The sequence below is a fragment of the Serratia quinivorans genome (assembly GCF_946227985.1).
GTDB lineage: Bacteria > Pseudomonadota > Gammaproteobacteria > Enterobacterales > Enterobacteriaceae > Serratia > Serratia quinivorans_A.
The window spans coordinates 1-57671 of the sequence record NZ_CAMKGL010000003.1; the positions used below are offsets into that span (position 1 = coordinate 1).

Here is a 57671-nt window from a genome sequence, read left to right on the forward strand (position 1 = left end):
ATGTAGAGATGTTTTATAATGCTAAACGCCGCCACAGTGCCTGTGAGGATCAACCCCCTGCAGTTTATGAAAGTGCCTGGTTCATGAGGCACGGAACCGTCTAGGAAATCCGGGTCTATTCACTTTCATGACCAGACTTTCCGCACCTGCTTTGCCATCCATATAGGTTTGCAGGTTGGCAAGCTGGGTCCGCGCCTCAAGCAACTGCGATAATGAATCGACTTTGCAGGCAATGGCATCGGGAGCAAAATCATCCATGCTCTCGAAAGTCATATCGACCATCAGTTGCCCTTCCCCCGTCAAGGTGTTAGGCACTGCAAACGCCAGGCGAGGCCGCATTGCTTTCATGCGTTCGTCGAAGTTATCGATATCAATGCTCAGGAACTTCCTGTCGGTTACCGGAGGCAATGGCTCCAACGGTTTACCGGACAGATCGGCCAGAACGCCCATAACAAACGGCAGTTCTATTTTCTTTTCACTGCCATAAATCTCCACGTCATACTCAATCTGTACGCGTGGCGCACGATTACGTGCGATAAATTTTTGCGAATTGCTTTTGCTCATAGTAGTCAATACTCTTTAATAACCGTTTATAGATAAACCGTCGTTCGCCTGATGGTTAACGTTCAGATAATTAGACAGCCTCGCCTCCCTGTTATTTATAAACAAGCTCAACCCCTGCTACCGAATGAACTTTCCCGGCAGTAACGGCTGAGTCCCCCTTTGCATAATAGCTCGCTGTAAACCTGTGACTTAATGGTTCAGCAGCAGCTGAAATAATATAATCCTGCCCTGTTGCAGCATTATCAATAATAACCTGCGCACTGTTTTCTTTTCGTAAACGGATTTGCACATTACGACTAAGCAGAGTACCTGCATCATTCACTAAATTTCCCGTTTCCGTATCTAAACCAGAAACACTGCTATTAAAAAACACCGTCACGGTTCGGCTGGCAGGGCAATCTTTCAATGTAATATCAAAAGGCACGCTTCCTGCTTCATTGCCATTTTTTTTGAGAGACTCTACCGCCACACGGGGTAAGGTAACGACTTCATTATTGCTGGCATTATTAATTACCACGTTACAAGTCTCGTCAGTATATTTACCGGTAAAATAAACGTCTATTGAGCAATCCGTCGAGCAAGCCTTCGCCGTTAACATCGATTGACTCACAATAAATACCGTATATAAAGCAATACGGATAGACTTCATGCCCGGAGTGGTAATAATAGTTAATGGCATAAAACCTCTACCTGGGTAATAGCGCCCGCGGCGCTCTTGATTTTTTGGGAAATAGCGTTATCCGAATAAATGGTACAAAGGCGTACGCCGGATGCATTTTTCACGTACAGGTTATTTTTCTGTGCTTGCCAACCGCGAATAAATGCCACCCCCCCTTGCCCGATAATGCCGAGATTGTTGTTGCCTTCATCGACCATATTCGCGCCAATCGGGAAAGGCTTGCCTTGCTGGTCACGAACAACCAGCACGACAGGATCGCCAACCATCGTTTTAACGTCGACTTTGATTGCCGCCCCCATGCGGGGAATAACGGTACTTTCGCTTTCCAATACATCAACCGTATCCGGCAGTCCCTGGGTGTTCACCGCCACGGTATTCTCGCGATAAGGCGTCAGGGATGGCACGATGGCATACCCGTTCGCATCAATTCTTGAGCCATATCCGTTGAGCATTCTGGCGCCTTCGGCGCCCGGCGCGTTTACCAGCGCAAACGGATAGTCGCCCAAACGCGGTCCCGCAGTAATGCCGCCGCTATGTGCCACCAGGCTACCGTTCGCCGAGAACGAAAGCTGACGCGATTTATTCCCTACCGAAGCGGTAGAACCGAATTGCCCCACCGGGGAGTTGTAGTTCACGTTGCCGTTAAAGGCGGTTTGGGAAGAATCATGCTTCGCACTGGAAACTGATGTTCCGATACCATAGTTCAGCTCGTTTTGATCGCCCTGACTGCCAATGGCGTTTGCCTGAACCGAACTGGCGCCACTGTTGTCGTGAGAGACGGAAGAATATAGCGAGCTGAATACGGGTTTCTCCGTAATGCTGCTTTGCCCCAAAGGAACGCTAAAGGAAAGCATAACGCTATTCACATCTCGCCCTTCTCTGCTATAGGATCGCGAAGCCGAAATTCCCCAGGAAAAATAGCGCTCGGACTTGTTATACGAAATCATGTACTGGCTGGTAGATGAACGATCCCCCCAGTAATTATAAAAATTACCGGATAAATTCAGCCTTCCACTATTCCACAGCGGCTGGCCGACATTAATGGTGAAGCGCTGCCGGGTGCGATAATCCACCATATAGCGATCGTTCTTTTCGCCATATCGATCCAATGCCGCATCTCGCAGACTGTAAAATCCACTCGATGAATAGCGGTAAGCCGCCAGAGTGATGTCAGTTGATGTCGAATCCACATATTTGCTAAACCCGACATTGAAACTGTTGCCGGCGGAGATTTTGTCATTTCTCAGTTCGCTGCGTGCCCGGGTCATATCCATCGATACACCGCCCAGCGGTGTATTAAACGCATGCCCCACCCCCAACGCGACGTAATTGTCAGAAAGCTGGCCGCCGCCGTAAAGCGTATACATGTTGCCGATACCGTATTGATAAAAACCCTGCGCCAGGCCTGGTTCTTCCAATAACGAATCATCCCGCAATTTACCTACCGTAACGCCAAAACGGGCAACACCGGCATGCAGTAACATAGGGGGAGCCGAGAAAGGCACAACCTGAATTTTCTGACGGCCATCAGCTTCCGTCACCGTTACCTGCAGATCGCCACCGTAACCCATAGCGCCAATATCGCTGATTTCAAAGGGACCCGGCGGCACCGTGGTTTCATATAAGATTTGACCACGCTGAGTCACCTGCACTTTAGCGTTGCTTTCAGCCAAGCCGCGCACTAAAGGCGTGTAGTATCGCAACCCTTCCGGCAGCATTCGATCGTCAGACTGCAATTGAATGCCCCGTACGGTCAGGCTGTCGAACAGATCGCCGCTGGTCGTACTGTCACCAAGCGTCAATTGGCTTTTCAACACCGGTACATCTCGTTGAAGATAGGTGAACAAGGATTGAGTATGCGACGAAGAATCGCTATTCCAATTGGTATTTATACGTTTACGCAGGCGCCAATCGGAAAAATTCAGCCCCGCCAACAGCCCTAAATTGCCGCTAACGGACCGCCCGTCATTACCTTTAAAGCGATCGGATGTCTGTTGAACGTAAAGGTTGGAGTTATAATCCAGCAGCCCTGCGGGAATGCCTGAATCCCAGGAGTTCGGATCGGTATAACCGCGCGGATATTGCACCAGATAAGCTTGAGGGACCACGAGGTCGAGATGAAAATCCCCGGATGCGTAATTGGCTTCAGCGCCGGCAATCCACTTATCAATCATGGCGCACTGCGCTTTGTCCTCGGAGCCATTTTTATCCGTTATCCTGGTCATCGGACCGGCCGTAACCTTGATACCCAGACTGGTCAGTTCCTGCTGATTAAAGCAAGGCTGCGCGCCAATCCTGCCCTCAACCGGCATGAATACCACTTTACGCTGCCCCCGACTTTCGCCATTCACGACAACGGAGACCACATATTCACCTGCGGGGGTTGGATTGCCCTGATAATATTGAGAAACGTCTACACTAAGACCGTGAATGAAAGCACCGTTAAACTTCACATCTTCAGAACGAGCGTCATGTTCGATTCTGCCCGGCACATTACCGGAATTGCTCTGAGCAAACACAGAAAAGCTGAGCCCTAAAGAAGTAATGAGGATATGTCGGATCGCATACGTTATCTTAGATACGCATATTGCTTCTCGCTCACATTTCTTTATTTCCTTCGGTTGCACGTCCATGTCTCCTGAACACAATGTGTGAATTCCAGAACGATAATAAATAGCCGTTCAGATCTGAACGGATAATCACCACCACTTATTAGTCCGTTATTCTTTTATGGTTAATCCCTTTCCTGATGCAGGAATCAATTGGTATTTAACCACACTACCATAATCGCCAATCAGATTAATATTCGCGCCATTTACAGTCACTGGTGCATTGTTTTTATTTTCCAATAAGAACTCTTGACTGCCAAAAGGCGGAATCATATCAACACTCAGGGGGTATTTAACAACACCCGCGGTTATTGATGCCGAATCGAACGAATAATAATACGGAGTAGGATTAGTTACTTTAATGCCTTTCGCCGGGCTGATAATTTCCCACTGTAACTTGCCAACCTCATTCGTGCTGCTGCTTTTCAGCACGGTCGGTCGATAGAAAATTTTAATCCGCGTTCTGAATGCCAGTTCAAGGTGATCGGTTTCCTTCGCCGTATCCTTCACCGGCGGGATTTCCAGCAGGTTAAACCAAAATACGGACTCCCGATCTTGTGGCAAGTTCATGCCGTTATAAATAAGGCGTATACTTTGCCCCTTTCCCGGTTCAACACGATACACGGGCGGCGTAACGGTAAAAGGCACTTTGACGCTATTAATATCATCAGTAGCGCTGCCATCGTCAACCCAAACCTGCGCCAGTAAAGGCATGGTTCCCTTATTGGTGGTTCTCACCGTTTGCTCACGTTCAGCTGCCGGAAAAATAATACGGGTCCCGGAAATCGTCATGCCAGCAAAAGCCATCTGGGTTGTTAATGCCAGAAAGATAAAAGCATTGGTTAATTTTGAAAATATTGCACGTTGATATTTCATAGCACTACCCTGCGCGTATTACATCCCACCTGAAAAAAGTAAACAGGAGCATTTCTCAATAAGGGGCGAATATCCGCCCCATTTTCAACCTTGAGGCCGATTTATTACGGGTAAGCCAGGGTATAACGCGCCTGCGCATAAACCAGACCGGCGGTAGTCGCCGCAGTCGCGTAATAACCACCGAAGTAATGCATAGTCGCTTTACCAGCGGTGACATCCGCCGCAGCACCAGTGTCACCCGGTTTCAGCTGTTTCTCGTCAGAGTTGTACAGACGGACCTGAACATTGGTGGCTTTGGTGCCTCCCCCCCTGATACTGGTTAGTCAGGTTACCCGTTGAGTTATCCACGCCTGTGCTACCGATACCCTCAAAATGCGCGGCAACCTTGGTAATGCCAGTCGGACAGTTTTCAACATTCAGATCGAAACCTTTCGACCCAGCGCTGGTACCGGGAGCATTAAGGGTCTGAATGGAGACTTTTGGCAGTTGAACCTGGCGGTCAATCGAGTCGGTGACAATAGAACAGGTCTCAGCAATCAGCTCACCGTTAAAGGTTACCGTACCCTGCGTAGCAGCCAGAGCGGAAGTCGATGCTGCAGCCAGCGCCATTGCGCACAGCGTTAACGTTAATTTATGCATTAATAATTCCCTATATTTATGTAGTTAAAGTAAATTCAACGATAAAGATATCGTTTCCATATTTTCTTGAGTTTCCTTTAATCACTCTATGGCAGTCCCTCCATTTACATAACAACCTCAACTTCTCTCTCTTGTGAATAAATGACACGCATAGTTATTGTTTTACTCTTTTTTGCATCAGCGCCTGTCAGCGTTAAAACGGTAACGCCAATTTTTGGAAGAATATTTTTTTCGATAAAACGGATTAGCATCCTGGCCCCGGTTTCAGCTACCGGGCATTGCGCAACCACATGCTGAACCAATTCTTCGCTAAAGGTCAGCGCAATCCCATAATTCGCTTTTGCCCGCTCAGCAATACGGTTCAGGTGAATATTGACTATCTGCCGCAACGAGGCGGTTTCCAATGGGAAATAAGGTATGACAGTGACACGCCCCAAGAAAGCGGCGGGGAATACTTTCAGCAATGCCGGCTGCAATAACGTTAATAAGCTGTCTTCATCCGGCATCGTTTCCAGATCTGCGCAGGCGCTGCTGATTATTTCGCTGCCTGTGTTACTGGTAAGTAAGATAACGGTATTGCGGAAATCGATCCGGCGGCCTTCACCGTCTTCCATCGAACCTTTATCAAAGACCTGGAAGAACAGCTCGTGCACATCCGAATGCGCTTTTTCCATTTCATCGAGCAGAATAACGCTATAAGGTTTACGACGAACCGCTTCGGTTAATACGCCACCTTCCCCGTAACCGACATAGCCTGGCGGAGACCCCTTCAGCAAAGAAACGGTATGCGCTTCCTGATATTCGCTCATATTGATGGTGATAAGATTCTGCTCGCCGCCATAAAGCTGGCTGGCGATCGCCAACGCGGTTTCTGTTTTACCGACGCCAGAAGGCCCCGCCAGCATAAACACGCCAAAGGGTTTTTGCGGGTCGGCAAGACCGGCGCGCGCAGTCTGAATGCTCTGGCTTAGGCAGGTCAGCGCATATTGCTGACCAATCACTCTTTCAGAGAGGCGCTGCGGCAACTCCATTACTGCGCTAACATCATCCTTAAGTACCTGTCCAACCGGGATTCCGGTCCAGTTCGCTACGATAGAGGCAACCACACCGGCATTCACTTCAGCCTGGACCAGCGGCTGCTCGCCGCGAATTGTTCTCAGCGTTTCCTCAAGTTCATTCAAACGCGCCTGTAAATACTCGAATTTTTCTGATTTCGGGACCCGAGATTCTTCAACCGCAGCGGCCAAAAGTTGCTGACGCGTATCGATGATGCTGGCAACCAGCTCGCATTCCTGCGCCCAGCGGCGATCGAGAAGCGTCGCCCCTTCAGCATGTTCATCGATGGAATTCTGAATGGACTCGACGCGTTCACCGCCTTCTTTGCCGAAGTCGATTGCTTTTTCGAGCAAAGACAGTTCCGTCTGCGCCGACTGGCTGCGGAATTTCAGCATTTGCAATTCTTCCGGCGGCGCATGCTGCGCAACGGCAACCCTGGCGCAAGCGGTATCCAGCAGGCTAATCGCCTTATCAGGCAGTTGGCGGGCTGGGATATAACGATGGGAAAGTCGCACCGCCGCGCGTATCGCCTCGTCCATGATCCAGACGCCATGATGCTTCTCCAGCACCGGCAGCAACCCGCGCAGCATAGCGATAGCCAGCTCTTCGGAGGGCTCTTCAACTTGAAGCACCTGGAAGCGACGCGTCAGAGCCGGATCTTTTTCAATGTGACGCTTGAATTCGCTCCACGTAGTGGCGCCAATCGTACGCAACTGACCGCGCGCCAGCATGGGCTTCATCAGGTTGGCGGCATCGCCCGTTCCGGCATTACCGCCCGCACCGACCAATGTATGTACTTCATCAATAAACAAAATCACCGGCTCGGCGGAATTGGCGGCTTCTTCCAGTACCGCTTTTAAACGCGCTTCGAACTCGCCTTTCATACTGGCGCCCGCAGAGAGTGCAACCACATCAAGCGCCAGTAGGCGGACGCTCTCAAGCGAAGGTGGCACTTCACCGGCGACGATAGCCAACGCCAGGCCTTCCACCACGGCAGTCTTACCTACACCGGCCTCACCGGTCAGCAATGGATTGTTCTGCCGGCGGCGCAGCAAGATATCTACCAGGGTATTTATCTCTTTATCGCGCCCCAAAACCGGATCAATTTTCCCCTCACGCGCCAATGCCGTCAGATCCGTCGAATACTGCGACAGACCGCCCCCCTGCGTTGATCCCAATGCATTGCTGGCTTCGCCAGGAATGCCGGCTTCGTCTGGAATAACCGCGCCTCCAGCCAAATCGCTTTTTTCGGCCGAATCGCGAGTGATATAACCGAGATCTTTGCTTAAATGCTCCAGCGGAATCTTTTCGAACGCCGGGGAAATGGCAAACAGCGCGCGGCGTAATTCCATGGTGGTGAGCAGCGCAATAAGCAAATGGCCGCTGCGGATGCAATTATTGTGACATTCCAGACTGGCAAATACCCACGAGCGCTCGATGGCCAGCTCGATATGGTATGAGAAATCAGAGATAGAGCTAGCACCTGCGGGCAGACGCGTTAATGCCTGTGCGAAATCACGCTCCAGTATTTCGGCATCCACTTCAAAATGCCGAATGATATGCTTGATATCGCTATCTTGCTGTTGATATATCTGATTTAACCAGTGCACCAACTCAACGTACGGGTTACCACGCAGTTTGCACAACGTAGTCGCACTCTCTACGCTTTTAAACAAGCTAGTATTCAGCTTACCGAATAGGTTTTTTCTGGTTATCGCCACGATAAAACTCACCCTGTTTTAATTCGATTTTTTCATCATCATTCAATCCACTTTATCCATAGTGGATCTGAGAACCGTTTGGCTATAGAAACCTAGCGTAACGGTACGCTGCTTTACAATTATTCTAATTAACAAAAATTGAAATAAAAACCCTACAACGCGACACATAACATTTTTGAGAATTAAGCCCGGAAGTTATTCTCAGTCTCAGTCATTAATCGTTATTCTTTAAGAATAACGCCCGAAACATATTCTTAAAATTGCAAACGGGATTAATAATATCATCGTAAAAAAAAATTAACTTTATAGAATCGCTACTGCTAAAGAGAAAGGTTCGGCAGAAAGCCAGCGGGATACCCTTGATTCCGGGTATTGATCTCCTGATCGCCAAGAAAAGTTCTTTTCGCCGTTATAATTGACAGGGTGCCAAGTGGAACACAACTTCCTAGACTACTACAATCGAGAGCTGACATTTATCAGGGAAATGGCACAAGATTTTGCCGAACGACATCCTAAAATTGCCGGACGTTTAGGGATGCACGGCATCGAGGTTGCCGACCCTTACGTGGAGCGTTTGATTGAAGCATTTTGCTTTTTATCTGCCAGGACGCAAATAAAACTCGATGCTGAATTTCCTAAATTCACCCAGCGGTTACTGGATCTTATCTACCCAAACTATAATTCACCCACGCCCTCTATGGGCGTCGTCCAGCTGAAACCTAATTTGAGCGAGGGGGATTTAACGCATGGTTATAAAATCCCCAAAAAAAGTGCTTTCTATAGCAGGATCCTGCCGGGTGAAATGACCCGCTGTGAATTCAGGAATAACCAGGACGTTACCCTATGGCCGCTGGAGATAGCAGAAGTAAGACTGACGTCCGTACCGCCAGATATTCCTAATCTGGAAAATTATCGTCTCAATCATCACCAGTTGAAAGGCGCACTGCGGATCAAGCTAAAACTACAGGGTGACCTGGTTTTTTCTGCACTAAAAGGGCTGGATAATCTTCCTTTTTATATTCAAGGCGATGAACGCGTTGTGTCTCATACCTTTGAGCTCCTGCACGGCAGCCATGTTGCGACGGTGATCCGCAGCGGGAATAAAGAAAAACCCCAGCACCATGTCATCAACAATCAACCGCTTAAATTTGAAGGAATGGATCCGGACCAAAGCCTTTTGCCTCTGCAATGGAATATGTTCCATGGTCATACTCTGATTCAGGAATATATTGCATGCCGCGAAAGATTTTACTTTTTCTCTCTCACGCAGTTGGGCGCGGCATTGGAAGAGAATAATACGGATGAAGTAGAAATTATTATTCTCCTGAACAGATTGCCGCAGGATTTAATCGCTCATCTGGATAGCTCACGCTTTTTGCTGTTTTGCACGCCGGTGATCAATCTGTTCCCGAAACGGGTAGACCGAATCGAAGTCAATCGAGCGCTGAACCACTTTCATATTGTCCCGGACCGCACCCGCCCGCTCGATTACGAGATTTTTTCCGTTAATAAGGTTTTTGGCTTACAGGCGGAAACCAGTGAGGAGCTGACCTTTAACCCGCTTTATCAGACCCGGCACAGCGACACCGGCAATTTCGGACGCTACTTCTCGGTAAAGCGTGAAGTCAGAACAAAAGAAAGCATCAGTCGTAAATACGATACCCGAACACCTTACAGCGGCACCGAAATTTTTATCTCGTTGGTCGACCAACAAGAAGTGCCCTACGGGGAGAAAATTCGCTATCTGCTGGTCGACGCGGTGGTCACCAATCGTGATTTACCCCGTTTACTAACCAGCACGGGCAGCTTTGATCTCACCATGTCAGATTCCGTTCCCATTCATGGCGCCCGATTCGTAAGCTCGCCAAGCGCCCCCCGTGCGCCGTTCGCCGTTGGCGAGTCGGCATGGCGGCTCATTCGCCAGCTTAGCTTTAACTACCTGCCATTATCTGACATGGACCATGCTCAGGGTGGCGAGTCGCTACGTAATATGCTGCGGCTTTTCACTACCGCAGCCAATCTGGACTCCGTGGCACAGATTAACAGCCTGGTAGGATGCAAAACCGAGCCGGTAGTTCGCCGTCTGTCGGATGAAGGGCTGCTGGTTTACGGACGCGGAGTGTGCTGCAGCTTGACCGTAGACGAAGAGGGTTTTTCCGGAGTCAGCCCCTATCTCTTTGGCCTGATAATGGAAAACTATCTGGCGCGCCACGCCGCCATCAACATCTTTACTGAGACTGAGCTGCATTCAATGCAGCGTGGTTTAATCGCGCGCTGGAAGGCGCGGCCAGGCAGGCGAGGTGCGCTATGAATAATCGCGATGCCTCCCGGCAGCCTGCAAATCTGGACAACTGGTACGACACCGATAAACCCTGGGAAGCCGGTTTTATCAGCATAATGCGGGCTATTGCAGCCCACACGCCAGAGTCTCCGCCGCCGGGCAAGGCAACGCTGCCGTCGCAAGAATGCTTCCGGCTTGGGCAGGTTGCCAGTATGGCATTCTCGCCACGTGAGATTTCCGCTATTAGCCGGCAGGACGAAAAAGTCAAACTCCAGCTGTTTGGTTTAGGGATCTGGGGCCCGCAAGGTGCCATGCCGCTTCATCTTTCCGAACTGGCCTACTCCCGTTACGAGCAGCACGATCGTACGTTGACCGATTTTGCGGATATTTTTCACCACCGGGCGCTCAGTCTGTTTTATCGCGCGTGGTTTTTATCACAGGACACCGCCTCGCTGGACCGCAAAGACGATGAACGCTTTTCGTTTTATGTCGGGAGTCTGATAGGGCTGGATCCTGCCGAACTGCCCCCAGCGCCGCTTCCGATTCATACCCGGCTGGCCTCTTCAGCACACCTGATTCGCGAAGCCCGCAACCCGAGCGGCTTACTGGGCGCAATGCAGTATTACTTCGAAGTGCCGGTCCGCATGGAAGAATTTGAGCTGCAATGGATTTTTCTGGAAGGCAAAGATCAAACCGCGCTGGGCGACGATCGCTACGCCACACTGTTAGGCGACGGCGCCATTCTCGGTAACACCGTACTGGACAGGCAATACAAATTCAAATTGCTGATGGGGCCGCTAACGCTGGCCCAGTACACCCGTTTTAGCCCGTGGGGCCGCGACTTGACGGTGCTGCGCGAACTGGTGCGCAGTTTTATTGGTTTTGAATACGCATGGGATGTAGAGCTGGTGCTGGCCGCCGATCAGGTACCGCAGGCCACGCTGGATGGCAGTCATCAACTGGGCTACGCCAGTTGGCTGGAGCGAAATACCTGCGACTCGCCAGTCTCCGGCATGAGCTTCGAACCGGAAATGTATCACCGCTAGCGGCTCCCAACGGGCCGATTACGCACCACTCATGGATGAAAGTGAAGTCGCTATGAATCAGACACACAGCCTGAACTGTTCAGATTATTACCAGCACCTTATGCAACCCATTGAGGGCGATGCCCCCTGTGGTGAGAACCTCGATTACGATCCTGCCTTTATCATGCTGCAGTCCAGGCTGCAGCCCAAACTTGGTGTTGAATACGGCAATTTTTTTGAGGCGGCAGAGCCGATTAACTGGACGGAAACCGAGCGTGAATGCCAGGCCCTGCTGCAAAAAAGCAAGGACATCAGGCTGATTATCATCCTGATGCGCTGTCGATTACGCAAGATTGGCCTCCCCGCTCTGGCGGAAGGGGCTGAGACTCTGCATGCCTTGCTTCACACCTGGCCGGACGATCTCCATCCGCAGCTTTTGGACGAGGGCGAATTTACCCCCGCTCTGCGCGCCAATGCCCTGGCCGAGCTGGATGACGCCAATGGCTTATTGGCGGACTTTCGTAGCCAACTGCTGCCAAAAGCTGCCGGTCTGCAAGTCACCGTCAAAGAATTCGAGAAAGCGCATCAGATTCCGCGTGAAGAAGGCACGCTTTCGGATACTGCCGTCGCCGCACTGATCCATGAATGGCACCTCAGCGCCCGCGAGGGGATTCGTCCTTTGAGCCAGGCATATCATTTCATACTGGAGATGAAAAAAGCGCTCTCGGAGATGCTGGCGCAAGAAGCGCCGGAGTTTGACGCTTTGGTCAGTATTTTGAAGTTGTTCTCCGGCGAATTCGGCAGCGAACCGCCTGCTGCGACTGCTCCCTTTCCTGACCTCATTCCCGCCGCAGTTGGCGGGCAAGACGACTTGCCGGCACTCGCAGTTGAAACGCCCGTCGCTGCTGCGACGGCTGCGTCTCCCCAAGCTGAGGCTGCGATATGCACTGCGCCAGAGGTGCAACGCGGCATTGGCAACCGTATTGATGCGCTGCATCGCCTGCAAGAAGTTCGCAGCTGGTTTGCCATGACCGAACCCAGCAGCCCGCTGATTCAGGTATTGAAGTACGCCGAGGATAGCATCGGTAAAAATTTTGCCGACCTCTTAAAAATGTACCCTCCTGAAATCGTTGCAGTGCTGAATCAAGAAAAGGAATAAATGATGTTAAAGATCTCTATCATTATGCTCTCCGCCCTTATTCTGTCGCCTAATGCCGAAGCCATCTGTACGCTTGCCCGTGGTGCGCCAACCCCGCTCGCCATTCCCTCGCAAATCATTCGTATTGCCGCCGATGCGCCAGTAGATACTTCCCTGCCTATTGCTCAGTTCGATAGCCCGACACCGGGACAGGACATTGGCTACGATGATTGCCTGGTCGGTACGGAATACGGTAAACGTTCGCTCAACCTCATCGGCCAGAACGCCGCGACAAAAATCTTCCAAACCAATATTCCCGGCATCGGCATTAAATTGCTCGCGAGTAACGGTTCAGCTTTCGGTAACTTTCCCTCTACCGCTGGCATTAAATTTTCGGGGGGCGAATCAACGGGTACGTTCGATTACCCTGGACAATCTTTTTATCGTATCCAATTTTTTAAAACCGGCGATAACCTTCGTCTGAGCAACCCGATGGGGGATACCGTCCTGCCACCCGGCCAAATTGCTTACAGCTACCTTATGACGGCAAACCCGGCTTCTTTCGTTATGAATCTGACCATCGGTGAAATAAAGATTATCAGCACACCGGCCTGCACCGCAGATAGTGCGAAAACCGTCGATTTTAACGATGTCACCCCTTCGCTATTAAAAAACGGCGTTACGCGCAACCTGAATTTCAGCATCGTCTGCAAAAGTGACTACGGCTCCTATTCGGCCAAAGCATCGATCATTACAGCGACGCCCTCCTCCGACGCCTCATATATCCGTGCAAAAGATGCGGCAGGCAATCAGGACCGACTGGGAATAAAAATCACCGATAGTGCCGGTAAGGCAATGAAAGTCGACGGCAGCACGTCGGAACAAAAAAACAGTATCACCAGCCGAGGCCCCTCTGAATTTGCCTGGAACGCCACGCTGGTCGCCAGCAGTCAATCCGCCCCAACAGAGGGAGTTCTCTCCGCCAAAGCGGAAATCGTTTTTGATATTCAGTAACAGGGACTTTTTATGGTTCGGGAAAACAGGGATAACTCAGCAACAATTTTTATCAGCATAGCCAGCTACCGTGACCCGGAATTGCTGCCCACGCTGCAGGATATGCTGCGGCACGCCGCGCATCCTGAAAATCTGCATATCGCTATTTGCTGGCAGGATAACGAAGAGCGGAATGTTTTCGAACAGGCCGGGCTCGAGCCGGCTGGCAGTCGAACCGTCGCGGGGAATGAGGTCTTCGCTTATCGCTATCACCAGGCTCGAATCGATGTTGTAAGCGTCCATTATTACGCCAGCCGGGGAGCCTGTTGGGCGCGCAACCTGGCGGAAAGGCTGTTTGATAACGAAAGCTTTTTCCTGCAGATAGACTCCCACTGCCGCTTCGTTCCAAACTGGGATGAAGAAATGATCGCCATGCTGCGTCAGCTACGCGCAACGTCTTCTCTTCCCATTATTTCGTCTTATCCCCCGGCTTTTACCCCAGGAGAAAACGAAGAGGCGAGCAAGAATACTTACGTCAGTCGCTTAATTTTCCGTGAATACAACACGGAAGGTATACCGATGTTACGCTCCACGCCTTTTGAAGCAACCGCACCGATTCGCGGTAGCTATCTCGCCGGCGGATTCATCTTTACCGACGGTGGCTATGTTAGGAGCATCCCTAACGATCCGCAGATTTTCTTCGCCGGTGAAGAAATTGCCATGGCAGTGCGTGCATTCACCCACGGATACGATATCTACCACCCGCATAAACCGCTGCTCTGGCACTACTACCAGCGTAAGGAACACAACAAGATCTGGGGCGATCACACCAATCAGGCCAAAGATGACGGGGTGGTTGAGAAAGCGTGGTGGGAATGGGACAGCGTCTCGAAAAAACGTGTCAGAACCTTGCTGGGCCTGGAAAGCGAGAATGCCGCCAGTCTTGCCCCCTACATGTTGGGCAGCAGGCGTTCCCTACGACAGTTTGAGTATCAGGCCGGCATTTGCCTGAAAAACGGTACGGTTCTGCCTGAAGTGATGGGCCCGGAATTGACGAATTTTTTCCCCGTCCCTCCCACCGACGAAAAGGCATGGTTTGACCGCCAGTATGCCTACCATAAGAAAGCCATCACGCTGAATGCGTCGGAATATAGCAGCGTTGAACAGGACATGAACGACCTGCACCTGAGCGTTTATAACAAACAAAATGTCCTGCTGTATAAGCGCACGTTGGGAATGGAGGAACTTGAGGCGTTACGGAAAAAATCGCCAAATGACGGGCTGGTCCTATCAATCGAATTCAAAACCGCCAGCGCGGTCCACCCCGCCGTCGTACGGATATGCCCATGGTCCACGGCGTCAGGCTGGGGCACTATCACGGAGAAAGCATGGTGAAAAGCGAAACCTTTTTTTGCAGGCTGATTGGGATCGATACCCTGTTCTCTTTCGACGGGATCATTCCCTCCGCCGCAGATTTCCAGCTCAAGCTAACCTCGTTGATCGAGCTGCTCAATAAAGCTCTGCTGGCGGAAAACCAACTGCAGGCAGAGAGCGAGGCGCTCTGCCAGGCCTTGTGCGGTTATTTTGACAAGCGTCTCACTAACGACCCGCAGAATAACGCCTTATCCTGGCAACGCTATTCGTTGATGCACTACTTTTACGGCTACAACGAAACTAAAGAGGCCCCTACATTACCTGAACAGTTGAAGGTCTTATTGGAGACTGACAGCGAAGTGATTTTTCGCTACGCCTGGAAACTACTGATGCTCCTGATTCAGGTAGAAGGGCAAACTGAAACCTTGGTTTCGCTACGCTCAGCCTCCCGTGCCCGTTACTTTTCCCGTGTTCGCCCCAACTTAGCGCCACCGGAATCAGAGCCCACCCTCTGGGGGGCGCAAAACGATACGCTCCCAGATTCGCCGCGCCTGATGGTGTTTATTATTGGGCCGTTTGCCGGTAAATGGTTTAGCCAATCTGATCTTTCCACAAGCAACGACAGCGGGATTGTTTGGGTTGTCGCTGAACATGCGACCTCATTGGTTAAACGACTCGAGCATTTGAAGGAAAGCCACAGCTCGATGGCTACCCTCGCCTTTTTCCCGCTGCTTGCCGACGGATTTCAAAACAACGGCATCATGATTGAACAAATTACTGCATGGCAGTATGCCTTTTCATCTACGCGACTTCCCGAGCACTTGCCCTGCATGCTGGGGTTGTATACGCGCCTGAGCCAACAGCGCTACCCGCACGATCCCGACAGAGCAATCTGGACCGGAGGTTTAGCGGCACCTCCCTACGGAGGTCTGAAGCTGGAACCCCGCCTTATTGGGCTGATTGACGAGCTTGATGCCGGCGATGATGGCAACGATATTTACGCCATACAACGACACGCATTGGGCTCTACGTTCGTCGCCTGGCTTGCCGAAAATCGGATAATGACTGTTTTGCAAACGATGTTTGACAGCACACAGTTCGATTTTGTCGGCGTTACGCTGGCCGACCACGGGCAAGGATTCACCCGCCACGGCGCATGGTCCTCTTGGCTTGCGGAGAAGTACAGTATTCTGCCGGGCCTTTCCGCTTCAATTGCCATGCCTCCGCTGCCTGTGATTCCCCTCCCGCCGATGGTGGACACAGCGCCTTCTCCTCCCGCAGGAACTGTTCCAACGGTCATTGCATTAAAAACATCCCGTCGACACTGGCCAAAAATCACCGTACTCCTGGTTATGTTCGCTTGCCTGGCTGGCGGATTGAGTTATTACAACAGGTCATATTGGGGGGGAATACGTGACCCGTTGACCCAGCTAAAACCTTTTCAAACACTCTTCAAGGAGCCCGCTCCGGCCTCTGACGTCACCCAGTACACATTAAGTGGTACCGCACCGCTGTTTGAAAATGGCAGCAGTAACCTGATGCCCGATAGCGAAAAGATACTCGCTGAAATCGTGCCAAAGATGGTTCGCGTCCCAGAGCAAATGTTTCTCATCATCGGCCATTCAGACAACACAGGATCCGCCGCCGTCAATCTGGCGCTTTCAACCGAGCGAGCCCGGGTCATTCGGGACTGGCTGATTGAACACGGCAGCCTGTCAGCCAGCCAGTTCATCGTTGAAGGTGCAGGAAACTCCCGCCCTGTAGCCAGTAACGACACCCAAAAAGGGCGCGCGCAAAACCGCCGCGTTGAAATCATCCCATTATCGATGCAGAGCAATAAGGATTAAGAGAGATTCGCTTATGAGTAAAAAATCAATGACCTACTCCATTAATGAAGGCACTTTCATGACTCTGGATCATCCAGAAGATCAGTCGATTAATATTCTTCGCTATATGGACGATGACCATAACCCCTACAACATTCTGATTAACCGCGCCACGCTGGAAACAGATCAGACCGAGGATGACTTTTGCGAAAAGCAGTGGGAGAAAATGAAACACTCAGTCCCGGGATTCGAAGTGGAGGGAAAAAACCTGAAACATGAAATTGGCCCGGCTAAACTGCCCGTACTGCAGACCGCCAATAAATTTCTGGAGGACGGCGGCTGGGTCCGACAGGTCTCGTCCATCATTACACTGCCTCGGCACCCGCAGCTCAACCCAGATTCTCGCAAACTGTTGGTGTTTACATTGGCGGCAAACAATGATTTTACCGAAGCGCAGCGCAAGCATTACGTACGTATTATCAACAGCTTTATCCCTGTAGAAACCCCAATCAGCGTTGAAAGTTGATTCTTCCCTTCGCTCTGCTCCAAGGCCCCAAAAAAGGCCTGGGGCAGTAATTATTTATATCTCGATAAACTTAAGCAGACAGTAATATTGGTCAATCTACTGGCAACCCGGCAGGCTATTTGCCAGCAGGTCGGCCATAAAGGCTTGCAGTATCAATGGCTGGGAGACGCCTCTGCGCGTAATGGCGGTAAACGGCCACAGGGAACTGAACCGGCTGGGATCAATTTGGCGCATTCTGCCGGTTTCAACCCAGGGCGTGGCGTAATGTATCGGCAAAAAACCGATATAGGCCCCAGAGAGGATCAACAATGCCTGAGCTTCGATGTTGTCGACAGTGGCCGTCGCCTTGCTGGCCTGTAATAACCTGATGTCGCGTCTTTGCAGATACCCGCGCGCCACAATATGGCTCTCGCTGATCCTGGTGAGCAGCGCCTTTTCCGTTGGCAGCGAGTCAAACAACGGGTTGTGACGACCGCAATACAGGCCATCACTTTCCTCATACAAATGCGAATAGAACAGGCCCGGCACCTGCAGCGGAAAATGTCCTATCGCCACATGCAGCCGACCATCAAGCACGCGCTCCTCCAGTTCGGCCGGTGTGCCAATATAAACATCAAGCTGGACATCATCCCCCCGCGACATGAATTTCCTGAGCGTTTTGGGAAGCGGGGACACGTCATCCGTAATGGTGTTGTCGATGATACCGATATAGAGCTTGCCGAAAATATGCTGCGTCAGCGCATGGGTCTCCATGCAGAAAGTATCCACCGCCAGCAGCAGCCGATGCGCCGCCTCGTACGCCGCCACGCCGTGCTCCGTCAGGCGGAATCCACCACGCCCGCGTTCGCACAAGGTGAAGCCCAACCTGGTTTCCAGGGTGTTCATCTGCCCACTGATCGTCGACTGGCTGCTGTTCAGGGCGGCCTGGGCTGCCGCATATCCCCCACATTTGACCACCGTCATAAAAACTCTAAGCAATTTCATATCGACATCTTGTAGCTGTTTCACCGCCATTCCTCCTCGACGCCATTACAACGGAAACATCGATTTGAGTATCTAATGTTGCATATTTGTTTACTCAAAGTTAACGGCCATAGTGACTCAGAAGGTCGAAATAACTCAAGCCTTACCTTTTCAATCACCCATTACAGGAAGCACAAAGATGCAGAAAAACAGTTATGAAACAGGGCGTTTGAACTTGCCATTCGTGGGCCATTGCACCTTTGCCAAGTCACCCGTCTGCCTGGACTGGAACAACATAGACGCCGATGTGGCAATTCTGGGGGCACCCAACGACATGGGCACCCAGTGGCGGGCTGGCGCTCGCTTCGGGCCACGCAGCATTCGCGAAGCCTCAACGCTTTTTTCTTTCGGCCATTCTGGCGCCTACGACCATGAAGATGACACCACCTACCTGACCAGCGATCAGGTCCGCATGGTCGACGTAGGCGATGCCGACATCATCCACACCGATATGGAAGGCAGTAATGCCAACATCGAATTCGCGGTGCGTAAAATTCTTGAATCGGGAGCGATGCCGGTGGTACTTGGCGGCGATCACTCAATCCACGCTCCGGTAATCAAGGCCTACGCAGGGCGCGGTCCGGTACACATCGTGCATTTCGACGCCCACCTGGACTTTGTCGATGAACGCCACGGCGTACGCTATGGCCACGGCAGCCCATTACGCCGCGCCTCGGAAATGGACCATATCGTCGGTATGACGCAGATGGGCATCCGCAACGTATCTTCCTCAAACCGTGACGACTACGATGCGGCACGCAGCGCAGGCTCACAGATCCTGTCGGTCCGCGATGTGCGCCGCCTCGGCACCGAAGGTGTACTCGATTGCATCCCGGCGGGCACTGCCTACTACATCACCATTGACATCGATGGCTTCGATCCCTCTATCGCACCAGGCACCGGCACCCCCAGCCACGGTGGTTTTACCTATTACGAAGTGCTGGAAATTATCCAGGCCTTGTCCAAACGCAGTAATGGCAACGTCATCGGCATGGATCTGGTCGAGGTCGCCCCCGCTTATGACCCAACCGGGCAGACTTCGATACTCGCCGCACAATTGCTGATGAACAGTCTCGGTTTCATTTTCCACGACCGCGCCACCAGCAAAGCACGCGCTCTATAGCTATAGCCATCGCCGCGCACTGACGCAGCCAACCACGCTTCCCTGCCCGCGAACAAAATGCGGAAAACCTATTCGGAGACAGATTCATGGATGCACTTGTACAGCAATACCTGGATCAATTCGGTGTATCAGACGCGACACGTCACTTCCTCGCCAAGCCTAAAAAGATGTTCATTGGCGGGGCCTGGCTTGAAGGTAGCGATAACAACAGCGCCAACGTGATCGAACCCTCGACCGGCGGCGTGCTGACCCAGATCCCCATAGGTAGCCTCAGGGACCTGGATTTCGCCGTTGCTGCGGCTCGCAGCCAGTTCGATGGTGGCAAATGGCGCCGTTTGAAACCGCTTGAACGCGAACGCCTGCTACACCGTCTGGCCGACCTTATCGAAGCCAATGCCACTGAATTGGCCGAGATTGAGTCAATCGACATGGGTAAGTCCGTCTCGCAAGCACGGGATGTCGATATCCAGGGCACCATTGATACTTTCCGCTACTTTGCCGGTTGGGCCTCAAAACTGCATGGTCGCACCGTCGAACCTTCCCTGCCGGGTAATTACCTGGCCTACACGCGCAAAGAGCCCATCGGCGTCGTGGGCGTCATCGTGCCATGGAACTTCCCGCTGCAAACCATGGCATGGAAGCTGGCTGCGGCGCTGGCCGTGGGGTGCACCGTCGTGGTCAAACCGGCCGAACTGACCTCTCTGTCCACGCTGCGCTTTGCCGAACTGGTAAAAGAAGCCGGTATTCCTGACGGGGTAGTCAACATCGTTACTGGGTATGGCAGCGTGATCGGCGCAGCCATGAGCAGCCACCCTGGCATCGACAAGCTGACCTTTACCGGCTCGACCCCGGTCGGCCGCACCGTTGGCCAGAATGCAGTGAACAAGGTCAAGCGCGTTACGCTTGAGCTGGGCGGAAAATCGCCGGTACTGGTGCTGAAAGATGCCGATATTCCCGCGGCGGCGCGCGCAGTGGCCAATGGCGTATTTTTCAACTCTGGGCAAGTGTGCGACGCCGGTACCCGTGCGTACGTACACCGCAGTATTTACGATCAATTCCTGCAAGCCCTGGTGGCCTACACCGAGACCCTGAAGATCGCCCCCGGCCTCGATCCGGATTGCTTCATCAGCCCGCTGGTGTCCGCCAAACAGAAAGACAATGTCAGCTCATACATTGCCGTCGGCCTGCAGGAAGGGGCCAAACTGGCCTATGGTGGACGCACACTGGACGGCCCTGGCTATTTCGTCGAACCCACCATTTTTTCCCACTGCCACAACGACATGCGGATCGTGCAAGAAGAGATCTTTGGCCCGGTACTGGTAACCATTCCCTTCGATACCACAGAGGAAGCGGTCAGGTTGGCAAACGATTCATCGTTTGGCCTGGCCGCGGCGATCTATTCCAACGATCTGGGTCTGGTGCATAGCTTAATTCCGCAACTGCATGCCGGTTCTGTCTATGTGAATGCCCACAGCACTATTGATCCCTCCATGCCGTTCGGCGGCTTCAAAGAGTCCGGCTTCGGCAAGGATCTGGGGCCAGAACAACTTGACTACCTGATGGAAACCAAGGCGGTGTGGATCACCCTGCCCTAAGCGTTCTCATCCCGCCCGCTGCGGCCAGCCTATGGCTGCAGCAGGACGGAAAATAAGATCAGATCCCTTGAATTTTCAAGACTTCCACCAACATGACGGTGAGGTATTTCATGCAATCTGACGTAAACGCAGCCAAAGCCATCACCAGCGCTCAGGGCACCATCGAAGGGCGCTCGATTGACTTTGTTCCGGTTAGTGAAAGAAATGACAGGCTCTCCAGCCAGGGGCCGTTCTGGTTCGTCGGCAACTTTACCTTCTTTACCATGACGATTGGTTTTGTCGGACCGAGTGTCGGTCTCACCGCGCTCTGGACTACCCTCGCCGGTACCCTCGGCATCATGTTCGGCACGCTATTTATGGCGTTCCACGGTTCGCAAGGTCCGCATCTGGGGCTGCCACAGATGATCCAGTCCCGCGCGCAATTCGGTTATCGCGGCGTGGTGTTGGTATTGCTGGCAACCCTGTTTGTGTTCGCCGGTTTCAACATCGTTAACCTGGTGCTGATGATGCAGGGCCTGAAAACCCTGTTCAGTTGGAATCCGTTCCAGGTCGCCCTGGCCGTGACGGTGCCCGCCACCATTCTGGCCATCCTCGGGCACGACTGGATGCACAAGGCCTTCAAGTGGTCGCTGTATCTATCATTACCACTGTATGGCCTGGTGACCCTGGCCATCCTCATGGGTTGGGTACCGGATGCAAAGCCCCTTGCCGGCGCAACCCCAGCGGCAGCGTTAGGGTTCAACTGGACTGGCTTTATCGCCCAGTTCGCGGCAGCAGCCAGCTACAACATCGCCTATGCGCCCTATGTCTCGGACTACTCTCGCTACCTGCCGAAAAACACCCCAAGCGGCAAGCTGATCACCGCGGTATTCCTGGGTGCGTCGCTGTCGGGGGCCTGGATGATCGCCGTCGGCGGCTGGCTGGGCGCTCACCTGCACGCTACCGATGTGCTGGTATCGCTTAACCAGGTCGGTGCCGGCATTGCACCAAAGCTGGGTACCCTGGTCGTCGCCGTTGCCATCCTCTCTTTCCTGCCGGTGATCGCAATGAACATCTATAGCGCCAAGCTAACCGCCATCACCAGTGTCGACTCGTTCAGGAAGATCGCTCCCACAGCCAGGGTACGCATTGTGGCCATCATTTTTGTGGTGTTGCTGCAGCTGGGAGTGGCGATGACTATCTACAACTCAGGGTCGGGATTATCGGTGCTGAACATCTATCTGGTGCTGATGCTGTACTTCCTGGTGCCCTGGACCGCCGTCAACCTGACCGACTATTTCTTTGTGCGCAAAGGGCGTTATGCCGTGCCGCATTTCTTCATGTCCGGCAACAGCATCTACGGCTCCTGGGGCACCCGTGGCCTACTGGCTTACGCCATCGGTTTTATTGCGATGATCCCCTTCTTCTGCGTCTTCAACGGGAGCCAAGAGGTCTATGTCGGCTCGTTGGCCCGGGCCATGGGCAGCGTTGATCTGGCCTGGCTGGTCGGTCTTATCGTCTCGGGCGCGACCTACTACTTACTCTCCAACTCGCTTGATCTGGACAGTGAAGAACGTGTGATTAAGCACATCGAGCAACATATGCCGGAATTTACCACCGGGGACAAGAAACCTGTCTGAGGCTCGACCCGACGAAAGGAACCAAAAAATCATGGCGATCAAACAATACGATTACATCATTGTTGGGGCCGGCTCAGCCGGGTGTGTGCTGGCAAGCCGGTTGAGTGAAGACCCGAATGTCAGCGTACTGGTGCTTGAGTACGGCGGCAGTGACCGCAGCATTATCATCCAGATGCCGAGTGCATTTTCTATCCCGATGAATACCAAAAAGTACAACTGGCATTACCAAACGGCGGCCGAGCCGCACCTAGACAACCGCAAGTTGCATTGCCCTCGCGGCAAAGTACTGGGGGGGTCCTCGTCGATCAACGGACTGGTTTATATCCGTGGGCACGCTTGTGACTTCGACCAGTGGGAGTCGCTCGGCGCCAAGGGGTGGGGCTATCGCAACTGTCTGCCGTACTTTAAGCGGGCAGAGAATTACAAGTTCGGCGGTGACGACTATCGCGGCAGTGAAGGCCCCTTGAGCACCAACAACGGCAATAATATGGTGAACCCGCTGTATGGTGCCTGGATCGACTCCGGTGCCCAGGCAGGCTACATCAGGACCGATGACTGCAACGGCCATATGCAGGAGGGCTTCGGGGCGATGCACATGACCGTCAAGAACGGTGTGCGCTGGTCCACCGCCAACGCCTACCTCCGCCCAGCCATGCAGCGACCTAACCTGACAGTGATCACTCAGGCGATGACCCGCCAGATATTACTGGAAGGCAAACGTGCTATCGGCGTGACCTACGACCAGAACGGCGTTACCCATACCGTGCACTGCAAACACGAGGTGCTGGTGTCATCCGGCCCTATAGGTTCACCGCACCTGCTGCAACGTTCCGGCATCGGCCCGGCAGCCGTGCTCCGCGAAGCAGGTATTCCGGTGAAACACGATCTTCCCGGCGTCGGTGAAAACCTGCAGGATCACTCGGAAATCTATATCCAGTACGCCTGCAAAGAACCTGTTTCGCTCAATAGCAAGATGGGGTGGTTCAGTAAGGCATTGATCGGTTTGCGTTGGTTGCTGTTCAAGGATGGCCTGGGAGCAAGCAACCACTTTGAAGCCGGTGGCTTCATCCGTTCCGAAGTGGGGTTACGTTGGCCGGATATCCAGTTTCACTTCTTGCCGGCGGCCATGCGCTACGATGGCGATAAACCGTTTAAAGGCGATGGTTTCATGGTCTTGACCGGGCCGAACAAACCCAAAAGCCGTGGCTATGTGCGCGCTCGTTCAGCCGATCCTTATTCACACCCGGAGATCCAATTCAACTACCTGCAAAGCGAGGAAGATCGCGAAGGCTTCCGCCGCTGCGTACGCCTGACACGTGAAATCATCAACCAACCGGCGATGGATCGTTTCCGCGGCGTCGAACTGGCACCGGGACCCGATGTGACGACCGATGAAGAGATTGACGCCTTCGTGCGCGCCAACATGGAAAGCACCATGCATCCTTGCGGTTCCTGCCGTATGGGTGAAGACGCTATGGCGGTTGTCGACTCAACGCTGAAAGTGCACGGCCTGCATGGCCTGCGCGTGATCGACTCGTCGGTGTTCCCGACCGAACCGAACGGTAACCTGAACGCCCCCACCATTATGTTGGCCGAACGCGCATCGGATCTGGTAAGAGGCAAAACATTGCTGCCCGAAGCCGATGTTTCGGTCGGGTTGGCAGACCACTGGCAAACCCGGCAACGCACCAATAAGCCGCTACGTACGGTGGATGTATGAGCGGGGTATTCTAAATCCAGCTCCGTATCCTGTTAACAGCCCAGTGAGCACATCACCGGGCTGTTTTGCTTTTAGGGTATCCATATACGGAGCAAGACTGGCGGTTTGGTCGTCCCAAAATGCATTATTGGAACTCCGTCAATAATGGACATGGACGCCCAATGATTAGAGCTGCGCTCGCGTGCTGCGGCGCAACCAGCCATAAAGTTCGGCATTGCGCCGAAACCCCATTTTCCGCATCACACTCATCTTGTGGTTACTGACCGTTTTCACGCTGATGTCCAACATATGGGCAATTTGCGTGACGCCCAATTCCCACTTCATGCATCTCATGATTTCCTGTTCTCGCAGCGTCAGGATCCTTTGACAGGCACAAGCGCGTTTATGGCCAGGGCTGTCCAATGGCCATGATCGCTGACGCGCCAGCCCGGCGATAACCACCTGTAATACTGATGAAACCGGCATATCGTGACGGATCACCCCAGACTCAAGCACGCACCTGGCGCTAGCGCTGGCGGTGACAGAGTGCCGCTTATCCGGTTGACGCAGTGTGAAATACAGCGGTTTCCGCCCCGCTGGCGGTAACTCATATTGACAAAAACAGCTCAAATTGCCGGGGGAGAAATAGCGAAAAACCAAATCGGCCTCACTGGCCCGATCAATATCCACGATACGCACCAACACACCGAGCGAATTGAAGTGCTGCATTAAAACATCCTGTAATCCCTTGATGAAAAAAGTGTTCTTATCAGATAAGGCTATTGTCATTATGGAACTCATGCTGGCTCTCCTGCCTTTATTAAGCCTAACCACTGCCGTATTCGCCCTTAGGGGGTCTGACTATTGTCGATGCGCAATTCGTAAACCATGGTGGCATTCGGCGGCACTTTTGGCGGATAGCCCGCCTCGCCATAGGCAAACTCCGGGGGCACCACCATGGTCAATGAACCGTGATTGCGAAGATGACCCATCGCTTCCCGGAATAAAGGCGGATACGCGGAGAGCGGTTGTGAAAGGACTTTTCCGCTGAGTTCCATATCCTGGATGACGGTGCCATCGGTCAGCCTTTCCTTGACCACCACGTCAATCACGGCATCCTTGGCCAACTCGTGATCGCCGGCGTAATCCACCCGGTACCAGAAGCCCATCGCCGATTGTTTTACGCCCTTCTGTTTACTGAAACGGGCAAGATAATCCTGATCTTGTTGCACCTGCGCCTTGACCCGTTTTTCTCGCGCGGCACCAGCGGCGCTATCTGCTTGTTCCATCAGTCTGGTCAGCTCAGCCGGGGGCAACAATAAATGACCGGCAACCGCATCCAATACGCCAGCCAGCAAACTATTACGGTCTACCGGTACGCCCCAACTCTGGCGTTCAGCCATTAACCCATCAATATCCCGCCCAAGCGCACTGCCTGCCGCATAGGACAACCGCGTCTTTTCATCCTTTAGCTGTTCAGCCGTGACTTCCCACTGCCGGCGCTTGCGTAATTCCGTCGCCTCGCTCTGCGCTTGCACCAGCCGTTGCTGCTGCCCCGCCAGCTTCTGCCCATATTCCTGATTAGCTTGTTCTGTTGCGGACAATTTCGCTGTCAGGCTGGCTAATTGGCTCTCGGCCAGAGCCTGCGCCTTTCTGGCCTGCTGCATATCCTGTTGAGCTTGCTGCAGTAAAGAGGCCGTTCGTTGCGCATCCGGCGAACCACGCCAGGCCTGACTCAGCCCCGCCAAGGACTGCTGCAACAGCGACATGTCAGGCGGCACCGGTGAAGCACTAACGGAGGGTTTCTCGGCACGCAACGCGATAATCTCCTGGCGCAACGCAACCAGTTCTGCCTGTTGGCGAGTCAGCTGTTGCTCACTTTCCAACAGCGACCGGCGAAGCGTAAAGGCCGTCGAAGCACCGGCTATTGGGGGGGCTGCCCGCTTTGCGGTCTGGCGGGGATTGTTATCTTTCTTTTTGGCTGCCGCCGTTTTCTCGTCGCTGCGCGCTTTATCGCTCGCTGGCGTCTCCGGCTTAACATTCTGACGCTGGTATTGTTCGGCAAATTGCAGCAGAGCAGGTACGCCCTCATCTGCCTGTGCCTTACCCACGACCATCAGTGCCGTAAACCCCAAAAAAGCCAGCCGAGACAGCCGCATCATTTACCCAGCTCCCCGCGTTCCGCCAGGCCCGTCAGTACCGCCTGATTCACTCCGGCGCACAGTAAATTAACTTTATAGCGATACAGCGCATCCACGGTCTCCTGGGTATCGCCATTAACTTTGGTTCGCACCCCGGCGTACTGCGAAGCGCCACTCATCAAACTGTCGAAAGCCTGCTTATACTGTTGAAACTGCTTGGCATTGATATTACGCAGTGCGCCCAGTTGTTCCTGGCACTGCTGTAGCCGCTCAGCCTCACGCTGTTTGCGTAAGGTTTCCTCCGATATCTCCTTGGTGGCGCTGGCCTTCCCGGCGGTTACGGTTTTAGTCGACTTCGGGTTTTGACACGCCGTGGCCCCCATGACCACCAGACACAAGATCCCCATTCGGACGCTAAGATTTATATGCTTCACCATCATCTTTCCGGCTTCCTTTTTTAGATGTATTCCTGTCCAGCACGGCCATAGCCTGCCGTGACTACTCGCCCGTTGTTGCCCTTGACCGGCGAAAACGCGGGTCGGAGGGAAACAACAACGCAGCGTCAAAACCATATTTTTCGGCCTCTGCCGCTTGCTGCTGATAACGCAATATGGCAATCAAACTGGCATACACATTGGCGTCAACTCGGCTCGTCAGGTAATGACGAGCCCAAACGGCATAGCGCGAAAGTTCACGGTCGTCTCGCCGGGTGTTGTAGGCCAGTAAGCGGTGCGTCTGTAAATCAAAATTGACTCGTTCCTGCAGCCCCCATCGCGCAAGCGGCGACATCGAGTTCAGGATCTGTATATCGCGCAGCCCATTGCGCTCGGCCTGCGTCAGTGAAAGGCCTCCGCGGAAAATGTCCACCATCATCACAACCGCCGCCACGCACAGCCCACCAATGCCACAACGCAGCGCTAACCTCCCCCTTACCGGAAGAATAACGACGCCCACTCTCCGGCAAGAAAGACCGTCTGCCATCGCCAGCAACACCAAAAAAACCATCCAGTGCATGGCCGACAGATAGAAAGGGTATTCCAGCTGGGTATGTACCAACATGGGCAGCAGAGCCAGGCATAGCGTGGTGGGCTCACCGGCGTTACCGGATCCGGCCGCAAAGGCACGGCGGTCATGCCCGATCGCCTGTAAGATCAGCCGCCCACCGCCCAGGATCAGCAAACCCATGCCCATCAGCGCAACCAGTCCACCTTCCACCCACCAGTACAGGATCTCATTGTGCGGATGGCGCGCAATTTCCAGCACCTGCGTGGGTGGCACCTGTTCAATACGGAAGTGCTGAAAAGCGTATTCAAAACTGCCATATCCCCAACCGGAGAACGGATGTGCAGCGATCATCTTCAGCGTGTCCTGCAGCATCGCCAAACGCGCCTGGTTCGACATCTCGTGGGAGATATAACGCACGCCGCCTGCGCTATCCGGCCACAGCATGACAACGCCGCCCAGCGCTGCCCCCATCAAAATCAGCAAAGATGCGCTCAGTAATCCGCGGGCAAAGTGATGGCGGAAACACATCCAAAAACCCAGTACGACCAGCAGGGTTGCCAGCCAGGCCGCGCGCGACTGTATCCAGACCAGCACGGCAGAGAACAGCAGCAACAGTGAGGAAAGAGCGATTCGGCGAACGGCCTCCCGGCGCGAAGCAATCAGGGCATAGCCCGGCAATACCCACATCATCAGCGTCAAAGCCAGCCCGGTGGCGATAAAACTGCCTAACACGTTGGGTTGCTGAAAGATGCCGTAAACCCTGGCCCCTCGCAGCGGCACCCAGTTCCAGGCCGGTAAAAACAGCTGTAAGACCGCGATAACAGCCTGACCGGCAATGGTGACCAACAACAGCATCAGCACCAGTTGGCGCAGACGAAAAGGCAGGCGAACCTGCAACCCGCTGCAATAAAAAATCCAGCCGGCCAGCAGAGCCGCAACGCGCCATGCTGCGGAAGAAAATTCCACAGCTGGCGCATAGGCCAGCGGCACCGATAACAAAACCACGCCCATCGTTAAATACCCGGCGGTTGGCGTGAAGACGATGGCACGACGGCGCGGCTTGCCGCACCACATCAACAGCACCATCACGGCCATAACGGCATAAACCAGAGGATTAAAAGGCAGACTCAACCCAACGCCGCCCATATTGGGGAAGTAACACCACGACACTATCGGCAAGCCGATGAAACAGGCGACTAACCCTTTATTTTTTCGCAACACGTCAACCACACCCTAAAAACCAATGAAGACCCGCCGACCCCATAATCAGGAAAACAAGCAAACCCCGCCGGTTTCGCTATTCGTATTCCAGGGTAAACGTAGTTACCGCGCTGAATGTTCCGCGTCCGATTGACTTGTTTTGGATTGCCTCTGGCTCTCCCTTTACATAGGCCTGCAGGTTGATCATGTTGCTCCCTGCCGACAGCCGGAACTTTTCGCTGGCACTGTTGAGCGGCAACGCTTTACCCTCCTGGGTTTCCAGCCCGATCCCCACCCCCGATGCACTACTGCCGCCATCCAGCGCCAACAGGCCGGGCAGCTTGGTGTTTTCCGTGCCGCTAAAGGTGATCGAAACCGTGTTACCCAGGCTGAGATCGCATTCAGCCAGATGCAAAGCAAAAGGTTGACTATGAGTGCGGGTATTCAGATACAGGTATTTGTCGACAATGGTGCCGAAATCGAGCTGTATTTCCTCTTCACCCGGTGGGATCACGCAGGGTTCCGCCACCAGGGTGCCGTGAAAACGCATATTTTCTTCCGCAGCCGCCGGTTGGCCGATAACCCCTGCCAGCATCGCCCCTGCAATGCCCAACCTGATGGCCCTGCGCCAGTACATTTCTCTCACGCCCATGATGACACTCCCTTTTGTCGGTATTGCGCTTGCCCTTAACCCACACAGTTTTCAAACGTTTTAGTCGTAATACAGGCGAAAATCGATCACCGCGCGATAGGCCCCCGCCCCCAGCGTTGCCGGGGTGCGTACTGGCGTCACTGTGTACGTCAGGGTGTTTTGCCCCGGCGTCAGCAGCACAGGTTTATTACGAGCGCCAAGCCGTACCGGCAACCCGGAAGCATCCGCCAGCTGCAACCCTAATCCCGTGACGCCCGACACTTTGATCAGGCTCGGTAAGTTACTGTCGGCGGGCGCCATAAAAGCCAGCGACACTGCAGGCTGACTGCCGTTCCAGGCTAAAGCGCCGGTCCAGGCATCCCGGTTGCTCGCCGGTGCCCGCAGGCAGTCTTTCAATCTCAGTTCAAACGCCACCGGCGTGCCGCGATCGCCAGGATGCTGAAACTGCGCCGTTCCGGTTTCGCCGAGCCACACCTCCTGTCGCGCGGTAGCCATCTCCAAACTGCAGGCACTCTCGGTCAGCGATCCGTAGACATGCAAAGTGCCATTGGCCCCTTCCACGTCCCAGTTATCCACCGCACGCGCCTGTGGCATCAGCATTAAAATCATCCCCGCGGTCAGCGGGAGCATCAACGCGGCGAGCACCGTCAGGCCAATAGTGCGGCGTTGGTGGCGGTCATAGGCCTTTCCTGACAACACTGGGCTCTTTCCTTGCATGGTTTATTTCACTCCGCTGTCTTTAATACCGTTTCTTCCTTGCTTGCCGTAGTCACCGCGTTTTTCCGGTTATTTTTTGGCAGGCACAACCTGACAGGTGCTACCGGTGCAGCGGAACGTCAGCTGCGGTCGGCCGCCGTAATCGTTGATGTAAGTCAGCACCGGGCTCTCTCCCAGCACCGCGGTAGTCAGGTTCAAAGGGGCACTGGCTTTCGGTGCCACCATCATTGGCTCAAAAGCAGCGATCCCCTTTCCTTCCTTACGCGCATTGGCTTCAACAATCGTGACGTAATAAGGCGTCGGATTATTCACCGCGTACTTGTCACCCTGCCGGGTCAATGTCAGTTTTTCCTGCCAGGGAGCCGCATTTTTTTGCGGTGCTATTGAGCCCGGCCGATAAAACATCTTGATGCGTGTCTGTAACGCTATCTGCAAGGTGTTTGGCTTATCGCTACGCGGTGGAATTTCACGCAGGTTGAAGTAATAAAGCGTTTCCCGGTCCTGCGGCAGTTGGCGCGCGGCAGGCAAGGCCTGAATTTTCACCTGGCTCGGTTTACCGGGTTCCAGCCGCTGTACCGGTGGCAGCACGGTGAACGGGCTTTGGATTTTGTTTCCCTGTTCATCCTCAATCCAGCCCTGCGCCAGATAAGGCAATTGCTTGTTCTGGTTACTGATGTTGAGACTCATGGTCTTAAGGTCACCGTCAAAGATCACACGAGTGCGATCCAGAGCAATAGCCGCATAAGCGGGCATGGCAATGGTGCCGGCGGACAGCACGGCAACGGTGGCGAGCGTGCCAAAAAGTGAGATTTTTTGTTTGGTCATAGTCTGATTCATCATTTTCTTTGCGGTTATCAGCCAGCCTCAGTGCACCTGGCTGACCGGCGGTTAAACGGTAAGGCAGGCCTCACCCTGAATGTGGTCAGGTAACAGGCGTAACCTGCGCAGCCTTGATTCCTTCAGGTGACGAAGGCTGAACCGGTTTACGGGTTCCCAACGGATGACAAGGCAACAACAGCGTGTTCATCAGCACCTCATCAGGCAGCAATGCCGGTAGCTGGATCTCGCATTGCGGGCCGCTGTTCCAATGCACCGTCATCACTTCCCCCGGATTAATGCCCGACAGGTAGACACTGCCGCCATCATTGACGATCCCCGTGTCCTGCTTGCGTCGATTCATCACCGTCGCGCCAAATGGCGGTTCACTGCCATCGGCCAGTTTGATGATTGCCATCGCTTTCTCACCGGAAATCACATCAAACTTGCGATAACCAATGGCCCCTTCAGTCAAGGTCGCTTGCACCACCGATCGGGTCGCTTCAACGTTATCCCCAAGGCGGTTGAGATCGATGCTGGCCTTGTTGCGGTAGTAGCTGTTCACATCAGTCACCACTGCCTTGCCATAACGGTTAGTCAGCACCGTACTGCCGTAACCCCGTACCGGTACATCAGCAACGCCGTCGGTATCCAGCATTAATCGGGTTCCGCCCGGCGTATTTATCCGGTGCAGCACCACGCCTTCCTGTGCCAACGTCACCCCACCTTGTGCCCCCAACCCAATGGCGCTGTACCGGCCCGACTGGTAGCTGGCGTTGGCGTTAATCTGGGCCATATCGCCCTCATGGCTGTAATAGCCACTGGTTGTCGCGCCGCTGCGAGCGGCACCCGCACTGATCTGATAGTTGTTGTGTTCATCAATCCGGTCGTAGTAACCCACGCGGTGCGCGTTATCATCACGATTGACCGTCATGTTGTAGCTAAGCGTCCCCGTGTTGCCCCAGGGGATCGACAAGGACAGGTACATCCCGTCGTCGTTGCGTTCGCTGTAGCGGTTACGATAAGCAGACAGCGAAGCACTGACATTCTTGAAACTGCCGATGTCGAAATAACGCGACACCATCAGGTTGTAGCGATCGTTGGCAGCACGGTCCCAGTAGGTTTGGTGGCTGTAGTTGAGATAGGTGCTCAACCCCAGTTCACGGAACTGTTTATTGAAGGTGATGGTGTACATCTCCTTGCTCTTGCCGCTGCGTCCGCCCTCATAACGCGAATCGAGATATTCCCCCATGCTCATAAAATCTTCCTGGGAGAAGCGATAACCCGCGAAGGTGACCTGGCTGTCATAGTCGTCAAAGTTTTTCGAATAACTCAAACGGTAGGAACCGCCGGTCATTACGCCGTCCTCCGGCAATTTTGCGCGTGACTGCGTGGCATCGAACGACAATGCACCAAGCGCCAACAGATCACGCCCCAACCCCACCGACAGTGCGTTGTAGTCCCCGCCGCTGATGGCCCCGCCATACAGTGACCAACCATTACTGATGCCCCATGAGAACTCCCCGGTGCCAAACAATGGCCCGCGCAGGTGATGGCCCCATTCAGACGGTTTGCCCGCAGCCAGCTTGTAGCGAACGGTGCCTGGACGCGTCAGGTAAGGAATGCTGGCGGTGTTCATCTTGAACTCCTGCACGCTGCCATCCTGCTCTTCAACACGCACATCCAGTTCGCCAGACACCGCATCGTTGATGTCCTGAATGCGGAATGGCCCAGCAGCAACCTGGGTCTCATAAAGCACCCGTCCCTGCTGACTCACCACCACCTTGGCGTTGGTTTTTGCCACGCCGCTCACTTCAGGCGCATAGCCGCGCAGGTTAGGCGGCAGCATGCTGTCATCCGAGCGCAAACTGGCACCGGAGAAACGCAGGCTGTCGAAGATATCGGAATTCAAATAATCTTCGCCCATCGTCAACCGGGAGCGCAGTGCCGGGATAGCCCGGTAGGCGTAATAGCGGCTCCAATCGAACTGTTTATCAGTCGGCTGATTAGAACCCGTCTGGTGGTTGAGATTGGCTTGCCAGTCAGCACGCAGACGCCAGGCCCCCAGATTGGCTCCACTGGTGCCATTACCGCTCAGGTTGTAGCTGCTGCCGCCCCCTTTCAGATTCTTTTGCGTTTGGGCGTTGACGTTGTAATCGAACAGCAACCCCGGAATACCTTCGTCCCAACGTGATGGGGGGTCCCAGCTTTCTGAGCTGTATTCGAGGTAGGCCTGAGGAATATTGAGATACAAGGATGAAGTGCTTAGATCGCCACGCGCTTCCATTCCGGCCAGACGCTGCAAATCAAGGCACTGGCCGTCATGTGTCCAGCTCAGGGAGTTTTGCAGTTTTTCCTTGAACCCTAATTGCTTGACTAATGCCGGCGACAGGCAGGCTTCGCTGCCTTTAGGATCCTTGGGTGGGGCTAAAAAGGTCACCGTCTGCTCCGGCAGATCGTTTTTATTGACGTGTACCACCATGGTATAGACGCCCGGCATAATGTAGCCGCTGCGCGTAAACTGGCTCAGATCGATATTCTTACGATCGTTAATATCTAATACATCCGTGTTGAACTGGATTTCGGCAGCGGCGTAAACCAACGCAACTGGGTTGCCCAGCGAAAGTGCTACACAGAGTCCCAGTACCTGAAGACGAAATAACTTCCCTGCCGGTGAAAGCATAATAAAAGTCCTTTCAAAAACGAATTAACCGTCAGCACGAGATAATTCAAAAATAATCCAGCTTAAAACGCACTGTGGAAAAATACGCTCCCGCTTTCAACGGCTGATGATTGGCCATCAGCGTCATGGAGTAATTTAGCGTTCTATTTCCAGGAACTATTTCTTCCATCGGCAATGGCTCACCAGGAATAACCATATTCCCGTTACTATCATTAATTTTCAGTGCAACACCGCGGGCATCGCCTTGAACACCGAACAGTGTTCCTTCTGCAAAACCGTCAAAAGTAACCTGAAAGAATTTCCAGTCGGATTTATTCCCTGGTCGTTCCAGGATGCAGTTCACCAATTCGATACTGAAAGGTTTAGTCATCCCCTGACCGTCACGGATGATTTGTCCTAAAGGAATAGTTTCCATATCTATGGTTTGGTCCCGACTGCCAGCCGCAATGGCGCAGGCGGTATCAATAATAGCGCCATGCATATTGACCCTGCCCCATCCCTGTAGGGTTTGGGATGCATAACTGGGCCCGGTGGCCAATACCGAGAGTAATATCAAAAGTATGACACTGGCCTGATTCCCTTGTGACAACATCGCGACATTCCTTTGACAGGGGGATCAACCAGGCATGCGATAATTCACATGCCTGGCCTATTAAACCTGCGGGGTTACTTACTGATAAGCCAGGGTGAAATCGGCTACAGAAGTAAAATCACCTGGGACGACAGCGGCAGAAGCCCCTTCACCCTGGAGATAAGCAGCAAAATGCAGGGTATTGTTGCCGGTGTTCAGAGTCTGAGCCGTTGTTGCTTCACCTAACTTGATTGGCTGACCATTGTAAGAGATGGCAACACCCGCGCCGCTGGCTGTACCTGCGATACCCAACAGATCTTTGTTGGTTGCAGAAGCTACGCCGCTGAAAGTGGTCTTAACCGTTTTCAGAGTAGTGATGTCGCACTGTTCCAGCTTGATTTCGAATGGACGAGGATTGGATTTGCCGCCGCCATTCAGTGCCACGTTGGAAACCTGACCCAGGTCTACAGTCTGGTCAATGGACTCAGGGGCAATCGAGCATGGCGCATCAATGATTGAACCTGTGAAAGTGACTTTACCGTGTCCCTGATCGGCTGCGTGTGCAAAAGAAGTTGCGCCAAATGCAATCACTGCAGCCATCATGATTTTGTTAAGTTTCATAGAACCTATATTCCTTATAAGAAAAAAATGCATATCCCAATAAAGAGCAGAGCATCAGCGTGCCGAACACGCGAAATTTAACGCTCTAATTCCTTAGCATCTTGAGAGTAATTAAGCCACCGTACTCAGGGGCGAACAGCAATATAATCACCGGTTCTAGCCAGGCGATGAGGTTTAAAAAAACCAATGAATTAACATATAACAAATAGGTAAACACATTGAATGTTAAAACCGCAAAACCCTAAACTCCCTCTCTTGGTTGGCGATTAATATTCTTGCAAAAGCCTCCCGTTAAAAAAAGTATTTTCTTAAGCACGCTTAATATTCGCCATTTATTCCCTGTATCAGGTTAATTTATTGTTATTTTTAGCCTCATAGATCGTAAAATATTCTTTCTTGGAATAAAATCCTGTTTTTTATAATCTGCCAACCAATGAGATCGCAAACTGGCATTTTATGAATATAATAAACCAAATTATGGGGCTTAAGTATGACATCACCCCGTTATACCTACTGGCGACAAATGGATAGCAAGCAATCTATTTCCCAGCCCCAAAAAACAGATAGGCGTTTGCTTTCTATAGGAATTAACGTAGGTCTACGAATAGAGAAAATTTGTTTTTTCAAAGAAAACAGCAATAGGAATACAGAGGAAGTGCTATGGAAGCGTTATCCCCGAAACAAAAGGAAGTCCGGCAGTTGCAGCAAGCTCTGCTACAAGCTTTATTAACGCAGTCCCCTCAACCCAGCCCTTTCATAGGGGTGCCACCTCAGCATGAATGGCTGTCAACCAGGCAGCTGGCAGACATCATCGATGTCGGGGTTTATCGGGCCAGAAACCTGCTGCTGGAAATGGTCGCAAAAGGTGAGGTTGTGGTCTCCTCCGGCTCGATAAAAAACTCCCTCAGATGGTACCCGGCGGCCATTTTCTCCAGCCATGGCGTCACGATTTAAATTGCCGATAAGCTTTTGTTTATTAGAATGAAAAACACTACCCACTCATGTCGGGCGGCCTATTTTCATCTAAAACAACCGAGTGTTAAGCAAAATCGTTAGCCACCGATTATTGGAATATTATAGTGAGAAAGACATCCGTTTTATTATTACGTTGCTGTTTGGCCGCCACCTTCTTTTTACTGGTTGGCAATGCCAACGCATTTACCTGCAGAACCTCAGATGGCGGAATAATCCCTCCGGGGGGCTCCAACACACCGGTTGATGTCAGGGTGCGAATCGGCCCGCAGCTGTCCTACGGGAAAAATGAAATTGTAAACGTGAGCCAGGTAACCTGTAAAAACGACGTTGCCAACTGGTGGGATTACTTAAAAACCGACGCTCCGGCAATGACAATGAATACCGCCATTTTTGGGGCGATTGGCAGCGGTATGACTATTAATGGGGTAGATTATAATTCTCCAGTTTCTTCAAATATAAGCGTATTGAATTTGACTGGCCTGCAGACCAGCAGTGTCGCTATCAGGGTGTTTATCGTATTGAACCGTTTCCCTACGCCAGATATCAAGGTCAATAAAGGTGACGTTATCGGTCAAATCAATTTTCGTCAGACAAACGACCAATCAGGCTGCCCACAATGCGGCCCTTATCGCTGGCGCCTGATTGCCGACAACGACGCCTATTTTGTGACGACCAGTTGCACCATCAACAATGGGCAACAAATTAACGTCGCTTTTGATCAAATCAGGCAGGATTACCTGACGCAAAACGTCAGTGACGCACAAATAAAACAGGACAAGGCTCTGAGTTATCAATGTGATGACCAAAGTGCCACACAGGACATTCTGATTCGCATGGTCAGCGACGCCACCGGATTTTCGAGCGATTTTATTAAAACCAGCAACCCAAACGTCGGTGTTGCCATGGTTTATAAAAATGCGGTTGTTAAACCCAACAACAGCTTTAGAACACGCATCGTTAATGGCATGGGGAGCGACACCATCACCTTTGTTCCGGTAAAAAACAATGTCCCTTATACCAGTATTGCCACAGGGCCATTATCAGGTTCAGCCACGCTTATTTTCAGCGCACCTTGAGACAGAGGCAGATTTGACTGCTCCCCGCCCTAAATGGCGAGGATTCCCACTTCACTGAGTCGAACCTAAGCCGCTTGATGCGATTCAGGATTTACAGACTCTCCGTGGGCTAACGCTGCCAGCCCGGCAGCTTTTATATTCCGTGCCGCATTAATGTCACGGTCATGGCTTGTCTGGCATTCCGGACAATTCCATTTACGAACATCAAGAGGCAATTTTTTCATGGTGAAGCCGCAACAACTACAACGCTTTGAGGACGGGAAAAACGGGGCAATTGCGACCAGTGAACGCCCGCCCCATTCAGCCTTGTATGCGAGCTGGCGCACAAACTCGCCCCAGCTTGCATCGGCTATCGCTTTCGACAGCTTAGGGTTGCGGATCATGTTCTTCACTTTCAGGGATTCAACGCAAACAACTTGGTTATCGTTAATCAGTTTGCGGGACAACTTGTGCAAGTTATCCATGCGGCACTCGGCAATTTTCGCGTGGAGTCGGGTCACCTTCAAGCGGGCTTTAGCGCGGTTTTTCGAACCTTTCGCTTTTTTGCTTAAACGGCGCTGAAGTAGCGCCAGGCGAGCCGCGTATTTAGCGGTATGGCGGGGATTGCCTTGTTTAAATCCAGCGTCAGTAACGAACAAATCCTTTAAGCCCACATCAATGCCCACGGTTTTAGCGGAAATGGGCAGTGATACAGGTTCAAACTCGCACAGACAGGAAACGAAATATCGTCCGGCTGCATCTTTGGAAATAGTGACGGTTGACGGCACGGATGGGAGTTCACGGCTCCAGCGTACGTCCAATGGGGCTTTGCTCTTAGCCATATGCAGCTTGCCATCACGATATTTAAACGCGCTGGCGGTCAATTCAGCGACCTGTTTGTGGCGTTTGCTTTTGAATGCTGGGTATTTAGCCTGACCTGCAAAAAAGTGAGAAAAGGCCGTCTGTTGGTGGCGTAGCGATTGTTGCAAGGGGACACAGGAAACGTCATTGAGCCATGCGCATTCAGGCTCTTTTTTAAGCGCGGTTAACCGCGCATTAGCTTACAGATAGCCGATCTTCTCCTGGCGCTCATAGTAAGCATCAGTACGCCAGCGAAGGATTGAATTATAGACAAAACGCACACAGCCGAACGTTTGAGCCAAAAGCTCAACCTGATCGGCTGTTGGATAGAATCGGTATTTGTATGCGCGTTTCATATGTACAAAATTACAGGAGCCATCGTGAAAAGACAAAAAGAAGTTAGCTCGAAAACCGCCTCCTTTCCTCCCCGGCCTGAAGGCCGAGGTTTCCCGGAGGCACTCTGATGATCACCATGAAAAAAAGGTACCCTCATCGCCTTATTTTTGTCTTGTCGATACTCAGCTTCGCTGCATCGGCCGTAGACCAGGGTACCAAGGTAAACATCACGGCGACCGTGGTCGCCCCTCCTCCCTGTGTGATCAACGAGGGGCGGACTATTGATGTCGACTTCGGTAAGGTGGGCGTGAACCGAATTGACGGCACTCGTTATATGCAACGAGTGGACTACAGCATCAAATGCGAGTTTCTGGACAACACCAGACAGCTAAAGATGAAAATTATGGGCAGTGGGGCGGCTTTTGATGCCAATGTCTTAAACAGCAACATTAGTGGATTGGGCATAAAATTGCTGGCGGACGGTAAGGCATTCAATATCAATACACCCTTGAGTATTGATTATACCAAGCCGCCAACCCTGGACGCCGTACCGGTTAAAAGTTCCGCGCTTGCCTTGAAGGACGGCGACTTTACCAGTGGTGCCACAATGCTGGTCGACTATTTTTAAGCTTTTGGCAACGGGGGAATAGAAACAGGGCGGCATTCAACGAATGTACCCTGCCCCCAAGCGCGAAAACTCACTTCTGAGCCCGATAGCCATGTCACCCATTTGCCGATGAAATGTTAATATCGACGTTTTTCAGGTGAATAGGCTCAGCATGCCATCCTCTTATCTTCGCTGTCTTACCTTGGTTTTCACGCTGGTTATCGGCGTGGGCTCCCCTATGCTGGCGCAGGCCAGGCCCGATCTGGAACGTAAGATTGGCGTGACCGTTGCCGATACGACCTCACCTGATTATCAGTTCAGCGACCTGCCGATCACTTCGGCGGACGGCCAACGCCGTTATCGCATTCGCATAGCGCAGCCGCGTATTGTCCCGCCGACAGCCGGCTATCCCGCGATCTACTTTCTGGACGGCAATGCGGTGCTGATGGAGTTGAACGCCAGCTTATTGGCCCGGCTTGCCGCGCAAAAACAGCCGCCGGTATTGGTGTTGCTCAGTTATGACAACGATCTGCGCATCGATGCCAAAGGCCGCAGCCAAGATTACACGCCGGCCAATGGTGGGGCGGATGCCTTTCTGAAATTGATCGAAAACCAGGTTAAACCTGCAGTGGCGGCGAAGGTGAACATTGACCCTCAACGGCAAACGCTGTGGGGGCACTCTTACGGCGGCCTGTTCGTGCTGCATACGCTGTTAACCCAGCCAACCGCATTCCAAAATTACGTCGCCGTCGAACCTTCACTGTGGTGGGGAAAGGGCTTTATCCTGCAGGAAGCACAGCGGGTTATTGATCGGCATCCAACCATGTCCGCCCATCTGTGGCTGTGGACCGGCGGCGGTGAGAAAATGCGTAGTGCGCCGCCCAATATCAAACAGCAACCGCTCCCCGCCGACGCCGCTCAGCGTCTGGCCGAACGGCTGGCGACGCTGAACGGGCTTAAGGTAGACTTCCGGGAATGGCCAGGCCTGGATCACGGCGGCATGTTCAATGCGGCCATCGCGCCGGCATTGGATAAGGTAGCAGCAGGCGACTGAATAACACCATGCCGCTAATATGGCGATGATCTTAATTTTCTGTTTACGAAGACGTTTTATTATCTACTTATCGAAAACAAACGAAATATGGTCATCGTCCAGATACTTGATCTCAACCTCACAGCCTTTCTGGATCTTTGAAGAGTAAAAGGCGGGAATGGTTTCCTTGCCTTCTACCTGCTTGGTCATCCCCTTTTCATGCCATGAAAGGCGGTATTTTATGTTGGTGGTCCCGTTATCATTTGAACTGATGTAATGGACCTCCTCCACCCGAGCCTGAATATCCCGCCCCAGTGTCTGGATTTTATGATCACGGTTAAACAGATAAACAATATAGGCAATGACGCCTACTGTAAGAATCACTGAAATAATAATCGCAAACTTCATCGATTCGTCCCTTAGCCGAACATAGTCAGACCGTTAAATGATGACATTATCTTCCCGACATGAGCCATCGCATCGATAAAAGCTACACGCCCCTCGGTGGTGGTAAGATCAAAGGCTGTCTTATCAAATTTCATATTGGTCAACCCGAGCTTGCCGCTCGCAGTCACGCTCATAGAATAGCCTTCCGTAACAATTTTCGCCGCTGTGAAATCAAAGGAAAACATGGAAGCGGACTCTTTATGATCTTTGTATTCAAAGGCATGCGGCGTCTTGATGCTCACTTTTTCCGCACTGTCGATGGTGATCATTTTCGGTGAGGTGATGGATACCCCGCCTTGCACCGTCTGCGTCCAACTGCCCAGGATGTCCGTCTTGGCATCCTTGGTGATGGTCTGTACCCGCCCCCCCAAGATTTCGTCAGTCACATCCTGGGTGACGATATTATGGCGTTTTCCCGTGACCTTGTCATAGCGATCCCCGGTGAGGAACGAGTCCATGCCTGCGTCATAGGTGCGGGTCACCTTGCCGGTAACATGTTGATTCTCTGTACCGTCCGTATCGATACTCCGCTTTCCCTTAATGGTTAGCGTTTCTCCGCCGCTGGTAATATCCGACGTCCGGCCATTGGTGATAGTGACCTTTTCGCCGTCCTTAAAGGTTTTGGTTTCCGGCTTGTCGACCGTCGTGGTGCGCATACCGTGGAATTGGAAGATAGCGTTACCGAACACCTCATCCTTCTGATCTTTTTGGATGGTGGTGGTGCGATTGCCGTCCACGGTCACCGTTTTATCGTTCTCCACCGAAATATTCATATCTTTTTCGGCATGCAGCTGCACCATCTCCGAGCCTGCCTTATCTTCGAAAAACAGGTGGCTGGAATTATCACTGTGGCCGTCTTTGGATCGCGTCATAAAGCCCATCATGGTCGCACCGGCGGGCAGCGTCCACGGCGGCATACAGGCTTCGTTATACACTCGGCCGGTGACCATCGGACGGTCCGGATCGCCATTGATAAAATCAATCACCACTTCATCCCCCACTCGCGGGATCTGCACGCCGCCGAAACCCTGGCCTGCCCAGGCGCTGGAGACTCGCACCCAGCAGGAGCTGCTTTCATCCCCTTTCGCCAGGCGATCCCAGTGGAATTTCACCTTCACCCGACCGTACTTATCGGTCCAGATAGACTCCCCCTGCGGCCCCACCACCCGGGCCGTTTGCGGGCCATGGGTCCGCGGCCACGGGGTACGTTGCGCTGAACGGAACGGCGTGCTCGCCGGGATCACCACAAAATCGGTACGGTGTACCGCCTCTTCTCCCCCGCTGGCGTAGCTGTTCTCTTCAAAATCGTAACGCGCACTCAGTACCAGATACTCTCCGCCGTCACTGGCAAACGGCGGGTTTAGCAGGGCAAAGGTACACCCCGGTACGATGCCCAGCGCGGTAGCCGTTGCGTCGATGCGCTGATGCTCCGCCTGCCACTCCTCCTGGCGAACCCGAGCGTAGGTTTCGCCGTGGCTGTGTTCCACGAAATGCCCCGGCCAGTCGTAGTAGTCAATCTGGCCCGGTGAGGGTGAGGTTGGGTTCTGTCGCGCCTGGAACAGCCATGCGTTGGGCTTGCGGAAATCGTAGTCGTCGATGCTGTAGATCCCCGGCGTCACCCGCTCGGATATCGCCCACTGGCCGATCCCCTCTTCGCTGGTACTGCCACCGGAAGGCGTCGCATGGTAAGGAATGGCCTCATAACCGCTAAACGGCTGGTGCTGCTGAGAGGCGTCGTACAGCACCATGGTGTGTTTACCCGACTCGTGGCGGAAAAAGAAATAAATGCCTTCCAGCTCCATCAGGCGTGAAATAAAGTCGTAGCTGCTTTCCTGGTACTGCACGCAATATTCCCAATTGCGGTAGTTGCCAGTGAGCTGGTTCTCCATCTGCACGCCATATTCGTCGAGCACCGTTTTGATAATGTCCGGCACCCGCTGGTTCTGGAATATACGTTGGTTGCGGTCCCGCTTCAGCGGCCACAGGTCCGACTCCATGGTCAGCGTGTAAACCACGTAACGCTCACCATTAATATCCGCACTATGAACGTTGACCCTGGTGATTTTTCCGTTGAGATAGCGTGGCGCAGCAAGCAGCCCTTGAGTTGGGATAGTCAGGGTAATCGGCTGACCAAGCATGGCCCTGCGGTCCAGGCGCGCGTTGGTGCTGAGCATCGTCACGCTCAATTCAAATGAGCGCGAAACCACTTCCTCTCCGCTAAGTTTCCAGAACTTCAGCGTTCCTTCACCCGCAGGCGTTGTTGCCGTGATACGGTCAAACATAGCTTCTTACCCCTATAACTAAGACTGCGTTATGTCGCTCTGCCACTCATGGAGCCAGCATCAGTACTTTGAATTGGCTGGGTACCGCACGCATCCCCACGGCATTGGTTGAATTCTGCAGGCTGACGCTGGTCAGGCGCGTCGCCGGTGTGCCTTTGAGCAGCACGGTAAAGGAACCGGTGAGATGCCGCGACGGCCCCATCACGGTGCCTGACGCCACGCCGGTGGCAACACCGGGATTATCCCCGTTGGTCAGCGGCGTCACCGTTGCCATGTTATGGGCAGGCATGCCCATAAACAGAATATTCAGCGCGTTGGGGACCGCCGTTGGCCCAAGCGCGATATCCGGATAAGGTATCGGCGTTGGGGTCGGCATCGGCGTCATGCAGACATCGGGAAAGGCCAAATCGGTACCCATCAGTTGACAGTTGGCAAACATCGCGGCCTCCTCAGCCCATATGGATCTGTTCGGCATCCACTTTGGTGATTGCCTTCGAAGTAATAACGGTATTTTGCGCATGCAGACGCGCGTAATCGTCAGCCTGCATATCCAGTTGGCCGGCACGTACCTGCTCCGTCTGGCGCGTGGTGCGCAGCAGGTTATGGCTCACCTGGGTGATGGTTTGCCAGATTGACTCGGTGTGTTTTCCCACCATGCGCGAAAGGCTTACCCAGGCGGAAAGCTTGTCGCCGCTGTACTGCATTTCGCTGATATGGCAGTCGCCCTGGCTGGCGCTGATGCGCAGCGCTTCACTGCTGAGGTTGATTTCGCCGCTGCTGCGGATATGCAGATCGCCCGGTACGCTCAGTTCGGCCATTTCCGGGTTGGCGCGATCCAGCACCGCCAGCAGCCACACCTGATTATCCACGCTGGTGATAAGCACCAGATCCCCGGTCTGAGGGGCAATAACGCAGCTGGCGGCACGCCGGCAGTGCCAGCCGCGCCCTTCACTCTCCACGCTCAGGCTGCCGTTGGAAAAGCAGTGGGTCACCACGCCTGCACACTGCAGTGGCGGTGCTGCCGCTTGTAGCAGTTTGTGATTGATATTGTTCATCTTCTCTCCTTAACGGCGGCTCTGATGCTGAAGGCTCCAGGCCTCGGCAGCCAGTAACTCTTCGTCATACTCAAGGATGCCCCGGCGATCGGAAAAATGGGCCCCCTCCTGCTGCGCCCGATGGAACCGGGTGCGGGAAAATGTGGCACTGCGGAAATCAGCCCGACGCAAATCAGCATGGGTGAAATCGCTGTAGGTCAGGTCGCACAGGGCAAAGTTGCTGTCTTCGGCCTTCACCTGCTGCAAAATGCTCTGGAACAGGCGGCTATGGCTAAAATCGGCCTGTTGTAACCTGGCACCGATAAACAACGCCTGATCAAACACACTGCCCTGGCAGCTGGCCCCGGTAAGGTCCGCACTCATAAACAGCGCCTGGCTGGCGTTCACCTTACGGAGTTGAGCTTTTCTCAGCGAAGCGCCTTTGAAATTGCACTGCGTCAGCTGCGCCCCGTTAAAATCGACCTCGTCGAGCTGATTATCGGTAAACTGACAGCCGCTAAAGTGCTGCTGGGCATAGCTTTTTCCGCGCTGATCGCAGTTGAAAAAGACGGCCCGGTCGAATTGACTGTGGCCCAAACGGGTAGTGCGCAAGTCGATATTGAAAAAGGTCGTCAGCAGGCACTGGCACTGCTCCAGTTGCGCCTCATCCAGCGAGCTCTCGAAGAAGGTCGTACGTTCCAGCGTTGACTGGTTGAAGCAGCTGCCGGATAGCGGGCTGCGCATGAATTGGCAAGCGTCGAACCTGCTGCGGGATAAATCGCCGTTGCCAAGCTCACAATGATTAAAGATGCACTGCGCCATTAGCGTGTCGCAGGCGCTGATTGCCGTCATTTCACAGTCGTTAAACACGCTCTGCTGCATGCGGGCGCCGCTCAGCGTCACCCCATTCAACAGACACTCATTAAACACCGTTTCATGTAAATTGGCCGCCTGCAGGTTCGCCCCCAGCAGTGAGACATCCTGAAAAATTCCGCCGGACAGGTCGCATCCTTCCAGCTCGAGACCATCGAGGTTGCAGGCGTTAATCATCTCGCCATTTTTTATTTTCTGCTGTAGCTCTGCCGCGCTCAGCGTCGTCATGACAGCTCCTCATCCCGCTTCGGCAGCGTTTTCACCCGGCTGGTATAGGCGTTGTCCAGCCGCGTCTCCCTATTAATAAAGGATTGTGACAGATCGGCACGGAACAGATTGGCCGCGGTAAAGTCCGCGCCGCCCAGTTGGGTTTTCTGCATCAGTGCGCCCATCAGGTTGGCTCCGGTGAAATTGGCCAGGCGGAAATCAATGCGGATCAACAGGCTCCCGACCAGGTTGGCGCGGGTGAAATTCGCCTTCTGGCAGTCCGCCTCGCTGAGATCGCTGTTCTCCACCTTCGCCAACGTAAAGTTCGCCTGCGTAAGTAAAGCCTGGCGCAGGTTACTTTCTTTCAGCGTTGCTTCGCTAAAGTCCGCGCCGCTTAAGTCACTCTCCATTACGGCTGCGCAGGTCAGCAGGCTGGCCGCTTTAAACTGGGCGTACGGCAGTTTGCTCTCCACCCAGTTACAGCTTTCAAGCCACGCACCGTTGAAGATCGCTGCCTGCAACTCGCACTGTTGGAATACGGTCTTACGCAGTCTGGCCTCGCTGAAGTCGAGCTGCGGCAGCGTCAAATTCATAACGATACACTCCTCCAGTTCGGCACGATGGAAACGGCAATGGCTAACACCGACCTGGCGCAGCAACAGCGTTTTTAGCGTGGCACGGCTGAAGTCACAGTCTTCAAACAGGGCATCATCCAGTTGGGTTTCCGTCAGGTTGGCACCGCTAAAATCGGTCTGTCGGCACTGGGCCAACGCCAGGCTGGCTTTGGTCAGATTGCATTCACGCAGCGAACTGTTGCGCAAATCGGTCCGCGCCAACATCGCCTCGCTAAAATCAGCGCCGTCCAACTGACAGCCGCTGAGATCGACGCTTTCCAGCAACGCCTTACGGAAATTAGCGCCGCGAAAATCCATGCCGGAGAGGTCCGCGCCGGTGAAATCCAACTCGCTAAAGTCTCCTCCGCACGCCATGGTGTTCGAAGCGCGCTGGCGAATAATCCGGGCGATATCCCCCGTCATGCGTTGCGCCGGCGGTTGATGCTGGACCGCCATCAGATACATCTGGTGTAGCGATTCCCGGCTCTGCGCCAATTTCTTCGCCGTCATGCTGTCCGCATGTTGATGCAACATTTCCTGCATACGGTGCATTGATTCCGGGCCACGCGGTCGATTATCCTGTTTAGCATCCTGGCGGGCTTCCACCTCAGCCTGCCGCGCCTCGGCCTGTGCTTTCATCTCCTCAGCCTGGCGCTCCAGTCGTTCGACAAACTCCGGCAGTTCATCCAGCCTCGGCATCTCTGGCAGCGAAATATCCGCCAGAAGCTCGTTAACGTCCCGCCCTTCAGCCTCAAGCCTGGCGCGGTGCTGTTCGCGTATTTTACTTACCCGGTTTTGCATATTGTTTTGCATCGGGCTGTCTGTTTGCTGCATTTCGCTGTCGATCCAGGGACCGATAAGTTCTTCCGGCAACAAATCTTTTTCACGGAAAGCAAACAGCGCCCCCTTCCCCTTATCCAGCCGCTGGGCCAGCACCTTGCGATAGTGATTGGCCGAACGAGTGGTGCCGTTTTTCTCCAGCGCCGGCATCAGTTGCAGCACATCCGCTGCATCATCCTCATTAATGCGGCAACTGCCCTGCCAGATCAGCATCATCTGTTCCCGATGCGGGAAGAACCAGACCGTGGTGGCACGCAGCGCAATCTCTTCAAACAGCGTTTCATCCCCGCGCTGACGGTTGATAAAGCAGCGCGCCTGCCATGGCGGCAGCTTGCCCGACTGCAGCGGCTTTTCCGGATGCATATTCCAGATGCGCCACTCGGCTTCAGGCGGCAACTCGCCCTGCTCCGGCCACCATTGATCCGGGCTGGCGGCATTGAATACACGCCAGTCGGCGTCGCGGGCCAGGCCTGGAAAGTCATTCTTCAGCCAGTTGGCATCATAGGCTTTGCCCATGCGCTTAAAACGACGCGGCCAGGTCATGTCCAACGGCCCAAAGCTTACCGGCTCGGGCTGCTGCCGCTGTGAGGTCATACGCTGGTGTAGCGGTTCGATATTCGGCAGGCGACGATAAGCCACGCCGTTGTGCAGCTCTTCCACGGCGCCAATACCATGAGGGTTCTCTTCGTATCCTGCACCGCCAAAAGCACGGCTCCAGTCGAGACGCATTGACTCAAAATTGCGTGGCGGGGTCGGCTGCGAACCAGACCAGAAACGATCGCCAAAAGCCAACAGGGTCTTGCTGAGGTTCCCCACGTCAATGCGCACTGCGCAGCTATTTTTTTCTTTCTGATGCTGGGTATAAGCATTACCCGTCGCCAGAAATTCAGCTCGGACTTTCGGTATGGCCACATCAATGACGCCGCCGCTGGTTTGCAGTTCTTCCGCCGCCAGTTGCCATAATTCCACTTCCGGACGTAGCTGGGGCGTTAGGCTCATATCCAGCAGTGCCATCACAGAAACGCCGAGATAATTTTTACCCTGCTGGCGGAAAGGTCGATTTAATACGCTCAGACGCAGCGGCTTAATAATCTTCATATAATGCGCCTTTAGGCAGCCAGTTAATGAACGCGCTTAAAAAAGGGGGATAATACATCTGTCTAGGTTTCTATCGCATTAACCCAATGAGTGCAAGATGAGTGTTATAAATGATTATTCCCCAATGTCAGAGAGTAAAAGACAGCCACTGCGCCAGGCGCCCACAGGCCAAGCGCCAGCGGGGCCAACGCTTTTCGGTCTTGAGCCCTTGCTTAAAAAGGCGGAGACTGATAAATCAAAAATTAAGATTATTCCTAATTAGCCGTGTTGATCTGCTATTTTTTTGCATTAACCCAAAGTAGCTTCTATTACTAATAAGCGGAACTCCATTATATTAACAATATAAGGTAGCACCCCATGGATATTGATATACATTTTAAACTGGAAGGCGTGGGGGGGGGGAATAAAAGGATAGGAGCATACATCATTCAGGCTCTGTTTGATAAAGCCATACAGGTTATTTTGAAATACGACGAACTGAATTGAATCGTCAGTGTTATCCCCGCATTAAAACAATACAATAGCCTCAACCTCCTCTGCTCCCCTCTGACAAGCAGCCGCTAATACCCTGCACTCCGTCGGCCGACGATCGACAACGCACAGTAGCAAATTTCAACGCAGATTCATTAGAAGGCTGAAGATAGCGGCTCCCCTTTGGCAAGTTGGCTTGCTCTACCGGTGGAGCCTGAAAAGCTAATGTATTTCCTGGATGAGGCCCTGGTGAGGCACAATAGGAATAGATTGACTGAGCAAGGCTAACCGCTATTTATTACCGCGTATCACGCTATTTTCTAGCCTCGTCACAGTTAATATAAACGCTTGGGCCCCTGACGGGAACGGGTGAAAAACACCCTTGTAATACATTACGAAAAGTGATAGTTAAAGCCGTTAGCAAGCTTCAAATTAATTGCAAAAAGACATTATTATCACAGGGAATTATATCACATCCATGAAAATCAATATTACCGACCAGCCAAATCCGCAAGATGAAGAGTTCGTTATCGACAGCCTTTGGGCTCATAATGAAAAAACCGAACACGTTGATATCCACCCCTTGTTCCTGACCGTGACCGATGACGAAGGTAAAATCGTTGCCGGGCTGGTGGCCAGAACCTGGTGGGGTGGGCTTGAAGTGCAATATCTTTGGGTCAGCGACCAACATCGTAAAAGCGGCTATGGCCGTCAACTGATGCTCCAGGCAGAAGAAGAGGCCAGGAAGCGCGGTTGCCACATGGCCTATGTCGATACCTTCGACTTCCAGGCCCGCGGCTTTTACGAAAAACTGGGCTATCAGCTGTACGGCAACTTGGGCGGCTATGCCAAGAAGCATACGCGCCACTACCTGGCAAAAGAGATTTAATCCGGTTGTCATCGGAGAGGTCAGAATGGATTCGCCCGATAAAAATAATGAATTTTATTTGAAAGGTCTGATTGCCATGATGGAGCACTTACGTGAACCATGGGGCATTAAGGATCTGGCATCCCGTCATATTTACATGAACCATGCCGCCTACCTCTATACCAACACGCCACTCGATTTTGATGTAGCCGGTAAGCTGGACGACGAATTTCCCGCCGACTGGGCCGAATGCGCGGCCGATTTTGTTGAACATGACAAAATGACAGAGGTCTCGCGGGAACGGGTTGCGGTGATAGAAACGCATTATTGGTACGGGAAAGACAGTCTGACCCCGTTTATCAGCGAAAAACTGCCGATCTACAACGATAAAAAAGAAGTGGTTGGGGTGATGTGGAACGCCAAACCGCTCAACACCTTATCTCCGCTGAAATTTATCAATCAACAAAAACCCAGCGTTCTGACCACAGAAACCAATAGCACTATTTTCACCCGTGCCGAACTTGACGTGATATTTTTAATGTTGCAACGGCTGTCGGTGAAAGAGATCGCCAAAATATACAACATCAGCAATAAAACCATAGAAAACAGAATATATAACATCTATCAAAAATCTGACGTCCATACACAGCAGCAGTTTGAAGAATTTTGCAAATATGCGCATCTGGACAATTACATTCCCGATCGCCTGATAGCTAAAGGCATTCAGTTTATTTAATAGCAAGGAATACCTCATCGTGATCAAAATTGAAGACTATCCGTTAACCCGGGTACCTCAGGATAAAAGAGTCTCGTTTTTAAGCGTGGCCATTGTGCATATGGGCATGCTGACCGCGCTGGATCAGTTTATGCTGGGCGCCGTATTGGGCCACTCAATGACGCTGTTCGATGCCTTTACCGCTATTTTCGTCGGCAGCCTGATCTTTGGCGTAGTGACCTACGGCCTCGGGCTGGCGGGGATGCGCGAAGGGATCTCCGGCAGCCTGCTGGCCCGCTGGTGCGGTTTTGGCCGATTGGGTTCGGTGCTGATCGGCGTGGTGGTGGCCGTCAGCCTGCTGGGCTGGTTTGGCATACAGAACGCCATCTTCGCCAAGTCGCTGGATTTCGCGCTGGGCAATAAGCTGGGCTTTGGTCTGGCAGCCGGCCTGTCCGGCACCCTGCTGACCATACTGGTGGCCTTTGGCTTCAAGGCATTACGTATCGCCGCCCGGATTGCGGTACCGATGTTTATTATGCTGGTAGCCTATATCTCTTACATCACCCTCACCGGCCATAATCTGCCGGAAATTATTCAATTAATGCCGCCAGGTGAGCCACTGTCGATCAGTGCCGGCATCACCATCGTGGTCGGTGGCGCCATCGTTGCCAGCTTGATGACCCCCGACCTGACGCGATACTCCAAGAACGGCAAGCACGTGTTTGGCGTGACCCTGCTCACCATTGTCGCCGGGGAGTTCGTGGTGAACGGTCTGGCGCTGCTGATCGCCAAAACGCTCGGCACGGCGGATGTCGTGACCATCATGTCGCAGGTCGCCGGGGGGGCAGGCCTGCTGGTGGTGGTATTCTCTACCTTAAGGGTCAATGACCTCAACCTGTATTCATCTTCACTGGGCATCGTCAATGCGGTTGAAGGCATGACCGGTAAAAGGCTGAAATACACCGCCACCACGCTGGTGATTGGCGTGTTGGGCACAACGCTTTCGGTGCTGGGGATCCTGGATCGGTTCGTCGACTTCCTGACGGTACTGGGCGTGGTGTTCCCGCCGATTATCGGCGTGATGCTGGTGGATTATTACTTGCTGCGGACTCACCGTAAAATTCTGGATGACAGCCGCCGGGAAGGCAAACTGCCCGACCAGACGCCGACCATTGGCTGGGCAGCGATCGTCGCCAGCATTGCCGGCAGCATCGTCGGGTTAGTGACCGAATGGGGCGTGCCGACCATCAACTCATTGCTGGCCGCCAGCCTGTTGTATTGGGTATTCAAGTTGGCGCTGAATCGTTCGCAGAAACCGGCTCCAGCGCAAAGCTGACCCGGCGGCAAGCGACGAAATGCGATTACCACTCTCCTGCAACGGGTGAGCGGTAATACAATGGAATGAGGATTTGGGGGACTAAAAACTGCGGTTTTAAAGCTGAAACCTAATTGGAATTCCCTGGTGTCGGTAGCAAAAACATCCTTTAATACCCAGAGAATGGAAACGCCTCCCTCCCTGAGCTTTTATTATAGAAGTTGTTGGACAATCTCTTGTTAACTGTTTTGACCGTCAAGAAACACTTCAATATGAATGAACAGTAGCTCACAAAAAGCACCGTGGTCAACACAAAAGTAGACACAAAACCCACTTTTGTGTTCACTTTTCTCGGCTAACCGTCTAAGCAATTGATTTATATTTAATTACCTTTCTTTTCCTTTAGGTTCGATAGCATGGAATCATCATTGGGTGTGATACGAGGCCGTTGAACATACGTTTTCAAAGATTAATCAGCCGGTTACCGTCCTTCTTCCGGTGCCAGTTCTGGACAATATCAGCGCGTGCGATATAGTAAACCCGGCCAGAATATTGTAAGGAATGCTTATGAAGACCACTAACGCCCAGCGCAAAAGCAACATCATTAAGAATATTGAATATCTGATGCGCACCCGCGGCGAAACCAAGGCATCCTTCTCTAACCGTACTGGCCTGACACGCACGACTATCTACAAGATCCTCGATGGAAGGGTCAACAACGTGCAGCAAGCTACGGTTAACCGGATTTCAGATTTCTTTGGCGTTTCCTGCGAAGAGATCGAAGACTATGATCTGGAAAAGCTGGAGCTGCTCAATGAAACACTGTCCACCGAAGGCAATAAAAACCCTTCCGCAATTCCTGTTATTCCGCAGTCGCGTTTTTTAGCGGTTGCCAGCAAGAAGATCGGCCAACTGGTCACAGAGTTCCCTTTGACTTATTTCTTCGGCGATGAGTCAAATATGGTAGCAATGCGAATAGAGACCGAAATAAAAGGTTCATTTATCCCAGGCGAGGTCATTATTATAAAACGCCCGCCGGTATTAGTTTGCGATTCGCCTTTATTGTATCACTCGGGAAAATACGGCTTCTTTGTGGTTAACGACAAAGAAGAAAACGGCATGGAGAAAAATCATCAGGATACCGTGCAATTCCTGGGTTATATCATTGGAGAAAGGCTATAAATGGAACCGAATCAAAAGTTCAAGCTATTGGGCTTTACCCGGCATGGCACTCTGGCTGCCAATGTCATGGTATTAGCCACCGGCAAAACCATTACCATGGGGCTCAATGAGCTGGCCGACAGCGACATATCGGAAGATTTGAGCAGACATGAGCTACAGGCACTGTATCGCAAAATCTACGGCAACAACCAGCAGCAAACCGCCTATGAGCTCAGCGATCGCCATGAAAGATCCTGGTACGCCTACCTGATCATTACCGTGGCACTCAGCGTGATTTATATCTTCTCAACCCTGTGCGGCGTCAAACCGATTGAAATTGCTGCATTGAACATCATCACGCCCCCGGCAATATTTATTTACCCACTGACCTTTATCCTGGTGGATATTCTGAACGAATTTTATGGGCTGCGGCTGGCCAGGCGCACCATTATCATTTCGTTTATGGCCAACCTGATTTTTGTGCTGGGCGTTTGGGCAACCACGCTGGTACCGAGCATTCCACAGTGGGAGTTCAGCAAGACTTATGACGGTATCGTCCACAGCATCATGGCGGTGCTGGTGGCCTCATCTGCCGCCTATTTAATCTCCGAGAACGTCAACTCCTACCTGCTGTGCAAAATCAAAGAGCTGACCAACTCTCGCTATCTGTTTGTAAGGGTGATCACCAGCACCGTGGTGGCCTCGGCCATCGACAGCCTGGTGTTCTGTACCCTGGCGTTCTACAACGTTTTGAGCTGGGACATCATCAAAACCATGATCCTGTCGCAGTTCCTGATTAAGGTGGTCTACGCCCTGGTGGGTGTCGGGCCGATATACGCCGCCCGTAGCCTGTTTAACCGTTATATCAATACCGATCTTGCAAGGAGCAATGAATATGCATATCAAAAAACAAGATAAAATCACCCATCTTGGCGCCAACTCCGATTATCCGGACCAGTATGCTCCCGAATTGCTCGAAGCCCTGCCGCGCGCACGCGGCCGCGATTTGATCGGCGTGGATGAACGCAAACTGCCATTTAGCGGCTTCGACCTGTGGACCGCCTTCGAACTTTCCTGGCTCAACGCCAAAGGTAAACCGGTGGTGGGCATTGGTGAATTTACCCTGCCCCATTCGTCCACCAACCTGATCGAGTCCAAATCATTCAAACTGTATCTCAACAGCTTTAACCAGACGCGCTTCGACAGCGTGGAACAGGTCAGCGCCGCGATGCAAAAAGATCTGTCGCACGCCGCAAATGGTCAGGTTGGGGTGAAGCTGTATCCGGGGTTAGACGGTTATTCAGCGCAGATCGACGCCCTACCGGGCATCAATATCGATGGCCTGGATATCGCTGTGGATGACTTTGATTTCAAACCGGAATATCTGATTGGTGCCACCAGCGAACAGGCGGAAATGGTGACGGAGACGCTGTCGTCCAACCTGCTGAAATCCAACTGTCTGGTAACCAATCAGCCGGACTGGGGCAGCGTGGTGATCCACTATCAGGGCCGTAAAATCGATCGCGAGCGCCTGCTGCGCTACCTGATCTCCTTCCGCCAGCATAATGAGTTCCACGAGCAGTGTGTCGAGCGTATTTTCAACGACATCAAACAAAGCTGCCAGCCGGAGAAACTCAGCGTGTTCGCCCGCTATACCCGCCGTGGCGGGCTGGACATCAACCCGTTCCGCAGCGATTTTGAAACGGTGCCGACCCTCGGTCGTTTGATCAGGCAATAACCGTTCATCTTGTCATGCCCCCGCCCGGGGGCATGATTTCCCCCGTCATCTCTTTGTTATTTTTCGCCATTACCGTCGTTAACAACTATCTTCAAAACACCCCTCAGGGAGATTAACGACGCATGCCTGATTTTTCGCGCAGAGAAATACTGCGGTCTGCCGCCATCGGATCGGCTTTTTCACTGTTACCTGCCTCGATCCGCAAAGCCCTGGCAATCCCCGCCAATAACCGCACCGGCACCCTTAACGATGTCGAACACGTGGTGATCCTGATGCAGGAAAATCGCTCTTTCGACCATTACTTCGGCACCTTGCCCGGCGTACGCGGCTTTAGCGATCGCATCACCATTCCTTTGCCCGGCGGCCGTCACGTCTGGCAGCAGCAAGGGGAACATCGGCTGGTGTTGCCCTATCATCTCGACAGCAAGCGTGGCAATGCCCAACGGGTTAGCGGCACGCCGCATTCGTGGGTCGATGAACAATCCGCCTGGGATAACGGCCGCATGAACGCCTGGCCGACCTACAAAACGCCCACCTCGATGGGCTATTACCGTCGGCACGAATTGCCGTTCCAGTTTGCGCTGGCCGAAACCTTCACCCTGTGCGACGCCTATCACTGCTCGATCCACGCCGGGACCAACACCAACCGTCTGTTCCACTGGACCGGCACCAATGGCCCGACGGCGGCCGAGGTCGCGGTGGTGGTCAACGAGTGGGACAGCCCCGGCCCGGCGGAAGTCGGCTACCAGTGGCAGACCTATCCGGAGCGGCTGGAAGCCAGCGGCGTCAGTTGGAAGGTCTATCAGTTTTTACCTGATAACTTCACCGATAATCCGCTGGCGGGATTCCGCCAGTACCGCGCCGCCAGCGTTAAGGTCGGCAACCCGGCACAGCCGCCAAAAGACTTCACCGCCTTTGTTCCCTATCGCGATGAATTGAACGTTGAAGCCCCGCTGTACAAGGGCAACGGCAATACGCTGCCGGCAGCCGACGGCAACGACCTGGATGCGATGCTGACCGGCTTTCGTAACGACGTACAGCAGGGCAAGCTGCCGCAGGTAAGCTGGATTATCGCCCCGGCGGCCTACTCGGAACACCCCGGGCCTTCCAGCCCGGTGCAGGGAGGCTGGTTTACCCAGGAAATCCTCAATGCGCTGACGGATAACCCAGAGGTGTGGAGCAAGACCGTGCTGCTGGTCAATTACGACGAAAACGACGGCTTCTTCGACCATATGCCTTCGCCATCGGCCCCGTCACTGCGCGAAGACGGCACTTTCGCCGGCAAATCGACGGTGCCGTTCGACAGCGAAATCTTCCAGCACGTGGCCCCACCCGGCTCTCAGGAGCAACCCCCACCGGACGGCCGCATTTACGGCCCGGGACCGCGGGTACCGATGTTGGTGCTATCCCCCTGGAGCCGCGGCGGCTGGGTCAATTCACAGGTATTCGACCACACCTCGGTACTGCAATTTCTGGAAAAACGCTTCCAGGTGCATGAACCGAACATCAGCGCCTGGCGACGGGCGGTCTGTGGCGACCTCACTTCGGCCTTCAACTTTGTCGACCCTAATGAGGAAACCTTGCCTCGTCTACCCACCACCAGCCGCCACGCCGCCGATAACCTGCGCCAACGACAGGAACAGTTACCGCAGGTGCCCTTGCCGCCGGTGGACAGGCAACAGTTACCGCATCAGTCGCGACTGGCACGCCCATCGCGTGCTCTGCCTTACCGGTTGCACGTTGAGGCCAACAGCAACCCCGAGCAAAAAATGCTGACGCTCAACCTGTACAACACCGGCGAACAGGGTGCGGTCTTTCATGTGTACGACCTGCTGAGTCTGGAGCAGATCCCACGGCGCTATACCGTCGAAGCCGGTAAAGCAGTCAGTGATAACTGGCTAACGGCGGATCGCTACCACCTATGGTTGCTAGGCCCCAACGGTTTCCATCGTGAGCTGGGTGGCAGCGTTCTGCAGCCGCAGCCGGAAGTACAACTCACCCCGCAGGGCGACCATTTATCGCTAACGCTAACCAACTCGGGCAGCCAGGCAACAACGGTGACCATCACCCGCTGCCCTTATACGCAAAAAGGCCCATGGCAGATTGAACTGCCGGCGGGTGGCCGCCATCAGCAGGCCTTTGCTACCAAATCCAGCGGTGGCTGGTACGATCTTTCACTGCAGGACTCACAGGGTTGGCAACGCCGGCTGGCAGGCCGGCTGGAGAACGGCAACCACAGCGTCAGCGATCCGTTAATGGGTAAGATCTGAGATATCCGTGCAGGGTGTTCAAAGGGAGAATGCCCTGTGACGGGGCATCCTTTTAGCGGCAGTACAAGCGGAACAGGCGCGCCAGATGTGCGCCCATCGGCGTCAGCGTGGTGTCTTTACGCTGGATCAGATAAAACGTCGCCTTGGGCAGGCTCTCCTCCAGCGCCAGCGGCACCAGATGCTTCCCCAGTATCGGATCGGAGATCACATCCACCGACAAAATGCTGACAAAATCGCTTTGCGCCACCAGGCTGGTGCAGGCCATAAAAGTCTCGCAGGTGACGCTGATAGACGGCGCCATTCCCAGATCCCCGAACAAGTCGTGCAGTAGCCGGTAGTAGCTGCCCTTTGGCGTCGGCATGGTCCAGTCACAGTGCTGCAGTTGCCTGAGTGACGTCGCCCCCTCCATCGGATGCCCCTTGCGCACCACCACCTTGTACTCTTTTTCCATCAACCGTTCGTACTGCAACTCATTGTCCAGGCTGCTGGGGTAATAAGTGTTGACCGTGAAATCCAGTTCACCCTGGCGAAGTTCCGGGATCATCGACACCAGTTGCCCTTCGACAATCCGCACTTTGACCTTTGGATATTCACGGTGGAACTGATTGATCACCTGCGGCATCACGGTGCGCGCAATGCTGCCACCGACGCCGATATTCACTGAGCCGCCCGCCAGCCCCAGCCGTTGCTGGATATCCTCCTGCGCCACCCGCAGCTCTTCGAGGATCAGGCTGGCATGCTGGAAAAAGTTATCGCCGCAGTCGGTCAGCACCACGCCCTGGCTACGGCGGATAAACAGCTTGGCCCCCAGCACCGTTTCCAGTTCCTGAATCGACTTGGTCAGCGCCGGCTGCGAAAGCTGTGAAGTCCGGCTGGCGGCACGGATACTGCCCTGACGGCTGACTTCTACAAACGCACGTAATTGGTGCAATTTTATTGAGGCTGGCATAGGCGAATGGTGATAACCGTTGTTTATCAATAGCAAGATATTGGCATCTTATTTAGCCCGATTCCATTGTGTACATTCGAAAAAAACATAATAAATAACCAAATTCTTATTTCGCTTAATTAAACGCATTTTCTGCGCCAATAAGCGCATTTCACGGCAGTTAGTCACTAAATACGTCTTTTTCATTAAACAGTTCCACCGTCTGAGTTCAGTTCAGCGCACCACTGCTGCCCGGCGTTTGCCTGGGCGCGATAACCAATGAGATCTTCCAATGAATAATCCGCTTTCGATGTTGGTGTCAGATTTATCCCCGCAACTGCAGGCCTGGCGTCGCGACTTTCACCGCTATGCCGAATCCGGCTGGTTTGAGTTCCGCACCGCTACGCTGGTGGCGGAAGAACTGGATCGGCTGGGCTACCGCCTGCAGCTGGGCCGCGAAGTCATTAATGCCGATGCCCGCATGGGGTTGCCTTCCGCCGAAGCTCTGCAGCAACAGGAGCAGCGTGCCCGCGAGCAGGGGGCACTGGAGAAGTGGTTACCGCACTTTTCCGGCGGCTTCGCCGGTATTGTCGCCACGCTGGACACCGGCCGCCCCGGCCCGGTGATCGCCTATCGCGTTGACATGGATGCGCTCGATCTCAACGAAAAACTGCAGCCGGATCACCTGCCGTTCCGTGAAGGCTTCGCCTCCTGCAACAGCGGCATGATGCATGCATGCGGTCATGATGGCCACACCACCATTGGGCTGGGGTTGGCACGGGTGTTCAAGAGCCTGGAAGCGCAGCTGAGCGGCACTATCAAACTGATTTTCCAGCCGGCAGAAGAAGGCACCCGTGGCGCAAAATCCATGGTGGAAGCGGGCGTGGTGGACGACGTTGATTTCTTCACCGCCGTACACATCGGCACCGGCGTACCGGCCGGGGAACTGGTATGCGGTAGCGACAGCTTTATGGCCACCAGCAAGCTGGACGTCACCTACCGTGGCGTAGCCTCTCACGCCGGTGCCAAACCGGAAGACGGTCGCAACGCCCTGCTGGCGGCGGCGCAGGCCACTGTGGGGCTGTACGCCATCCCACGCCACAGCGAGGGCAGCTCACGCATCAACGTCGGCGTGCTGCAAGGCGGAACCGGCCGCAACGTGATTGCCGAT

General features: G+C 53.3%; 47 protein-coding genes and 2 pseudogenes (1 of these 49 running past the window's edge). 24 read left to right on the forward strand and 25 right to left on the reverse strand.

What is annotated here, in order from left to right:
* Nucleotides 1–81: 81 nt before the first annotated feature.
* The 6 genes and pseudogenes from tssB to tssH form a co-directional block, all read right to left on the reverse strand.
* Complete coding sequence (tssB, locus tag OCH02_RS11455) at nucleotides 82–564, reverse strand: type VI secretion system contractile sheath small subunit (protein ID WP_315899189.1); 483 nt, start codon at nucleotides 562–564, stop codon at nucleotides 82–84.
* A 91-nt stretch (nucleotides 565–655) separates the two neighbouring features.
* Complete coding sequence (locus OCH02_RS11460; protein WP_261431360.1) at nucleotides 656–1243, reverse strand: fimbrial protein; 588 nt, start codon at nucleotides 1241–1243, stop codon at nucleotides 656–658.
* The gene (locus OCH02_RS11465) at nucleotides 1234–3876 is read right to left on the reverse strand and encodes a fimbria/pilus outer membrane usher protein (protein WP_261431361.1); all 2643 of its coding nucleotides are present in this window, start codon (nucleotides 3874–3876) and stop codon (nucleotides 1234–1236) included. Before OCH02_RS11465 ends, OCH02_RS11460 begins: the two co-directional genes overlap by 10 nt.
* A gap of 87 nt (nucleotides 3877–3963) precedes the next feature.
* Nucleotides 3964–4710: a fimbria/pilus periplasmic chaperone gene (locus OCH02_RS11470; protein WP_410001254.1), complete on the reverse strand. Its 747-nt coding sequence runs from the start codon at nucleotides 4708–4710 to the stop codon at nucleotides 3964–3966.
* A gap of 122 nt (nucleotides 4711–4832) precedes the next feature.
* Nucleotides 4833–5367: pseudogene (locus OCH02_RS11475) on the reverse strand (fimbrial protein).
* 104 nt (nucleotides 5368–5471) lie between these two features.
* Nucleotides 5472–8144: a type VI secretion system ATPase TssH gene (gene tssH / locus OCH02_RS11480; RefSeq protein ID WP_261431363.1), complete on the reverse strand. Its 2673-nt coding sequence runs from the start codon at nucleotides 8142–8144 to the stop codon at nucleotides 5472–5474.
* A 430-nt stretch (nucleotides 8145–8574) separates the two neighbouring features.
* On the opposite strand from tssH, the gene tssF reads away from it, so the two are divergent.
* The 7 genes from tssF to OCH02_RS11515 are packed head-to-tail and all read left to right on the forward strand — an operon-like array spanning nucleotide 8575 to nucleotide 17307.
* Nucleotides 8575–10455, forward strand: a complete 1881-nt coding sequence (gene tssF / locus OCH02_RS11485; protein ID WP_261431364.1) for a type VI secretion system baseplate subunit TssF — start codon at nucleotides 8575–8577, stop codon at nucleotides 10453–10455.
* Entirely contained in the window at nucleotides 10452–11471 is a 1020-nt protein-coding gene (gene tssG / locus OCH02_RS11490; RefSeq protein ID WP_261431365.1) for a type VI secretion system baseplate subunit TssG, read from the forward strand. The genes tssF and tssG overlap by 4 nt, the downstream gene beginning before the upstream one ends.
* Nucleotides 11472–11523: 52 nt before the next feature.
* Complete coding sequence (locus tag OCH02_RS11495; RefSeq protein ID WP_261431366.1) at nucleotides 11524–12609, forward strand: ImpA family type VI secretion system protein; 1086 nt, start codon at nucleotides 11524–11526, stop codon at nucleotides 12607–12609.
* Complete coding sequence (locus OCH02_RS11500) at nucleotides 12610–13602, forward strand: fimbrial protein (RefSeq protein WP_261431367.1); 993 nt, start codon at nucleotides 12610–12612, stop codon at nucleotides 13600–13602.
* A gap of 12 nt (nucleotides 13603–13614) precedes the next feature.
* A complete protein-coding gene (locus OCH02_RS11505; protein WP_261431368.1) occupies nucleotides 13615–14976 on the forward strand; it encodes a UDP-N-acetylglucosamine-transferase in 1362 nt (453 codons plus the stop codon).
* Nucleotides 14970–16802 (forward strand): OmpA family protein, encoded by a 1833-nt coding sequence (locus tag OCH02_RS11510; protein WP_261431369.1) that lies wholly within the window; start codon nucleotides 14970–14972, stop codon nucleotides 16800–16802. Before OCH02_RS11505 ends, OCH02_RS11510 begins: the two co-directional genes overlap by 7 nt.
* Before the next feature lie 13 nt (nucleotides 16803–16815).
* Nucleotides 16816–17307 (forward strand): DcrB-related protein, encoded by a 492-nt coding sequence (locus OCH02_RS11515; protein ID WP_261431370.1) that lies wholly within the window; start codon nucleotides 16816–16818, stop codon nucleotides 17305–17307.
* Nucleotides 17308–17403: 96 nt separating this feature from the next.
* On the opposite strand, the gene OCH02_RS11520 is transcribed toward OCH02_RS11515, so the two are convergent.
* Nucleotides 17404–18315 carry a LysR family transcriptional regulator gene (locus OCH02_RS11520; RefSeq protein WP_261431371.1) on the reverse strand — a complete coding sequence of 304 codons (912 nt, stop codon included), beginning with the start codon at nucleotides 18313–18315 and terminating at the stop codon, nucleotides 17404–17406.
* Nucleotides 18316–18469: 154 nt separating this feature from the next.
* Between OCH02_RS11520 and speB the strand changes: the two genes are divergently transcribed.
* The 4 genes from speB (at nucleotide 18470) to betA (ending at nucleotide 24387) form a co-directional block, all read left to right on the forward strand.
* Nucleotides 18470–19453, forward strand: coding sequence for an agmatinase (speB, locus tag OCH02_RS11525; protein WP_261431372.1), 984 nt, complete (start codon nucleotides 18470–18472; stop codon nucleotides 19451–19453).
* 86 nt (nucleotides 19454–19539) lie between these two features.
* Nucleotides 19540–21048: an aldehyde dehydrogenase family protein gene (locus tag OCH02_RS11530; protein WP_261431373.1), complete on the forward strand. Its 1509-nt coding sequence runs from the start codon at nucleotides 19540–19542 to the stop codon at nucleotides 21046–21048.
* A gap of 110 nt (nucleotides 21049–21158) precedes the next feature.
* Nucleotides 21159–22667, forward strand: coding sequence for a purine-cytosine permease family protein (locus OCH02_RS11535; RefSeq protein ID WP_261431374.1), 1509 nt, complete (start codon nucleotides 21159–21161; stop codon nucleotides 22665–22667).
* Between the two features lie 31 nt (nucleotides 22668–22698).
* Entirely contained in the window at nucleotides 22699–24387 is a 1689-nt protein-coding gene (gene betA, locus OCH02_RS11540; protein WP_261431375.1) for a choline dehydrogenase, read from the forward strand.
* A gap of 165 nt (nucleotides 24388–24552) precedes the next feature.
* Here the strand turns inward: betA and OCH02_RS11545 are convergent, their stop codons facing one another.
* The 10 genes from OCH02_RS11545 to OCH02_RS11590 form a co-directional block, all read right to left on the reverse strand.
* Nucleotides 24553–25095, reverse strand: a complete 543-nt coding sequence (locus OCH02_RS11545; protein WP_261431376.1) for a helix-turn-helix transcriptional regulator — start codon at nucleotides 25093–25095, stop codon at nucleotides 24553–24555.
* 119 nt (nucleotides 25096–25214) lie between these two features.
* The gene (locus OCH02_RS11550; protein ID WP_410001255.1) at nucleotides 25215–26525 is read right to left on the reverse strand and encodes an FKBP-type peptidyl-prolyl cis-trans isomerase N-terminal domain-containing protein; all 1311 of its coding nucleotides are present in this window, start codon (nucleotides 26523–26525) and stop codon (nucleotides 25215–25217) included.
* Nucleotides 26525–26947, reverse strand: a complete 423-nt coding sequence (locus OCH02_RS11555; RefSeq protein ID WP_261431379.1) for a hypothetical protein — start codon at nucleotides 26945–26947, stop codon at nucleotides 26525–26527. Before OCH02_RS11555 ends, OCH02_RS11550 begins: the two co-directional genes overlap by 1 nt.
* Nucleotides 26948–27005: 58 nt before the next feature.
* Nucleotides 27006–28733, reverse strand: coding sequence for a PglL family O-oligosaccharyltransferase (locus tag OCH02_RS11560; protein ID WP_261431380.1), 1728 nt, complete (start codon nucleotides 28731–28733; stop codon nucleotides 27006–27008).
* 76 nt (nucleotides 28734–28809) lie between these two features.
* Entirely contained in the window at nucleotides 28810–29364 is a 555-nt protein-coding gene (locus tag OCH02_RS11565) for a fimbrial protein (protein ID WP_261431381.1), read from the reverse strand.
* A gap of 60 nt (nucleotides 29365–29424) precedes the next feature.
* A complete protein-coding gene (locus OCH02_RS11570; RefSeq protein WP_261431382.1) occupies nucleotides 29425–30063 on the reverse strand; it encodes a fimbrial protein in 639 nt (212 codons plus the stop codon).
* A gap of 87 nt (nucleotides 30064–30150) precedes the next feature.
* Nucleotides 30151–30921: a fimbria/pilus periplasmic chaperone gene (locus OCH02_RS11575; RefSeq protein WP_261431383.1), complete on the reverse strand. Its 771-nt coding sequence runs from the start codon at nucleotides 30919–30921 to the stop codon at nucleotides 30151–30153.
* A gap of 82 nt (nucleotides 30922–31003) precedes the next feature.
* Nucleotides 31004–33580, reverse strand: coding sequence for an outer membrane usher protein (locus tag OCH02_RS11580; RefSeq protein WP_261431384.1), 2577 nt, complete (start codon nucleotides 33578–33580; stop codon nucleotides 31004–31006).
* A gap of 46 nt (nucleotides 33581–33626) precedes the next feature.
* Complete coding sequence (locus tag OCH02_RS11585) at nucleotides 33627–34172, reverse strand: fimbrial protein (RefSeq protein WP_261431385.1); 546 nt, start codon at nucleotides 34170–34172, stop codon at nucleotides 33627–33629.
* A 78-nt stretch (nucleotides 34173–34250) separates the two neighbouring features.
* Entirely contained in the window at nucleotides 34251–34772 is a 522-nt protein-coding gene (locus OCH02_RS11590) for a fimbrial protein (RefSeq protein WP_017893980.1), read from the reverse strand.
* A 660-nt stretch (nucleotides 34773–35432) separates the two neighbouring features.
* On the opposite strand from OCH02_RS11590, the gene OCH02_RS11595 reads away from it, so the two are divergent.
* Both OCH02_RS11595 and OCH02_RS11600 read left to right on the forward strand, forming a co-directional pair.
* The gene (locus OCH02_RS11595; RefSeq protein WP_261431386.1) at nucleotides 35433–35726 is read left to right on the forward strand and encodes a hypothetical protein; all 294 of its coding nucleotides are present in this window, start codon (nucleotides 35433–35435) and stop codon (nucleotides 35724–35726) included.
* Nucleotides 35727–35851: 125 nt separating this feature from the next.
* The gene (locus OCH02_RS11600; protein WP_261431387.1) at nucleotides 35852–36823 is read left to right on the forward strand and encodes a fimbrial protein; all 972 of its coding nucleotides are present in this window, start codon (nucleotides 35852–35854) and stop codon (nucleotides 36821–36823) included.
* A 65-nt stretch (nucleotides 36824–36888) separates the two neighbouring features.
* On the opposite strand, the pseudogene OCH02_RS11605 reads toward OCH02_RS11600, so the two are convergent.
* Nucleotides 36889–38019, reverse strand: a pseudogene (locus OCH02_RS11605) (RNA-guided endonuclease TnpB family protein).
* Nucleotides 38020–38126: 107 nt separating this feature from the next.
* Between OCH02_RS11605 and OCH02_RS11615 the strand changes: the two are divergent.
* Together OCH02_RS11615 and OCH02_RS11620 are read left to right on the forward strand one after the other, a co-directional pair.
* On the forward strand, nucleotides 38127–38627 hold the full coding sequence (locus tag OCH02_RS11615) for a fimbrial protein (protein ID WP_261431389.1): 501 nt from the start codon (nucleotides 38127–38129) through the stop codon (nucleotides 38625–38627).
* 151 nt (nucleotides 38628–38778) lie between these two features.
* Nucleotides 38779–39660 (forward strand): alpha/beta hydrolase, encoded by an 882-nt coding sequence (locus OCH02_RS11620; RefSeq protein WP_261431390.1) that lies wholly within the window; start codon nucleotides 38779–38781, stop codon nucleotides 39658–39660.
* 63 nt (nucleotides 39661–39723) lie between these two features.
* Here OCH02_RS11620 and OCH02_RS11625 read toward each other — a convergent pair whose 3' ends face one another.
* Genes OCH02_RS11625 through OCH02_RS11650 form a run of 6 tightly spaced genes read right to left on the reverse strand, consistent with a single transcriptional unit; the run spans nucleotide 39724 to nucleotide 47034 of the window.
* On the reverse strand, nucleotides 39724–40047 hold the full coding sequence (locus OCH02_RS11625) for a hypothetical protein (protein WP_261431391.1): 324 nt from the start codon (nucleotides 40045–40047) through the stop codon (nucleotides 39724–39726).
* An 11-nt stretch (nucleotides 40048–40058) separates the two neighbouring features.
* Nucleotides 40059–42368: a type VI secretion system Vgr family protein gene (locus OCH02_RS11630; protein WP_261431392.1), complete on the reverse strand. Its 2310-nt coding sequence runs from the start codon at nucleotides 42366–42368 to the stop codon at nucleotides 40059–40061.
* Nucleotides 42369–42414: 46 nt separating this feature from the next.
* Nucleotides 42415–42807 carry a DUF4150 domain-containing protein gene (locus OCH02_RS11635; protein WP_261142951.1) on the reverse strand — a complete coding sequence of 131 codons (393 nt, stop codon included), beginning with the start codon at nucleotides 42805–42807 and terminating at the stop codon, nucleotides 42415–42417.
* A gap of 10 nt (nucleotides 42808–42817) precedes the next feature.
* The gene (locus tag OCH02_RS11640) at nucleotides 42818–43423 is read right to left on the reverse strand and encodes a DUF3540 domain-containing protein (protein WP_261431393.1); all 606 of its coding nucleotides are present in this window, start codon (nucleotides 43421–43423) and stop codon (nucleotides 42818–42820) included.
* A gap of 9 nt (nucleotides 43424–43432) precedes the next feature.
* Nucleotides 43433–44503 carry a pentapeptide repeat-containing protein gene (locus tag OCH02_RS11645; protein ID WP_261431394.1) on the reverse strand — a complete coding sequence of 357 codons (1071 nt, stop codon included), beginning with the start codon at nucleotides 44501–44503 and terminating at the stop codon, nucleotides 43433–43435.
* Nucleotides 44500–47034: a DUF2169 domain-containing protein gene (locus OCH02_RS11650; RefSeq protein ID WP_261431395.1), complete on the reverse strand. Its 2535-nt coding sequence runs from the start codon at nucleotides 47032–47034 to the stop codon at nucleotides 44500–44502. Before OCH02_RS11650 ends, OCH02_RS11645 begins: the two co-directional genes overlap by 4 nt.
* Before the next feature lie 357 nt (nucleotides 47035–47391).
* Between OCH02_RS11650 and OCH02_RS11655 the strand changes: the two genes are divergently transcribed.
* The 8 genes from OCH02_RS11655 (at nucleotide 47392) to OCH02_RS11690 (ending at nucleotide 55572) form a co-directional block, all read left to right on the forward strand.
* Nucleotides 47392–47520 (forward strand): hypothetical protein, encoded by a 129-nt coding sequence (locus OCH02_RS11655; protein WP_261431397.1) that lies wholly within the window; start codon nucleotides 47392–47394, stop codon nucleotides 47518–47520.
* Nucleotides 47521–47983: 463 nt separating this feature from the next.
* Nucleotides 47984–48394, forward strand: a complete 411-nt coding sequence (locus OCH02_RS11660; RefSeq protein WP_261092618.1) for a GNAT family N-acetyltransferase — start codon at nucleotides 47984–47986, stop codon at nucleotides 48392–48394.
* Nucleotides 48395–48419: 25 nt separating this feature from the next.
* Complete coding sequence (locus tag OCH02_RS11665; RefSeq protein ID WP_261431398.1) at nucleotides 48420–49109, forward strand: helix-turn-helix transcriptional regulator; 690 nt, start codon at nucleotides 48420–48422, stop codon at nucleotides 49107–49109.
* A 19-nt stretch (nucleotides 49110–49128) separates the two neighbouring features.
* Nucleotides 49129–50424, forward strand: a complete 1296-nt coding sequence (locus OCH02_RS11670) for a cytosine permease (RefSeq protein WP_012146893.1) — start codon at nucleotides 49129–49131, stop codon at nucleotides 50422–50424.
* Between the two features lie 546 nt (nucleotides 50425–50970).
* On the forward strand, nucleotides 50971–51585 hold the full coding sequence (locus OCH02_RS11675) for a helix-turn-helix domain-containing protein (protein ID WP_261431399.1): 615 nt from the start codon (nucleotides 50971–50973) through the stop codon (nucleotides 51583–51585).
* Complete coding sequence (locus OCH02_RS11680; RefSeq protein WP_261431401.1) at nucleotides 51586–52482, forward strand: queuosine precursor transporter; 897 nt, start codon at nucleotides 51586–51588, stop codon at nucleotides 52480–52482.
* Nucleotides 52460–53302: an NADPH-dependent 7-cyano-7-deazaguanine reductase QueF gene (queF, locus tag OCH02_RS11685; RefSeq protein ID WP_261431402.1), complete on the forward strand. Its 843-nt coding sequence runs from the start codon at nucleotides 52460–52462 to the stop codon at nucleotides 53300–53302. Before OCH02_RS11680 ends, queF begins: the two co-directional genes overlap by 23 nt.
* A gap of 122 nt (nucleotides 53303–53424) precedes the next feature.
* Nucleotides 53425–55572 (forward strand): phosphocholine-specific phospholipase C, encoded by a 2148-nt coding sequence (locus tag OCH02_RS11690; protein WP_261431403.1) that lies wholly within the window; start codon nucleotides 53425–53427, stop codon nucleotides 55570–55572.
* A 52-nt stretch (nucleotides 55573–55624) separates the two neighbouring features.
* Here the strand turns inward: OCH02_RS11690 and OCH02_RS11695 are convergent, their stop codons facing one another.
* A complete protein-coding gene (locus tag OCH02_RS11695) occupies nucleotides 55625–56521 on the reverse strand; it encodes a LysR family transcriptional regulator (protein WP_012146898.1) in 897 nt (298 codons plus the stop codon).
* 271 nt (nucleotides 56522–56792) lie between these two features.
* Here OCH02_RS11695 and OCH02_RS11700 point away from each other — a divergent pair, with 271 nt between their 5' ends.
* Nucleotides 56793–57671 carry the 5' portion of a M20 family metallo-hydrolase gene (locus tag OCH02_RS11700; RefSeq protein WP_261431404.1) on the forward strand. Its footprint extends 438 nt past the window's final position, so the window shows 879 of its 1317 coding nt (coding positions 1–879); its start codon is at nucleotides 56793–56795; its stop codon lies off the right edge, out of view.

Coding starts and splice junctions, on each gene's coding strand:
- queF (WP_261431402.1), top strand. CDS start 52,460: ATGCATATCAAAAAACAAGATAAAATCACCCATCTTGGCGCCAACTCC.
- OCH02_RS11515 (WP_261431370.1), top strand. CDS start 16,816: ATGAGTAAAAAATCAATGACCTACTCCATTAATGAAGGCACTTTCATG.
- OCH02_RS11565 (WP_261431381.1), bottom strand. CDS start 29,364: ATGGGCGTGAGAGAAATGTACTGGCGCAGGGCCATCAGGTTGGGCATT.
- OCH02_RS11655 (WP_261431397.1), top strand. CDS start 47,392: ATGGATATTGATATACATTTTAAACTGGAAGGCGTGGGGGGGGGGAAT.
- OCH02_RS11620 (WP_261431390.1), top strand. CDS start 38,779: ATGCCATCCTCTTATCTTCGCTGTCTTACCTTGGTTTTCACGCTGGTT.
- OCH02_RS11645 (WP_261431394.1), bottom strand. CDS start 44,503: ATGACGACGCTGAGCGCGGCAGAGCTACAGCAGAAAATAAAAAATGGC.
- OCH02_RS11595 (WP_261431386.1), top strand. CDS start 35,433: ATGGAAGCGTTATCCCCGAAACAAAAGGAAGTCCGGCAGTTGCAGCAA.
- OCH02_RS11545 (WP_261431376.1), bottom strand. CDS start 25,095: ATGCAGCACTTCAATTCGCTCGGTGTGTTGGTGCGTATCGTGGATATT.
- tssB (WP_315899189.1), bottom strand. CDS start 564: ATGAGCAAAAGCAATTCGCAAAAATTTATCGCACGTAATCGTGCGCCA.
- OCH02_RS11510 (WP_261431369.1), top strand. CDS start 14,970: ATGGTGAAAAGCGAAACCTTTTTTTGCAGGCTGATTGGGATCGATACC.
- tssG (WP_261431365.1), top strand. CDS start 10,452: ATGAATAATCGCGATGCCTCCCGGCAGCCTGCAAATCTGGACAACTGG.
- OCH02_RS11590 (WP_017893980.1), bottom strand. CDS start 34,772: ATGAAACTTAACAAAATCATGATGGCTGCAGTGATTGCATTTGGCGCA.
- OCH02_RS11640 (WP_261431393.1), bottom strand. CDS start 43,423: ATGAACAATATCAATCACAAACTGCTACAAGCGGCAGCACCGCCACTG.
- OCH02_RS11550 (WP_410001255.1), bottom strand. CDS start 26,525: ATGCGGCTGTCTCGGCTGGCTTTTTTGGGGTTTACGGCACTGATGGTC.
- OCH02_RS11675 (WP_261431399.1), top strand. CDS start 50,971: ATGAAGACCACTAACGCCCAGCGCAAAAGCAACATCATTAAGAATATT.
- OCH02_RS11460 (WP_261431360.1), bottom strand. CDS start 1,243: ATGCCATTAACTATTATTACCACTCCGGGCATGAAGTCTATCCGTATT.
- OCH02_RS11530 (WP_261431373.1), top strand. CDS start 19,540: ATGGATGCACTTGTACAGCAATACCTGGATCAATTCGGTGTATCAGAC.
- betA (WP_261431375.1), top strand. CDS start 22,699: ATGGCGATCAAACAATACGATTACATCATTGTTGGGGCCGGCTCAGCC.
- OCH02_RS11500 (WP_261431367.1), top strand. CDS start 12,610: ATGATGTTAAAGATCTCTATCATTATGCTCTCCGCCCTTATTCTGTCG.
- OCH02_RS11650 (WP_261431395.1), bottom strand. CDS start 47,034: ATGAAGATTATTAAGCCGCTGCGTCTGAGCGTATTAAATCGACCTTTC.
- OCH02_RS11695 (WP_012146898.1), bottom strand. CDS start 56,521: ATGCCAGCCTCAATAAAATTGCACCAATTACGTGCGTTTGTAGAAGTC.
- OCH02_RS11505 (WP_261431368.1), top strand. CDS start 13,615: ATGGTTCGGGAAAACAGGGATAACTCAGCAACAATTTTTATCAGCATA.
- OCH02_RS11635 (WP_261142951.1), bottom strand. CDS start 42,807: ATGTTTGCCAACTGTCAACTGATGGGTACCGATTTGGCCTTTCCCGAT.
- OCH02_RS11690 (WP_261431403.1), top strand. CDS start 53,425: ATGCCTGATTTTTCGCGCAGAGAAATACTGCGGTCTGCCGCCATCGGA.
- OCH02_RS11665 (WP_261431398.1), top strand. CDS start 48,420: ATGGATTCGCCCGATAAAAATAATGAATTTTATTTGAAAGGTCTGATT.
- OCH02_RS11495 (WP_261431366.1), top strand. CDS start 11,524: ATGAATCAGACACACAGCCTGAACTGTTCAGATTATTACCAGCACCTT.
- OCH02_RS11575 (WP_261431383.1), bottom strand. CDS start 30,921: ATGATGAATCAGACTATGACCAAACAAAAAATCTCACTTTTTGGCACG.
- OCH02_RS11630 (WP_261431392.1), bottom strand. CDS start 42,368: ATGTTTGACCGTATCACGGCAACAACGCCTGCGGGTGAAGGAACGCTG.
- OCH02_RS11615 (WP_261431389.1), top strand. CDS start 38,127: ATGATCACCATGAAAAAAAGGTACCCTCATCGCCTTATTTTTGTCTTG.
- OCH02_RS11555 (WP_261431379.1), bottom strand. CDS start 26,947: ATGATGGTGAAGCATATAAATCTTAGCGTCCGAATGGGGATCTTGTGT.
- OCH02_RS11625 (WP_261431391.1), bottom strand. CDS start 40,047: ATGAAGTTTGCGATTATTATTTCAGTGATTCTTACAGTAGGCGTCATT.
- OCH02_RS11660 (WP_261092618.1), top strand. CDS start 47,984: ATGAAAATCAATATTACCGACCAGCCAAATCCGCAAGATGAAGAGTTC.
- OCH02_RS11680 (WP_261431401.1), top strand. CDS start 51,586: ATGGAACCGAATCAAAAGTTCAAGCTATTGGGCTTTACCCGGCATGGC.
- speB (WP_261431372.1), top strand. CDS start 18,470: ATGCAGAAAAACAGTTATGAAACAGGGCGTTTGAACTTGCCATTCGTG.
- OCH02_RS11585 (WP_261431385.1), bottom strand. CDS start 34,172: ATGTTGTCACAAGGGAATCAGGCCAGTGTCATACTTTTGATATTACTC.
- OCH02_RS11580 (WP_261431384.1), bottom strand. CDS start 33,580: ATGCTTTCACCGGCAGGGAAGTTATTTCGTCTTCAGGTACTGGGACTC.
- OCH02_RS11465 (WP_261431361.1), bottom strand. CDS start 3,876: ATGGACGTGCAACCGAAGGAAATAAAGAAATGTGAGCGAGAAGCAATA.
- OCH02_RS11535 (WP_261431374.1), top strand. CDS start 21,159: ATGCAATCTGACGTAAACGCAGCCAAAGCCATCACCAGCGCTCAGGGC.